This window comes from Dysgonomonas termitidis, assembly GCF_042654545.1.
In the GTDB taxonomy this organism is placed as follows: domain Bacteria; phylum Bacteroidota; class Bacteroidia; order Bacteroidales; family Dysgonomonadaceae; genus Dysgonomonas; species Dysgonomonas termitidis.
On the sequence record NZ_JBHSGN010000046.1, the window covers coordinates 1 to 57,671 of the forward strand.

Annotated in this window: 60 protein-coding genes and 2 pseudogenes (1 of these 62 running past the window's edge); 27 read left to right on the forward strand and 35 right to left on the reverse strand. The window is 42.2% G+C overall.

Annotated elements, in window-relative coordinates; genetic code table 11:
* Window positions 1-18: 18 nt before the first annotated feature.
* Window positions 19-384 (reverse strand): plasmid mobilization protein, encoded by a 366-nt coding sequence (locus tag ACFO6W_RS05310; protein WP_379994335.1) that lies wholly within the window; start codon window positions 382-384, stop codon window positions 19-21.
* 761 nt (window positions 385-1,145) lie between these two features.
* On the opposite strand from ACFO6W_RS05310, the gene ACFO6W_RS05315 reads away from it, so the two are divergent.
* The 19 genes and pseudogenes from ACFO6W_RS05315 to ACFO6W_RS05405 form a co-directional block, all read left to right on the forward strand.
* Window positions 1,146-1,922, forward strand: a complete 777-nt coding sequence (locus ACFO6W_RS05315) for a ParA family protein (protein WP_379994336.1) — start codon at window positions 1,146-1,148, stop codon at window positions 1,920-1,922.
* The gene (locus ACFO6W_RS05320) at window positions 1,915-2,370 is read left to right on the forward strand and encodes a DUF3408 domain-containing protein (RefSeq protein ID WP_379994337.1); all 456 of its coding nucleotides are present in this window, start codon (window positions 1,915-1,917) and stop codon (window positions 2,368-2,370) included. The genes ACFO6W_RS05315 and ACFO6W_RS05320 overlap by 8 nt, the downstream gene beginning before the upstream one ends.
* A 23-nt stretch (window positions 2,371-2,393) precedes the next feature.
* Window positions 2,394-2,684 (forward strand): DUF3408 domain-containing protein, encoded by a 291-nt coding sequence (locus ACFO6W_RS05325; protein ID WP_379994338.1) that lies wholly within the window; start codon window positions 2,394-2,396, stop codon window positions 2,682-2,684.
* A 63-nt stretch (window positions 2,685-2,747) separates the two neighbouring features.
* Entirely contained in the window at window positions 2,748-3,434 is a 687-nt protein-coding gene (locus ACFO6W_RS05330) for a hypothetical protein (protein ID WP_379994340.1), read from the forward strand.
* 163 nt (window positions 3,435-3,597) lie between these two features.
* On the forward strand, window positions 3,598-3,897 hold the full coding sequence (locus ACFO6W_RS05335) for a DUF4134 domain-containing protein (RefSeq protein ID WP_379994341.1): 300 nt from the start codon (window positions 3,598-3,600) through the stop codon (window positions 3,895-3,897).
* Between the two features lie 21 nt (window positions 3,898-3,918).
* A complete protein-coding gene (locus tag ACFO6W_RS05340; RefSeq protein ID WP_379994342.1) occupies window positions 3,919-4,254 on the forward strand; it encodes a DUF4133 domain-containing protein in 336 nt (111 codons plus the stop codon).
* On the forward strand, window positions 4,247-6,751 hold the full coding sequence (locus tag ACFO6W_RS05345; protein WP_379994343.1) for a TraG family conjugative transposon ATPase: 2,505 nt from the start codon (window positions 4,247-4,249) through the stop codon (window positions 6,749-6,751). Before ACFO6W_RS05340 ends, ACFO6W_RS05345 begins: the two co-directional genes overlap by 8 nt.
* A 42-nt stretch (window positions 6,752-6,793) precedes the next feature.
* Window positions 6,794-6,982, forward strand: a complete 189-nt coding sequence (locus ACFO6W_RS05350; protein ID WP_379994344.1) for a hypothetical protein — start codon at window positions 6,794-6,796, stop codon at window positions 6,980-6,982.
* Window positions 6,983-6,994: 12 nt separating this feature from the next.
* The gene (locus tag ACFO6W_RS05355; protein ID WP_379994345.1) at window positions 6,995-7,300 is read left to right on the forward strand and encodes a DUF3876 domain-containing protein; all 306 of its coding nucleotides are present in this window, start codon (window positions 6,995-6,997) and stop codon (window positions 7,298-7,300) included.
* A gap of 62 nt (window positions 7,301-7,362) precedes the next feature.
* Window positions 7,363-7,983: a DUF4141 domain-containing protein gene (locus ACFO6W_RS05360; RefSeq protein ID WP_379994346.1), complete on the forward strand. Its 621-nt coding sequence runs from the start codon at window positions 7,363-7,365 to the stop codon at window positions 7,981-7,983.
* Between the two features lie 2 nt (window positions 7,984-7,985).
* A complete protein-coding gene (gene traJ, locus ACFO6W_RS05365; protein ID WP_379994347.1) occupies window positions 7,986-9,032 on the forward strand; it encodes a conjugative transposon protein TraJ in 1,047 nt (348 codons plus the stop codon).
* A 27-nt stretch (window positions 9,033-9,059) separates the two neighbouring features.
* Complete coding sequence (traK, locus tag ACFO6W_RS05370) at window positions 9,060-9,683, forward strand: conjugative transposon protein TraK (RefSeq protein WP_379994348.1); 624 nt, start codon at window positions 9,060-9,062, stop codon at window positions 9,681-9,683.
* Window positions 9,684-9,690: 7 nt separating this feature from the next.
* Entirely contained in the window at window positions 9,691-9,981 is a 291-nt protein-coding gene (locus tag ACFO6W_RS05375; protein WP_379994350.1) for a TraL conjugative transposon family protein, read from the forward strand.
* Complete coding sequence (traM, locus tag ACFO6W_RS05380; protein ID WP_379994351.1) at window positions 9,959-11,362, forward strand: conjugative transposon protein TraM; 1,404 nt, start codon at window positions 9,959-9,961, stop codon at window positions 11,360-11,362. The genes ACFO6W_RS05375 and traM overlap by 23 nt, the downstream gene beginning before the upstream one ends.
* A gap of 57 nt (window positions 11,363-11,419) precedes the next feature.
* Entirely contained in the window at window positions 11,420-12,382 is a 963-nt protein-coding gene (gene traN, locus ACFO6W_RS05385; protein ID WP_379994352.1) for a conjugative transposon protein TraN, read from the forward strand.
* 2 nt (window positions 12,383-12,384) lie between these two features.
* Window positions 12,385-12,969: a conjugal transfer protein TraO gene (locus tag ACFO6W_RS05390; protein WP_379994353.1), complete on the forward strand. Its 585-nt coding sequence runs from the start codon at window positions 12,385-12,387 to the stop codon at window positions 12,967-12,969.
* Between the two features lie 2 nt (window positions 12,970-12,971).
* The gene (locus ACFO6W_RS05395; protein WP_379994354.1) at window positions 12,972-13,433 is read left to right on the forward strand and encodes a DNA N-6-adenine-methyltransferase; all 462 of its coding nucleotides are present in this window, start codon (window positions 12,972-12,974) and stop codon (window positions 13,431-13,433) included.
* A gap of 29 nt (window positions 13,434-13,462) precedes the next feature.
* Window positions 13,463-13,897, forward strand: coding sequence for a DUF3872 domain-containing protein (locus ACFO6W_RS05400; protein WP_379994355.1), 435 nt, complete (start codon window positions 13,463-13,465; stop codon window positions 13,895-13,897).
* Between the two features lie 209 nt (window positions 13,898-14,106).
* Window positions 14,107-14,487, forward strand: a pseudogene (locus tag ACFO6W_RS05405) (M23 family metallopeptidase); the annotation flags it as partial.
* Window positions 14,488-14,596: 109 nt separating this feature from the next.
* Here the strand turns inward: ACFO6W_RS05405 and ACFO6W_RS05410 are convergent.
* The 8 genes and pseudogenes from ACFO6W_RS05410 to ACFO6W_RS05445 form a co-directional block, all read right to left on the reverse strand.
* Window positions 14,597-14,917 (reverse strand): hypothetical protein, encoded by a 321-nt coding sequence (locus tag ACFO6W_RS05410; protein ID WP_379994356.1) that lies wholly within the window; start codon window positions 14,915-14,917, stop codon window positions 14,597-14,599.
* 165 nt (window positions 14,918-15,082) lie between these two features.
* Window positions 15,083-15,694 carry a hypothetical protein gene (locus ACFO6W_RS05415; protein ID WP_379994357.1) on the reverse strand — a complete coding sequence of 204 codons (612 nt, stop codon included), beginning with the start codon at window positions 15,692-15,694 and terminating at the stop codon, window positions 15,083-15,085.
* Window positions 15,695-15,939: 245 nt separating this feature from the next.
* Window positions 15,940-16,149: pseudogene (locus tag ACFO6W_RS05420) on the reverse strand (DUF3873 family protein); the annotation flags it as partial.
* Between the two features lie 13 nt (window positions 16,150-16,162).
* On the reverse strand, window positions 16,163-16,642 hold the full coding sequence (locus tag ACFO6W_RS05425) for a DUF7258 domain-containing protein (RefSeq protein WP_379994358.1): 480 nt from the start codon (window positions 16,640-16,642) through the stop codon (window positions 16,163-16,165).
* Window positions 16,643-16,668: 26 nt separating this feature from the next.
* A complete protein-coding gene (locus ACFO6W_RS05430) occupies window positions 16,669-17,283 on the reverse strand; it encodes a hypothetical protein (protein WP_379994359.1) in 615 nt (204 codons plus the stop codon).
* Between the two features lie 5 nt (window positions 17,284-17,288).
* On the reverse strand, window positions 17,289-17,663 hold the full coding sequence (locus ACFO6W_RS05435) for a hypothetical protein (RefSeq protein ID WP_379994360.1): 375 nt from the start codon (window positions 17,661-17,663) through the stop codon (window positions 17,289-17,291).
* A gap of 46 nt (window positions 17,664-17,709) precedes the next feature.
* Complete coding sequence (locus ACFO6W_RS05440; protein ID WP_379994361.1) at window positions 17,710-18,141, reverse strand: hypothetical protein; 432 nt, start codon at window positions 18,139-18,141, stop codon at window positions 17,710-17,712.
* A 14-nt stretch (window positions 18,142-18,155) separates the two neighbouring features.
* Window positions 18,156-18,404, reverse strand: a complete 249-nt coding sequence (locus ACFO6W_RS05445; RefSeq protein WP_379994362.1) for a hypothetical protein — start codon at window positions 18,402-18,404, stop codon at window positions 18,156-18,158.
* A gap of 377 nt (window positions 18,405-18,781) precedes the next feature.
* On the opposite strand from ACFO6W_RS05445, the gene ACFO6W_RS05450 reads away from it, so the two are divergent.
* The 3 genes from ACFO6W_RS05450 (at window position 18,782) to ACFO6W_RS05460 (ending at window position 19,950) form a co-directional block, all read left to right on the forward strand.
* Window positions 18,782-19,201: a hypothetical protein gene (locus ACFO6W_RS05450; RefSeq protein WP_379994363.1), complete on the forward strand. Its 420-nt coding sequence runs from the start codon at window positions 18,782-18,784 to the stop codon at window positions 19,199-19,201.
* 145 nt (window positions 19,202-19,346) lie between these two features.
* Window positions 19,347-19,664, forward strand: coding sequence for a helix-turn-helix domain-containing protein (locus ACFO6W_RS05455; RefSeq protein ID WP_379994365.1), 318 nt, complete (start codon window positions 19,347-19,349; stop codon window positions 19,662-19,664).
* Window positions 19,654-19,950, forward strand: a complete 297-nt coding sequence (locus tag ACFO6W_RS05460) for a helix-turn-helix domain-containing protein (protein WP_379994366.1) — start codon at window positions 19,654-19,656, stop codon at window positions 19,948-19,950. The genes ACFO6W_RS05455 and ACFO6W_RS05460 overlap by 11 nt, the downstream gene beginning before the upstream one ends.
* 65 nt (window positions 19,951-20,015) lie before the next feature.
* Here the strand turns inward: ACFO6W_RS05460 and ACFO6W_RS05465 are convergent, their stop codons facing one another.
* Genes ACFO6W_RS05465 through ACFO6W_RS05475 form a run of 3 tightly spaced genes read right to left on the reverse strand, consistent with a single transcriptional unit; the run spans window position 20,016 to window position 22,884 of the window.
* Window positions 20,016-20,399 (reverse strand): hypothetical protein, encoded by a 384-nt coding sequence (locus ACFO6W_RS05465; RefSeq protein ID WP_379994367.1) that lies wholly within the window; start codon window positions 20,397-20,399, stop codon window positions 20,016-20,018.
* 18 nt (window positions 20,400-20,417) lie between these two features.
* Window positions 20,418-21,626 (reverse strand): site-specific integrase, encoded by a 1,209-nt coding sequence (locus tag ACFO6W_RS05470; RefSeq protein ID WP_379994368.1) that lies wholly within the window; start codon window positions 21,624-21,626, stop codon window positions 20,418-20,420.
* Between the two features lie 28 nt (window positions 21,627-21,654).
* A complete protein-coding gene (locus ACFO6W_RS05475) occupies window positions 21,655-22,884 on the reverse strand; it encodes a site-specific integrase (RefSeq protein ID WP_379994369.1) in 1,230 nt (409 codons plus the stop codon).
* Between the two features lie 241 nt (window positions 22,885-23,125).
* Between ACFO6W_RS05475 and ACFO6W_RS05480 the strand changes: the two genes are divergently transcribed.
* Entirely contained in the window at window positions 23,126-23,380 is a 255-nt protein-coding gene (locus tag ACFO6W_RS05480; protein WP_379994370.1) for a tyrosine-type recombinase/integrase, read from the forward strand.
* Window positions 23,381-23,576: 196 nt separating this feature from the next.
* Here ACFO6W_RS05480 and ACFO6W_RS05485 read toward each other — a convergent pair whose 3' ends face one another.
* From ACFO6W_RS05485 to ACFO6W_RS05510, 6 genes are all read right to left on the reverse strand, one after another.
* On the reverse strand, window positions 23,577-24,008 hold the full coding sequence (locus ACFO6W_RS05485; protein WP_379994371.1) for a hypothetical protein: 432 nt from the start codon (window positions 24,006-24,008) through the stop codon (window positions 23,577-23,579).
* A gap of 169 nt (window positions 24,009-24,177) precedes the next feature.
* Window positions 24,178-24,621 carry a hypothetical protein gene (locus ACFO6W_RS05490; RefSeq protein ID WP_379994372.1) on the reverse strand — a complete coding sequence of 148 codons (444 nt, stop codon included), beginning with the start codon at window positions 24,619-24,621 and terminating at the stop codon, window positions 24,178-24,180.
* 212 nt (window positions 24,622-24,833) lie between these two features.
* Entirely contained in the window at window positions 24,834-25,814 is a 981-nt protein-coding gene (locus ACFO6W_RS05495) for a hypothetical protein (protein ID WP_379994373.1), read from the reverse strand.
* 18 nt (window positions 25,815-25,832) lie between these two features.
* Entirely contained in the window at window positions 25,833-26,120 is a 288-nt protein-coding gene (locus tag ACFO6W_RS05500; RefSeq protein WP_379994374.1) for a helix-turn-helix domain-containing protein, read from the reverse strand.
* Between the two features lie 41 nt (window positions 26,121-26,161).
* Window positions 26,162-28,222, reverse strand: a complete 2,061-nt coding sequence (locus tag ACFO6W_RS05505; protein WP_379994375.1) for a toprim domain-containing protein — start codon at window positions 28,220-28,222, stop codon at window positions 26,162-26,164.
* Window positions 28,206-28,562, reverse strand: coding sequence for a helix-turn-helix domain-containing protein (locus ACFO6W_RS05510; RefSeq protein WP_379994377.1), 357 nt, complete (start codon window positions 28,560-28,562; stop codon window positions 28,206-28,208). Before ACFO6W_RS05510 ends, ACFO6W_RS05505 begins: the two co-directional genes overlap by 17 nt.
* Window positions 28,563-28,941: 379 nt before the next feature.
* Between ACFO6W_RS05510 and ACFO6W_RS05515 the strand changes: the two genes are divergently transcribed.
* The 3 genes from ACFO6W_RS05515 (at window position 28,942) to ACFO6W_RS05525 (ending at window position 37,097) form a co-directional block, all read left to right on the forward strand.
* A complete protein-coding gene (locus ACFO6W_RS05515; RefSeq protein WP_379994378.1) occupies window positions 28,942-29,766 on the forward strand; it encodes a type IV toxin-antitoxin system AbiEi family antitoxin domain-containing protein in 825 nt (274 codons plus the stop codon).
* Window positions 29,763-30,560: a nucleotidyl transferase AbiEii/AbiGii toxin family protein gene (locus ACFO6W_RS05520; protein WP_379994379.1), complete on the forward strand. Its 798-nt coding sequence runs from the start codon at window positions 29,763-29,765 to the stop codon at window positions 30,558-30,560. The genes ACFO6W_RS05515 and ACFO6W_RS05520 overlap by 4 nt, the downstream gene beginning before the upstream one ends.
* A gap of 735 nt (window positions 30,561-31,295) precedes the next feature.
* The gene (locus ACFO6W_RS05525; protein WP_379994381.1) at window positions 31,296-37,097 is read left to right on the forward strand and encodes a DUF3320 domain-containing protein; all 5,802 of its coding nucleotides are present in this window, start codon (window positions 31,296-31,298) and stop codon (window positions 37,095-37,097) included.
* Between the two features lies 1 nt (window position 37,098).
* Here the strand turns inward: ACFO6W_RS05525 and ACFO6W_RS05530 are convergent, their stop codons facing one another.
* From ACFO6W_RS05530 to ACFO6W_RS05575, 10 genes are all read right to left on the reverse strand, one after another.
* Window positions 37,099-38,265 (reverse strand): retron St85 family RNA-directed DNA polymerase, encoded by a 1,167-nt coding sequence (locus ACFO6W_RS05530; protein WP_379994382.1) that lies wholly within the window; start codon window positions 38,263-38,265, stop codon window positions 37,099-37,101.
* Between the two features lie 404 nt (window positions 38,266-38,669).
* Entirely contained in the window at window positions 38,670-39,338 is a 669-nt protein-coding gene (locus ACFO6W_RS05535) for a hydrolase (RefSeq protein ID WP_379994383.1), read from the reverse strand.
* Between the two features lie 376 nt (window positions 39,339-39,714).
* The gene (locus ACFO6W_RS05540; RefSeq protein WP_379994384.1) at window positions 39,715-40,197 is read right to left on the reverse strand and encodes a DUF4625 domain-containing protein; all 483 of its coding nucleotides are present in this window, start codon (window positions 40,195-40,197) and stop codon (window positions 39,715-39,717) included.
* A 45-nt stretch (window positions 40,198-40,242) separates the two neighbouring features.
* Window positions 40,243-41,343 (reverse strand): DUF4625 domain-containing protein, encoded by a 1,101-nt coding sequence (locus ACFO6W_RS05545; RefSeq protein ID WP_379994385.1) that lies wholly within the window; start codon window positions 41,341-41,343, stop codon window positions 40,243-40,245.
* Between the two features lie 59 nt (window positions 41,344-41,402).
* On the reverse strand, window positions 41,403-43,748 hold the full coding sequence (locus ACFO6W_RS05550) for a TonB-dependent receptor (protein WP_379994386.1): 2,346 nt from the start codon (window positions 43,746-43,748) through the stop codon (window positions 41,403-41,405).
* 405 nt (window positions 43,749-44,153) lie between these two features.
* Window positions 44,154-44,573, reverse strand: a complete 420-nt coding sequence (locus tag ACFO6W_RS05555) for a Fur family transcriptional regulator (RefSeq protein WP_379994387.1) — start codon at window positions 44,571-44,573, stop codon at window positions 44,154-44,156.
* A 241-nt stretch (window positions 44,574-44,814) separates the two neighbouring features.
* The gene (locus ACFO6W_RS05560) at window positions 44,815-45,057 is read right to left on the reverse strand and encodes a hypothetical protein (protein ID WP_379994388.1); all 243 of its coding nucleotides are present in this window, start codon (window positions 45,055-45,057) and stop codon (window positions 44,815-44,817) included.
* A gap of 127 nt (window positions 45,058-45,184) precedes the next feature.
* Window positions 45,185-45,589, reverse strand: a complete 405-nt coding sequence (locus tag ACFO6W_RS05565; protein ID WP_379994389.1) for a group III truncated hemoglobin — start codon at window positions 45,587-45,589, stop codon at window positions 45,185-45,187.
* 84 nt (window positions 45,590-45,673) lie between these two features.
* Window positions 45,674-46,285, reverse strand: a complete 612-nt coding sequence (locus ACFO6W_RS05570) for a metallophosphoesterase (protein WP_379994390.1) — start codon at window positions 46,283-46,285, stop codon at window positions 45,674-45,676.
* A 199-nt stretch (window positions 46,286-46,484) separates the two neighbouring features.
* The gene (locus ACFO6W_RS05575; RefSeq protein WP_379994391.1) at window positions 46,485-47,531 is read right to left on the reverse strand and encodes a DNA topoisomerase IB; all 1,047 of its coding nucleotides are present in this window, start codon (window positions 47,529-47,531) and stop codon (window positions 46,485-46,487) included.
* Window positions 47,532-47,741: 210 nt separating this feature from the next.
* On the opposite strand from ACFO6W_RS05575, the gene ACFO6W_RS05580 reads away from it, so the two are divergent.
* Entirely contained in the window at window positions 47,742-48,428 is a 687-nt protein-coding gene (locus tag ACFO6W_RS05580; protein WP_379994392.1) for a DUF421 domain-containing protein, read from the forward strand.
* Window positions 48,429-48,780: 352 nt separating this feature from the next.
* Here ACFO6W_RS05580 and ACFO6W_RS05585 read toward each other — a convergent pair whose 3' ends face one another.
* The 7 genes from ACFO6W_RS05585 to ACFO6W_RS05615 form a co-directional block, all read right to left on the reverse strand.
* Complete coding sequence (locus ACFO6W_RS05585) at window positions 48,781-49,374, reverse strand: hypothetical protein (protein WP_379994393.1); 594 nt, start codon at window positions 49,372-49,374, stop codon at window positions 48,781-48,783.
* A gap of 28 nt (window positions 49,375-49,402) precedes the next feature.
* Complete coding sequence (locus tag ACFO6W_RS05590; RefSeq protein ID WP_379994402.1) at window positions 49,403-50,287, reverse strand: RteC domain-containing protein; 885 nt, start codon at window positions 50,285-50,287, stop codon at window positions 49,403-49,405.
* Window positions 50,288-50,757: 470 nt separating this feature from the next.
* Complete coding sequence (locus ACFO6W_RS05595) at window positions 50,758-51,627, reverse strand: lysophospholipid acyltransferase family protein (RefSeq protein WP_379994394.1); 870 nt, start codon at window positions 51,625-51,627, stop codon at window positions 50,758-50,760.
* 2 nt (window positions 51,628-51,629) lie between these two features.
* Window positions 51,630-54,734, reverse strand: a complete 3,105-nt coding sequence (locus ACFO6W_RS05600; protein WP_379994395.1) for an efflux RND transporter permease subunit — start codon at window positions 54,732-54,734, stop codon at window positions 51,630-51,632.
* 3 nt (window positions 54,735-54,737) lie between these two features.
* Window positions 54,738-55,796, reverse strand: a complete 1,059-nt coding sequence (locus tag ACFO6W_RS05605) for an efflux RND transporter periplasmic adaptor subunit (protein ID WP_379994396.1) — start codon at window positions 55,794-55,796, stop codon at window positions 54,738-54,740.
* 2 nt (window positions 55,797-55,798) lie between these two features.
* Window positions 55,799-57,136: a TolC family protein gene (locus ACFO6W_RS05610; RefSeq protein WP_379994397.1), complete on the reverse strand. Its 1,338-nt coding sequence runs from the start codon at window positions 57,134-57,136 to the stop codon at window positions 55,799-55,801.
* Window positions 57,133-57,671 carry the 3' portion of a DUF6268 family outer membrane beta-barrel protein gene (locus ACFO6W_RS05615; RefSeq protein WP_379994398.1) on the reverse strand. Its footprint extends 388 nt past the window's final position, so the window shows 539 of its 927 coding nt (coding positions 389-927); the start codon falls outside the window, past its right edge; the stop codon is at window positions 57,133-57,135. The genes ACFO6W_RS05610 and ACFO6W_RS05615 overlap by 4 nt, the downstream gene beginning before the upstream one ends.

Here is a 57,671-nt window from a genome sequence, read left to right on the forward strand (position 1 = left end):
ATTTGCAAATGTACAGGGTTACAAAAAGCGAATCAAGACGTCATCGCGGAGACGCTTACCTTTTTTCTCACCGAAAGTGGTGTGAAGCTGCTTCACCACCTGATTGTAATTCACGCCGACGGAACGGATTTGCCCGTACAGAGCGGACAGTTTCATCACAAAATCGACCGCTGAACTGTCGGTTTTTATCACGCGCAACGCTTCGCCGAAGATACGGGCAAGGATAAAACGCGCCTTCGAGCGGATGCCCGACTGCTCGTACATGGTGAGGAACCCGGCGTACTCGGCATCGGAAAAACGCACCATCAGGCAGTTTTCCGCCGGGTCGCTCTTGGGCGGTCGTCCGCCTTTTCCCCTTTTACGGGGTTCTTTACTTTCATTCATAACACGGATTTTTAAAGTGGTTCATAAATCCGTCACGACGGGTGCAGCATCGCCCCTAAACTACCGACTTCGGAGGTAGTTTGCCCCCTGCAAGGGTAAGGGTTTTCCGGTTACGGAAAACGTTTCGCGTTACGCGAAACATACCTTGCTATTTGCCCAGACGCAAATGAAAATCTGCCCACAGGGGCAGATTTTGTTCCGGCTTCGCCGAAAGAAAAGTCGGCACGTCAAAGGGCAGTTTGGGAAGGGGTAACTAAACCTTAAAAGCGACCCCGCACCCGACCGTAACATTTCATGCTGCAAAGTTACGGGCATATCCAATCCGCTGTGTGTCACTCATCGACGCCACTCGACGCCACAAGTTGCCACCGACCCGAAACATGGTGATTACCTCAAAAAGAAGGCTTTCCTTTGCCGCTGAAAACAATTTTAAAAGAACATGTAAACGCATAAAATTTCATGTGTTCCAAACTGTAAAATCGGGTAAGAATAAACAAACGGTTATATGAGCAGGCAGGTAAACGAACAAAGTAAATTTTCAAATCGTACGATTTGGAATGTGCAAAAAAATAAAAGCATGTATGCACATTTATTCCGATACGCTTTTATGCTTTTAAAGTTTTGTGCTTTTATGCTTTTACGATTTCATACAAACAGGCAGGCTTGTAAATGACAGAATAAACAAAGGTTTTCAGATGCAAACGAAAATGAAAACAGATAAATAGACAAACAATCAGATGTATAATTAAAAATGTAAAACAATGAAAGAGGAACCGATTTATGTGGCATTCTCGACCCAAAAGGGCGGAGCCGGAAAAACAACCCTTACCGTGTTGGCAGCTTCCTACCTGCATTACGAACTGGGTTACAACGTAGCTATCATTGACTGCGATTTTCCGCAGCACAGTATTCACAGCATGCGAAAACGGGATTTTAAAATGTTGGAAGACGACGAGTTTTACAAAGGAATGGCTTACGAGCAATTTACCCGGCTGGAAGGCAGGAAAGCTTATCCCATTGTAGAGAGCGACACCAGCAGGGCGATAGCCGATGCCGAACGAATAGTCGAAGATTATGATATGGATTTTGACATTATTTTCTTCGACCTGCCCGGCACGATGAATAACAGGGATTTGATTCTAACCCTGGCGCACATGGATTTTCTCATTGCGCCGATTGCTGCCTCGCGCGTGGTGATGGAAAGTACGCTGGATTACATGATTTCGGTAAGGGATAATATCATCGCTACCGGAAAATCCAATATCAAAGCGATGTACCTGCTGTGGAATCTGGTGGATGGGCGTGAAAAGACCGAACTGTACGAGGTGTACGAAGGCGTTATCAAGGAACTGGATTTTCCGCTACTCAAAACATTCCTCCCCAATGCCGTGCGTTTCCGCCGCGAGCAAAACATCGAACACAAGCCGCTGTTCCTCTCGACGCTGTTCCCGCCGGATAAATCTCTGTTGAAAGGCAGTAATGTTGATACGCTGGCTGATGAACTGTTGGAAGTCCTTAACCTTACCGGCCATGAGTAAGCGGGTAGATACATCCGGTATTAATCCCGATTTTGTTATTGCCCAAACTAAGAGCAGTAACAGGGAACTAAAAACCGACCCGGTACCGCTACCGGAACCGCAGGCTGCGCCGGAAGAAACGGTACTGCCATTACCGGAAGCGGTGGTTGCAGCGGCGGAACCTGTCAAAGAGTCGGAACCGCCGAAAGAAGAAAACAAGCGGCGGAAAAACAAGGCGCAGGAATACGAAACCCTGTTTTTCAAAGATGCCGCCATCAAAACGCGCAACGGGAAAGTGGTGTATATCCGCAAGGAATACCACGACCGTATCCTCAAAATCGTTCGGGTAATCGGTGAAAATGAATTTTCCCTGTTTGGCTATTTGGATAACATACTGGAACACCATTTTTCCACCTATCAGGACGAAATTACTGAATTGTACCGTAAGAAAAATACGGACGTATTTTAAACAACCCATTAAAAACAAAGAAAATGAAAAGGATAGTAGTATTCGGACGCGGCAAAGTCGCTCCGACAAAAGAGAGTAAGCCGCAGGATTACAAATCGCTGTTCATGCACGAAGCCGAAACAACAGCCCGGAGCGGTAAGACGGCTTATATCAGCAAGGAACATCACGAACGGATTATTAAAATCGTGCAGGTGATAGGCAAAAACGAAGTGTCCCTGTTCAGCTACATCCACAATGTGCTGGAGCATCATTTTGCCACGTACAAAGGTGATATTACCGACCTGTACGAAAAAAATATCGGGCAAATATTTTAGGCCATGATACGGATATTCATTACAGCCATCGTGCTGTACCTGATTTTCCTCGCCTGCTACCTCGTGTGGGAACGGTCGGTAAAACGGAAAAGGAATGCGGCGAAACGCCCGGCGTTCAACCCATTCAAGGCATCCCCGAAAGAGGACATTATCGGGAAAAGCGGCTTCGACCTGCGCCACTCGCTGCCACAAGCTACCACGCTGATTAAAAGCGATAAACGTGAAGAAAATACGCCTACATTTGCTCCCGGAAACGCAGGCAGGGAAAACCCGGAAACTCCGGCAACGATCCCTCCCTCCGAGTTGGACAAGGTTTTTTCTTCGGGCGGGACGGATGATTCCGGCGAAATAGATTTAAGTTTCAACGACGAGCCGGAGGGGTCAGCATCCGACGGTTACGAAGACAACGTAGATTCCGAAGAAAGCGGGGAAGCGGGGGAACCTGCCGGGGCAGGTATGGCGACCGGGGTAAACTTCGACGATTTGTCGGGCATGGTGAAAACGGTGGAAAATCCAGAAGCCGCCAGTTCCGAACAGCGGGAAGAAGCCGGGCGGGTTCTGGCAGAGGTCAGACAGACCGATATGTTTGAACAGGCCGTATCCGGCGAGCCGAAAAAGAAAGCCACCGCCGGTAAGCTGATGGATGACTATTTCGCCGCCTACCACCGCCGCAAGCGGGAAGCGGGCGAAACGAATGATGAACCAGGCGTGAAAGCGCCCAAAGACTTTGATCCGCGGGCATTCGCATAGTGATTAACAATTAAAAAAAAGAGGTATGAAGCAAAGAGATTACGGTTAGCTCACGGACGCCAACCACTGAAAAAATTCGAGAAAGTAAAAAAAGCAATTATCCACCGGCGGTGCGTGGGGACTAATCCCGCCCCATGCCCGCCACTTTAAAAAAAAATTAGCAATGACAAGGAAAAAGATTCTTATGTCGGCGGTGGCTATCCTTGCCGCTGCCAACGCCTTCGCACAAGGCAACGGTATCGGCGGTATCACCGAAGCGACCAACATGGTCACCAGTTATTTCGATCCAGGAACAAAATTGATATACGCCATCGGCGCGGTTGTGGGGCTGATCGGAGGCATCAAAGTGTATAACAAGTTCAGTTCAGGCGACCCCGACACATCGAAAACCGCGGCCTCGTGGTTTGGCGCATGTATCTTCCTGATTGTCGCCGCCACCATCCTGCGCTCTTTCTTTTTATAATCACTCCAAACAACTAACAGAATGGAGTATAATATAAATAAAGGAATCGGAAAGAGCGTCGAGTTCAAGGGCTTAAAGGCACAGTACCTTTTTATTTTTGCGGGCGGCCTGCTCTCCGTGTTCGTCGTCTTCGTCATCCTCTACATGGCGGGCGTCGATCAATGGTTTTGCATCGGCTTCGGTGTAATTGCCGCCTCTTGTCTGGTATGGCTGACCTTCAACCTGAACGCGAAATATGGGGAACACGGGCTGATGAAACTGCTGGCCAAACGCCAACACCCGCGTTTCCTTATCAATCGCAAAAACTCGTGCCGCTTCTTCCTGCACTGTAAGAGAAAGGAGGCCGCGTATGCGTAACACACTAAAAGCAGCCACCATCGAAAGCAAGTTCCCCTTGCTTTCGGTGGAGCACGGCTGCATCATCAGCAAGGACGCGGATATTACGGTCGCCTTTCGGGTGGACTTGCCCGAACTGTTCACCGTAACCTCCGCCGAATATGAAGCGATACACTCGGCATGGGCGAAAGCGGTGAAGGTGTTGCCGGATTACTCGGTAATCCAAAAGCAGGACTGGTTCACAAAAGAGAACTACAAGCCGGAAACGGACAGGGAAGACATGAGTTTCCTGTCCCGCTCGTTTGAACGCCACTTTAACGAACGCCCGTACCTCAATCACACCTGTTTCTTATTCCTGACAAAAACGACGAAGGAAAGGATGCGTATGCAGTCCAACTTCTCGTCGCTCTGTCGCGGGTTTATCCTGCCGAAAGAAGTAAATAAGGAAACGGCGGTGAAATTCATCGAAGCCGTCGGGCAGTTTGAGCGTATAGTAAACGATTCGGGGTTTATTACCCTGACGCGCCTGACCTCCGATGAAATCACGGGAACGCCGGAAAGCGCGGGGCTGGTGGAGAAGTACTTTGCCCTGTCGCTGGAAGACACCACCTGCTTGCAGGATATGGAACTCGGAGCCGACGGTTTGCGGATAGGCAGTAACACGGTCTGTTTGCACACGCTGTCGGACGTGGAAGACCTGCCGGGCAAAGTCGGGACGGACATGCGCTATGAAAAGCTATCTACGGATAGAAGCGACTGCCTGCTCTCGTTTGCCGCGCCTGTCGGCCTGCTGCTTTCCTGTGACCATGTGTACAATCAATACATTTTTTTGGATGACAGTGCCGAAAACCTGCGGAAGTTTGAAAAATCCGCAAGGAACATGCAGTCGCTTTCCCGTTATTCTCGTGGGAACCAGATAAATAAGGAGTGGATAGACAAGTACCTGAACGAAGCGCACAGCTTCGGCTTGACTTCGGTCAGGGCGCACTTCAACGTCATGGCGTGGAGCGACGACGCGGATGAACTCAAGCATATCCGCAACGACGTAGGCAGCCAGTTGGCGCTCATGGAGTGCAAGCCGCGCCACAACACGACGGACGCGGCAACGCTCTACTGGGCGGCCATGCCCGGCAATGCTGGGGACTTTCCGGCGGAGGAATCGTTTTACACGTTTATCGAACCCGCCCTGTGCTTCTTTACCGGGGAAACCAACTACAAAAGCTCCCCCTCGCCCTTCGGCATCAGGATGTGCGACCGCGTGTCGGGAAAGCCCCTCCATGTGGATATTTCCGACCTTCCGATGAAAAAGGGAATTACCACGAACCGCAACAAGTTTGTCTTGGGGCCTTCGGGTTCGGGAAAATCCTTCTTTATGAACCACCTCGTGAGGCAATACTGGGAACAGGGGACGCACGTCGTCCTCGTGGACACGGGAAATTCCTACCAGGGACTGTGTGAAATGATACGCCGGAAAACCAAAGGGGAAGACGGCATCTATTTCACCTACACCGAGGAAAGCCCGATTTCGTTCAATCCGTTCTACACGGACGACTATGTGTTCGACGTCGAGAAGAAGGACAGCATCAAGACGCTGCTGCTCACGCTCTGGAAATCCGAGGACGACAGGGTCAGCAAGACCGAAAGCGGGGAACTCGGCAGCGCGGTATCGGCCTATATCGAGCGGATAAGGGCAGACCGTTCTATCGTCCCCTCGTTCAACACCTTCTACGAGTTTATGCGGGACGATTACCGCAGGGAACTGGAAGAAAGGGAAATCAAGGTCAGCCGCGAAGATTTTAATATCGACAACATGCTGACCACGCTTCGCCAGTATTACCGGGGCGGCCGCTTCGACTTCCTGCTCAACTCGGACAAAAACATCGACCTGCTTTCCAAACGCTTTATTGTCTTCGAGATAGATTCCATAAAAGAGAACAAGGAATTGTTTCCCGTGGTTACGATTATCATCATGGAGGCGTTTATAAACAAAATGCGCCGCCTGAAAGGTGTCCGCAAGCAACTGATTGTAGAGGAGGCATGGAAAGCCCTTTCGTCCGCGAATATGGCTGAGTATCTGAAATATATGTACAAAACGGTAAGGAAATATTTCGGGGAAGCCGTCGTCGTAACCCAGGAAATAGACGACATCATCGCCTCGCCCGTCGTCAAGGAAAGTATCATCAACAACTCCGACTGCAAGATACTGTTAGACCAGCGCAAATACATGAACAAGTTCGACAGTATCCAAGCCCTTTTGGGACTTACCGAAAAGGAAAAGGGGCAAATCCTCTCCATCAACATGGCCAACAACCCTTCAAGAAAATACAAGGAGGTGTGGTTTGGTCTGGGCGGCGTTCAGTCGGCGGTGTATGCTACCGAGGTCAGCGCCGAGGAATACATGACCTACACGACCGAGGAAACGGAGAAGCTGGAAGTGATGCAAAAAACCGAAGAACTGGGTGGGAATATCGAACTGGCTATTAAACAGATAGCCGAAAGCAAGCGAAATAAAAATTAAGTATTAACCAGGGCTTTACGCCCCATAACCACTAAAAAAATCATGTTTGGCAAATTAAGTAAAGAACAATTGGAAAAGCTGGCGCTCTACACCGCGGGAATCAACAGTATCCTCGTGGAAGCGTTGCTGGCTTCGCCGTCGCCGGAATCGGAAGACGGGGAAGGAGAACGGGATGTTGAGGTAGAAATCTTCATTGTCGAAAAGGACAAAGAGCCGAAATCCCAAAAGTAAGGAGGATGCGCCATGTTCAGGAAAAATAGCAATGTATCAGACCCATGTACCGCGCGGACGCATTTCCCCCTGCGGGAAATTGCCGGACGGTGGGTAAGCCCCGGCGGGTCGCCGGAAGTGCGTATAGTTTTCACGGGGACGCGCTACCGGCTGGAGTTTTCCTATGACGCCGCCACGGTCTTTACCTGCCCAATCCGCCACCAGTGGGGAGTTACGTTCTTCTACCTGTACGGGCGCATCAGGATAAGTTATGACGCCGAAAGTGACGTACTCATACTTTCCGACTACGGCGAATATATCCGGGCGGATGAGGAATAGCCCATACGGGGCTGTTCCCGCGCCGGATAAAAAAATCAGTATTAACAATCAAAAAAATCAAAATGAAAAAGATGTTTGTATGCCTTATGGCAATCACGCTTTTCTTCGGTTATGAAGCAAAAGCACAATGGGCGGTCATTGACCCGTCGAACCTCGCGCAGAATATCCTGACGGTTTCCAAAACCGCCACCACTGCGACCAATGTAATTAACTCCTTCAAGGAAATGCAGAAGATTTACAGCCAGGGCAAGGAATACTACGACGCCCTCAAATCGGTGCATAACCTGATAAAAGACGCCCGCAAGGTCAGGGAAACGGTGGAACTGGTCAGCGAAATATCGCAGATATATTCCACCAGTTTCAACAGGATGCTGACGGATAAGAACTTCACGCCGGCGGAACTGGAAGCCATCGGGGAAGGGTACGCCAAACTGCTGAAAGAGAGCGGCAACCTGCTTTCGGATATAAAGGATATCGTTTCGGCCTCCAACGGGCTTTCCATGACCGACGCCGAGCGTATGAACGTGATAGGCGGGATACATGCCAAAATGGTAGAGTACCGCAACCTTGTCCGGTACTATTCCCAAAAGAGTATCTCTGTTTCCTTTATCCGCAGCCAGCAGTCGGGCGACATGGAGCGGGTACGCGCCCTGTATGGTAATCCATCCGAAAGATACTGGTAATTATGGTACTGCTTGCAATAGATTTTGAGAACCTGCACCAGCTTCTTCGGAACCTGTATCAGGAAATGATGCCCCTGTGCGCTGACATGGTGGGTGTGGCCAAGGGCTTGGCAGGCTTCGGCGCACTGTTCTACGTGGCCTACCGCGTATGGCAGGCTTTAGCCAGGGCGGAGCCGATAGACGTGTTTCCCCTGTTAAGGCCGTTCGCCATTGGGCTTTGCATCATGTTCTTCCCTACCATTGTTCTGGGAACTATCAACGCCGTTATGTCGCCCGTCGTCAAAGGGACGCATACCATACTGGAATCGCAGATAACGGACGTACACGACCTGCAGAAGCAAAAAGAACAGTTGGAATACGATGCGCGGGTGCGAGAGGGCAAGGCGTGGCTGGTCAATGACGAAGTGTACGACCAGAAGATGAAAGATTTGGGAATACTGGATGCGACAGAGAAACTCGGCATGTGGGTGGAACGCGGCTTTTACGACATGAAGATGTGGTTCCGGCAGTTGATCCGGGATTTCTTCGAGCTGCTGTTCAATGCCGCTTCCCTGACGGTCGATACCCTGCGTACCTTCTTCCTGGTCGTGCTGTCCGTATTGGGGCCGGTAGCCTTTGCCTTCTCCGTCTATGACGGCTTCCAGTCCACGCTGACCGGGTGGCTCTCCCGCTATATCTCGGTGTACCTGTGGCTGCCAGTAGCCGACCTGTTTTCGGCGGTGCTGTCCAAGATACAGGCGCTCATGCTGAAAACGGACATCGCCCTACTGCAAGACCCGTCTTACGTGCCGGACGGCTCGGACGGGGTACACATCATTTTCCTGATTATAGGGATTATCGGGTATTTCAGCATCCCGACGGTGGCTAACTGGATTATCCAGTCGGGCGGCATGGGAAGTTCGATGAAGGGGGTCAATTCGATGGGAAACAAAGGGGCTGCAATGGTTGGAGGCGCAGCCGGAGCCGCTGCCGGGAATATGGCCGGACGCGCCGGGGGCGCTGTTAAAAATGTCGCGGGACGCCTGCTGAACAGGTCGAAAAGTGAATAAATAAGCAATTAATTAATAAGTAAAACAATGGAGTTTAAATCATTAAAAAATATTGAAACATCATTCAGGCAGATACGCCTTTTCGGTATCGTGTTCCTGGTTGCCTGTACCGCCGTCACCGGTTATTCGGTCTGGTCGTCGTACAGTTTCGCCGAAGCGCAACGGCAAAAGATATATGTCCTCGACGGGGGCAAGTCCTTAATGCTTGCCCTCTCGCAAGACCTTTCGCAGAACCGTCCGGTGGAAGCCCGCGAGCATGTGCGCCGGTTTCACGAACTGTTCTTTACCCTTTCCCCGGATAAGTCAGCCATCGAAAGCAACATCACAAGGGCTTTGTTCCTGGTGGACAAGAGCGCTTTCAAGTATTACCAGGATATGGCGGAAAAGGGGTACTATAACCGGATTATTTCGGGCAATATCAACCAGACTGTTGCGGTCGATAGCGTGGCGCTTGACCTTGATGTTTATCCGTACATGGCTGTAACCTACGCCCGGCAAATGATTATCCGGGCGTCCAACATCACCCAGCGGAGTTTGGTTACGCGCTGCAATCTTATCAATTCGGTCAGGAGCGACAACAACCCGCAGGGTTTCACTATGGAGAAGTTTGAAATCATTGAAAACCGCGATGTGCGGGTAATGGAAAGGTAGGCAGGCTATGGTAAAGAAATTATTCAGCAAAATCAATGAGTGGCTGGAAGACATCCTGCGGGGCTTGCTCGGCAGAATGACCCCAGACCGCCGGGTAATCCTTATCGTTACCATGCTTATCGTATTCAGCGGCCTGTCCGTCTATATGACCGTAAGCAGTATCTACAATTTCGGCAGGGACAGGGGCGAAAAGATGCGGATAGAGCAGATAGAAACCCTTAAACTCCGGATGGAGCAGCAAAGGGACAGTATTAACCGATTAAACAATAATTACAATGGAACAGGAAAATTTGAATAAGGGGACGCCACCGCCGGAAACGGCGGCAGCGCCCGAAGTTAAACATGAAGGTAAGCAAGAATCCGGGAAGCTGGCTCAAAAACCGGTAAAGCCGAAAAAGGAACTTACTCCGGCTGAAATGCAAAAGCGCAGGAAAATGCTCGTCATGCCACTGTTCTTTCTGATTTTCGGCGCGGCCTTATGGCTGATTTTCGCCCCGTCCGGCAAGGACAGGGAGAAAGAAGCGCAGCAAGCCGGGCTGAACGTCGAACTGCCGATGCCGACCGATGGCGGGCTGGTATCCGACAAGCGCGACGCTTACGAGCGGGAAGCCATGAGGCAAAAGGAACAGGAACGGATGCGCTCTTTGCAGGATTTTTCAACCATGTTCGACCAAGCGGAAGAACCAAAGCAGACAGAATCCAGTCAGCCGGAGTATTACGAAAATCCGTCTGCACGGCAAACGAAACCTGCAAATAATTTACAAGCCTCCGCAAATGCCTATCAGGATATAAATAAGCAGTTGGGGTCGTGGTACGAAGAACCTGCCGGGAAGAGCGCACAGGAACTCGCTGTCGAAGAGCGAATGAATGAACTCGAACGCAAGCTGGAGGAAGCCGAACAGCGTAAGGCCACCGAAGATGAACAGGCGGCAATGCTGGAAAAATCTTACCAAATGGCAGCGAGATATATGCCGCAAACCGCACGGGAAGCAAGCGGAGCGGCAACGGGCGAAGCTGTCTCCGGATCTTCCTCGATGCAGGCGGGACAATCCGGCAAAACGGCAGCACAGCCAGTGAAGCAGGTGCGGCAAAACGTCGTGTCGCTGTTGGCGGCTCCCATGAGTAACGGGGAATTTATTTCGGCATACAGTCAGCCGCGTAATACCGGATTTCTGACTGCTGCCGGGAACGAAGGCGTACAGGATAAAAACAGCATTCGCGCCTGCGTCTATCAGACCGTCACGCTTACCAACGGGAAAGAAGTGCAAATACGCCTGCTGGAACCGATGCGTGTTGGGGATATGCTGATTCCTGTCAATACCGTGATAACAGGAAGCTGCCGGATTACGGGCGAACGGCTGGACGTAATAATTAATTCCATCCAGTACGCGGACAATATTATTCCGGTGGAACTGCTGGTGTACGACACGGACGGGCAGCGGGGAATATCCGTACCCGGCTCGGACGAAATCAATGCCGCCAAAGAGGTAGCCGCGACGCTGGCGAACTCTGCCGGAACCAGCATTATGATTTCCGACAACGCAGGGTCGCAACTCGCCGCCGATATGGGAAAGGGGCTGATACAGGGAGCATCGCAGTATGTGAGCAAGAAAATGAGCGTGGTAAAAGTAACGCTGAAAGCGAATTACCGCCTGCTCCTGCTTCCGAAAACACAATAAATAATCGCAAACACCACTAAAAAAATCTTTTTGTCAAACAATTAAAATTAAAAAGCAATGAAACATCTTTTGATTCTGCTTGCCTTCGCGGTAAGCGCAATGACTGCCAATGCGCAGGAAAACAGGCAACAGGCGGCTACCGATACACTCGCCGCAGTAACATCGCCCTCCACAGGGGATTATTATCAGGGCTATACGCGCCCGCTGACCTTCAACCGGATGATTCCGCCGTATGCTTTGGAGGTAACGTTTAACAAGACGGTGCATGTCATTTTCCCGTCTGCCATCCGGTATGTGGACTTGGGGAGCGCTGACCTCATGGCAGCCAAAGCGGACGGTACGGAAAACGTCTTGCGGGTAAAAGCCGCCCTGCGCGACTTCTCACGGGAAAGCAATCTGGCGGTGATAACCGAAGACGGAGCGTATTATGCCTTCAATGTGAAGTATGCGGACGAACCTGTAAAGCTATCCGTCGAGATGAGCGATTTTTTGCACGACGGCGAGGCGGTAAACCGCCCGAACAATGCCCTGCAAGTCTATATGCAGGAATTGGGGCAGGAATCGCCGCTGCTGGTGCGCCTGATTATGCAGTCCATCTACAAAAACAATGACCGCGAAATAAAGCATATCGGCTGCAAACGCTTCGGAATCCAGCACACGCTAAAGGGAATTTATACCCACAACGGACTGCTGTATTTTCACCTCCAGTTGAAAAACTCGTCCAACGTACCGTTCAACGTCGATTTTATCACCTTCAAAATCGTGGATAAGCAGGTGGCGAAGCGTACCGCTATTCAGGAACAGGTGATGTGGCCGCTCCGCGCCTACAACAACCTGATGCTGATTAACGGCCAGCACATCGAACGCATGGTGTTCGCGATGCCGAAATTCACGATTCCCGATGATAAGATGCTGGTCGTGGAACTGAACGAACAGAACGGTGGGCGGCATCAGCGGTTTACCGTCGATAATGCCGATTTGGTAAGGGCGAAAGTTATTAACGAACTCAAAGTGAAATAACCATGAAGCGGATAACAATTATTCTCACGTTGGTGTTATGCTTCGCCCTTCCGGGCGGGGCATACGCGCAGCGTTGTTTACCGGGTATGCGGGGCATACAGGTAACGGGCGGCATGGTGGACGGTATTTATTCGTCTGCAAATCAAAATGAAACGGGCTATTACTTCGGAGCTTCGATAGCGACCTACGCCGGACATGGCAACAAATGGGTGTTCGGTGCGGAGTATCTTGGGAGGTACTATCCCTATAAGGACAGCCGCATCCCTGTGGCGCAATTCACGGGAGAAGGTGGGTATTTCCTCAATATCCTCGCTGACGGCTCCAAAACGTTTTTCCTGTCGCTGGGCGGTTCGGCTCTGGCGGGGTATGAAACATCGAACTGGGGCGAAAAGCTGCTGTTTGACGGCTCCACGCCCAGGGATAAGGACGCTTTTATCTATGGCGGGGCGATTACCCTCGAAATCGAAACTTACCTGACTGACCGGGTTGTATTGCTCCTGACAGGGCGCGAGCGGGTATTGTGGGGCAACTCTACGGGACATTTCCATACGCAGTTCGGCATCGGTTTACGCTTTATGGTTGATTAGGTATGAAAACGAGCGACGAGTGGTACACGCCTGCGGAGATTATACAATCGTTGGGCGAATTTGACTTAGACCCTGCTTCTTCACCGGAAGCCTACCGGCAGAACCGTTCGGCAAAGCATTTCTATACCGCCGAAGAAAACGGTTTGGAAAAAGACTGGCACGGCAGGGTATGGCTTAATCCGCCTTACTCGAATCCGCTGGTACAGCAGTTCCTTACAAAAATGACCGGACACAATAACGGTATCGCCTTGGTCTTCGCCAAAGTGGAAGCCAAATGGTTTCACGACATTGTACTCCGGCACGCTACGGCAATCAAGTTCCTGTATGACAGGGTGCGGTTCTTCAGGCCGGACGGTACGCAGGGCTTACAGCCGAGAAATGGCTCCATGCTTATCGCATACGGAACGGAGAACGCCCGGATACTCTCCGGCAATACCCTGAAAGGGAAATTTTTGTATTTATAAAATCAGTTCATCAACAAAAAATAATCACAATGAGAAAGATAAAAAGTTTTTTCGGAATAACAGCGTGGCTGGCGGCTATGATGCTGCTGGCCTTAGCCTGTAGCGACGGTCTTGATATTCATCAACGCTACTTGTTTGGTTTGGAAACTATGCCGGTTCCTAAAAAGATTGTGCAGGGCGAAACGGTGGAAATCCGCTGTAAATTAATCAGGGAAGGCGACTATAAGGAGGCGCGGTACTACATTCGTTTCTTTCAAACGGACGGAACGGGGGAATTGCGCATGGACGATGGCAGGGTATTGACGTCTAACGACCTGTTCCCTCTGACAAAAGAAGTGTTCCGGCTGTACTACACTTCCCGATGCACCGACCAGCAAACGATAGACGTGTATATTGAGGACGATGCGGGGCAGGTCATTCAAAAAACCTTTTCGTTTCAGAATGAAGGGGCGGAAGAAGAATAAATGTAAAAATCAGGTAAGCAAGCGCCCGGAGCAATTCGGGCGCTTTTAATAACCGATAAGATACAGTTATGAAATACATCATATTGTTCTTCGCCGCTTTGCTGCACTTGTCCGTATATGGGCAGCCAAACCGAAAATCAGAAATAGAAAAATGTATGGGAAAGATTTATTCCGTAAAAGAGTTTCAGCGGATTGCAGGCTCATTGCAAATGTCGGTTTACGAATTATCCCGCTATCCCGTCATTTTTCCGGTTAAAGAACCGCATATTTCATCGGGGTTTGGAAAACGTAAACATCCCATTTATAAAACGCAAAAATTCCATACGGGAATTGATTTTGCCGAAGTAAGGGGCGCTCCCGTGTATGCCACAGGCAGCGGGGTCGTCGTCCGCAAAGGCTACGATTCGGGGTATGGATTTTTTATAGAGATTCAACATGCAGGCGGTTTCCGCTCGTTTTATGCACACCTAAGCAAAACGTTGGTCAATACGGGCGATTCGGTAAGGATAGGTAAACACATTGCCTGTGTGGGAAACAGCGGGCTAACGACGGGCTACCACCTGCACTATGAAATCAGGAAAGGCAACCGCTTCCTGAATCCGGTAGAATGGTGTTGCTGTTTGCTGAAAATGTTGAAGGCCGGATACATTGTTTGCATCATGGAAAAATTCGATGGTTATCTCATCGGATTTTTCTGTTTTATTCAGGGGTATTGCCCTCTTGCGCTCCGGCTGCCCGTTTCTTTGCTTTCTCCTTTTTCTTTTTCTCCTTGCGGGCTTTGTCGTCCGCTGCGATGTCTTTCAGCGACCGAACGGCAAGGGGTTCTTCCCGCTTGAAGCGTTTGTAGTAAATATCTTCAATGAACTGCGGCAGGGGCGTTTTCCATGTTTCCTGCTTGTGGTTATCTATCTTACCCAGCTTGTCGGGGTTTAAGCCCAATTCCCGCGCCATTTGGACGTGTTTGTCGGACAGTTTATGCTTCTTTTGGGCGGCAGCCCATTTCTCTATTTTTACGGCCATATATTTGATATTTTCAGGCTGTAAAGATAGGAAATGCCAGCGGATCAGGCTTAAAACTCGAAGGAAAATCCGCTGTCATGTTGGCTTTTTGTTCCTTTTTCTCCCGCATTTTTATAGGTCGCTCATGGAAAAAGTAACGGGCGGGATTTCCCCGCCCTGTGAAAATTATACTGCTGACTCACTGTATTCGTCCATGTTAATGGATTGCCCTCCCTTTGCAAAGAAATAATCGTTTATTTCGCATATTTCTCTCATTTCCTCATCGGATATTTTATAGAAATAGTCATATCCCCGTTTTTCCCATTCCCTGCAAAATGAAAAGTACCACGATTGAACGTTAGCGGCAATCCGCTCGATTATTTCCACCTGCCTGTCGGTTGCATCATCGTAAAAATGGCTGTCAATGCAGACGGTTTTAGCGTTGAAATAACGGTTGCAGTGTTCAAAGTCAATGCCCTGCAACACGTCATATACGGATTGTATTTGCCTGTAATGGATACCCTCGAAGGCTACCTTTTTAAACTTGCCGTTGCCGAAAAGTTCGGAATGGTTTATCCGTCCGTACAGGCACAGGCCGTCGCCCTGACAGTACGAAAGCGAATAGTAAGTTTTCAGGTGGTTTAATCCGTACTGTTCCTGTAATTCGGCGGTCAGGTCGTCCGAGAAAAATTCGGGCAGATGTTCTTCGGCAAGGTAATTTTCCCGTGCCTTTTCCCGTGCGTATTCTTCCAGTTCGCCATACCTGTACGCTGTGATTTCCCTTACTAATTTCTTCATTTTATTTTTTTATTACGGGGGGCGGTAACTTTCCGTCCCCCTGTTCATACTATTACATACTATTTTATTTCCGTTCCGAAAATCCGGTTGAATGTCGTTACGATTTCTTCCCTCCTGAAAAAGTCCCAACTGACCGCTACGGTGTGGCAGGATTCCACATGGCCGATTTGGTACGCCATTTCACTTTTGGTCAGCCGTTTGCCGTCCTGCATTTTTTGCAGGGTGCTGGGAAAAAGCCGCTTGCGGTTCTTTTCCTGCATCCATTTATCCCGTTTTGCCCTGCATAGTTCCAGTGTTTCCTGCAAGGTGGTAAATAACTCGCCATCTTTTGAGCGATAATCGTACTGGTAATAAATCGTTCCACGAAACGCCCCCAGAACGCATTTGGTGTACTTCTCCTTGCCTGCTTCGCAAACGGAACAGCCGTTTGCATTGATTGAATTGTTTGATTGCATGATATTTGATGTTTTAGATGATTGTTTCAATACTTGCTACGGGTGTATTCTTCATGAGCCACTCCCGTATATGCTCCATATTGTATTCGGAGGTAATAATGGCGCACCGTTCGCCGGTTTGAGTAAAACGGGACGATTCGTAATTATCTATCCGCTCTTTCAGATTGACACATTCCCAGTGCTTGTAACTGTCCGTAAACATGCGGTTTATTTCCTTGATACCCTGTGAAAAACTGACTTTGACGGTTCTATACCCGTTGTCGATGATTTCGAGGTGGTGTAACGAGCCGAACTCATCATGCAACCGGGCGAACGACCAGTCGCATTTATACCATTCTCCGCCCCAATTGTGCGGTTCATCAAAACGGACTTTTACGTTGGCTGTATGTTCATCCAACCTTATTTCTTCGATAACGCCCGTTACCATCAAGCCTGTAAAAATGCTCTTGCAACGCTTACCTATAATACTGTCGTTTACTTCTGCTGTTTTCATAATGCTTATTGTATTAATGTTAATGTTTAGAAAAATGATAACTGTACTGCCTTCCTGCCCGTGAGTTCATCGAACATGTCTTTCACCTGACGGACAATTTCACGGGATAATCTGGCGTTGAAGTTACCGCAGGTATCGCCTTTCAGGTCTTTTTCATACCTGCGGTGTCCGTCCATGATTTCCTGCAAAGCCGCTTTCAGGCACTCTTTACGGGTGTCGAATACTTTGCCCCAAACGCCCAGACCGTATCCGCAACCTGCTGCGCCTGTGGAGTAGCTTGCGCCATAGCTCCATTTGCCGTTCGCTCCCTGCCCGATGGTCAGGTGGTTGGAGGCTACGGGGCGGTCTTTGGGGGTGAACTCTATCTGTTCTTTTGCTGTAAAATCGGCGTTTTCAAGCCATCCGTATTTATTAAAACGCTTGCCGGTAAAGCCGAACTGCAACCCCGCATCGTATGTGCGTTTGTTCAAAAAGAACTGGTACGGACGGTCGCCGAAACTTTCGTATTCCTCAATAATGGCGCGGTTATCCGTGCGCAGTGCATTCAGGTACACGGCTGCATCGTGGCGTTCGGTACGAAAAAAATTCATTTCCCGTACACAGGCTATCTTTTCCGTATTGGATAATTGATTGTATTCCATGACAACTAAAAATTAATGTTTGATAACCGTTCTTCTATCTCATCGTACAGGTCGTTAAACCTGTCCTGATATTTTTCGTAAAACGAGCCGTTTTCGTCAATCATTTCCTCACGGGATATGCCGTATTCGCTTTCAAGGGCGATGTCTGCCAATTCGCACACGATTTCCATGAAAAGGCTGTGCTTATCGCCTTCGGACAGGCCAATGTTTCCTGCTTCGGCTTGTTGCCATTGGTAAATGTTTTGCTTGTCGCTCACAAACAAGTATTTCCAAAATACATCCGCTTCGTCTTCATCGTAAATGCCCGTTATAAGCGATTTAACGTCCATTGCCAATGTGTTCCACCATTTGTTTACCGTTGCTATTTGTATAATTTCCATTTTTTTGGGTATTGTGGGGGCAGGATGTTCCCACCCCCGATTCATACTATTTTTCCGTTTCGCCTGCCTGTTTCATATCGACAAAATACTGCAAGTTGCTGTCGGGGTCGGTGATATAATATCCCGAACCGTCTATGAGCATTTCAGAAGTGACGTTGTCGCCAAACTCAAAGGCGGATTTTGTCTTTTCCCATTTGCCTGCCTTTTCGCCTTTTACAAAATCCCTTTTGTAGCATTGGAAAACGGTTGCCGTAATGTGGTTTTTCAGGTTTTCAATGAAGTTGAGCAATTCGTCCAATCCGGCAGGTTCACGGGTTGAGTTGATTACCCTTTGGCACACAATCTTTTCATTGATTGCTTCGCCCTTAAAAATCCGTACCCGGAACAAGCCGTTACCGTACTCAAAAAAGACAGCGTGGCATCCTTTGGCTTCCAATTCCGCCAAAGCCGTAAAAATCTGAATGATTTTCGTTTTCATATTTCTGTATGTTTTTAAATGATTAAAAGAATGATTATTACTACTGAAAGCGTGATTACCACCGCAATAATAAGAAGCGATAGAAAGCAGGAAAGCAGCCCTTTAAGGAACTTGAACCCAATGTAAAGCCCTGCTATCACCGCTACGAAAGCCCAGCCCCACAGAGCAAAACCCGCTGCTGCAAAGGCTATTTTCAAAACCCAACCTATGCTAATTGGAAGGTAGGAGGTTCGATGTTTCATATTTTTTTCTGCCCGTATCATAATTTCTGACCTTTTTTTTAACGCTATGCCGTATCGGAGCCGGTGAGGAGTATTCGAGTTTCAGGGGCTTAAAAAGGGTAGTGTTCAGCCGACGCAAGGTTTTGGCGAATAAATACGCTCGCCCGGATAGATAAAAGAAGGGAAAGAGGAAGATTTTTCGACAAACCCGCAGGCTCGACCTTGCGGCGGCGTGAAGAACACGGAAATACCTTTGCGCCTGAAATCGAATACTCATTAGGCTTCGATGGCATTGAAGCTAAACGGGGAAGAAATTATAGAAAGATACGGGCAGGAAAAAACGAAAAATAAACTCCACGTTTGTAGAAATAGTGGCGTTTAATCGTTAATTTTGGCTCCGTTAATTAAGGATATATTTTATGGAACGATTTTATCCCCTGTTTGATTTTTCAACCCAACTGTTATGTGAACTGTTTGCAGACGCTTGTAAGGTGGGCAAGCTCCTTGTAGAATACGATAAGCCGGGCGAGGATGGAAGTTATGAGATTCCAAATTTCCCAATGGATGAGATATTTTGCAACATAAGTTCCGGTTGCCATACCAATTATTTCGTCTATATGAAAAACCATGAAGATTGGCCGGACGGGATAAGAATTGGGATGCCCCTGCTTGAACCAATGCATACGACCGCATATGTGGATATGGATATTTCCTATTTAGACTGGTTTGTGGAAAAATATAAATTGATACCGCAGCCCGATAATGAAATAAGTGCGGCAGAAAGTTTGATTATGGATTTTGAGTTCAAACTGCTTCAAGAACCTTCTTCTTTAAATTAGCATACCAGCCTCTTTTCGGAGGCTTTTTGGCTCCTTCCTGTGACACTCGCTGCCTGATGCTTCCACAGTTTATTTACTTGACAGCAAGCTGAAATAATCGGTTTATCTTTGCTCCCCCGTGAAATAAACCGATAAAAAATGAACAATGGAAATAGTAATGGTAGAAGCCCGCACATACGAGGCGATGATGTCCCGCTTCGAGGCATTTGCCCGAAAGGTGGAAGTCCTGTGCGAACGGCATCAGGATAAAGCGTTGAAGCAATGGCTGGACAACCAGGATGTGTGTATCATCCTGAACATAAGTCCGCGCACATTGCAGACTTACCGCGATAACGGAACCCTGCCTTATTCGCAGGTGAACCACAAAATGTATTACAGACCCGAAGACGTGCAGGCGGCGCTCCGGTTAATCGAAGAAAAGCGCCCGAAACTCGGACGAAAGGAGGCGCCTTATGGAAGATAACCTGATAACAAGGGACAATGAACGCCTGAAATCGTTTTTCAAAGCGCTTGACCGGATGCTGGCAGGATTGGAAAAAATGGCCGGAAGCTACCGCCCGCCGTTGGACGGCGAACGCTTCCTGACCGACAAGGAAGTTACCCGGCAGTTGAAAGTCAGCCGCCGCACGTTGCAGGAGTGGCGGTATAGCGGACGGATACCCTATCTCCAAATAGGCAACAAGATACTTTTCCGCGAGAGCGACATTCAGGCAATGCTCGACAGGAATCTGCATAAGGCGTTTAAGTAAGCGATTCTCCATTAAATAAAACAGCCGTAAGGTTTCCTTTGAGGGATATTCTTACGGCTGCTTTTTTAATTGTACAAAGCCCTGTTTGATAATTGCATGATGAGTTTTGCCGGTAACGGGTTGGCCGTTATTCTTCGGATTACCCGCTCCCTGAACAGTTCTGCTTCCGGTGAATGAACCCTGAAAGCAAGGGCGGTTATCATATCCAACCCATAAACAGCGGGTATTACGCTATTTCCCGTTACGGTCGCCGGACAGGAAATATCCGTCCGGATTACTCCTGATTTCAGGATCGCTTTTACATGGTCGTTAATTGTCCTGACATAAACACCGAACAAGGCGGCAATTTCAAATGATGTCATCATCACTTCACCGGATTGCGGTACGGATATGATTCCGTTTTCTATGGTTATTATTTGGCTGTCGCCGATTTTCAATTCCCTTTTCATTGTTTTACTTTTTTATATTTATATTGCTATTGATTGACTGTTCGTATTCCTGCGTATCAGCAGTTTATCCATATCTGCGGATATTTTTGTGTCTGTTATCCGGGCGTAACCCTGTGTGGTGGAAATGTTCGCATGCCCCATCATTTTGGCAATGCTCTCTATCGAAACACCCGCCGAAATCAACAGGGTTCCGAACGAGTGCCTGCTTTGATGATACGAAAGATTCTCTTTCAATTTCATAGTAATACCGATTTGATTTATATCGTACCAAATCATATCCCGGACAGGCAGCGGAAATACAGGCTTGCTGCCGTCGATAGTGTTATAGAGTGAAAGTATCTGCCCTGCTATCGGGTGCAGGGGAATGAATGCTTCCACGTTTGTCTTTACCCGTTGCTTGCGGATATAGAGCCTGCCCTCCGCCGTTTTTCCAATATGGTGCGGGTAAAGGCGGTGCATGTCCACGTAAGCCAGACCGGTCAGCGATGAAAAGATGAAAGCCCTGCGAACCAGTTCCATCCGTGGTTCAGGCATTGGAGTTTCCATTATCCGCTTTAAATCGTTTTTGCTTATGTAGCGGTGCCTGGCCGGTTCTTTCTTCTCGTATCTTACGTCTTCAAGCGGATTGCTTCTCAATACCTCTTGATCAATGGCAATGTAGATAAGGCGGTTGAGCCAGGTGATGCACTTGTTGATATACCCCGGTTTCCGCTCATGTACTGTTTTCATATAGGTTTTGAACGATTCGCCGAACTCTCCGGTAATATCCGTAAAAGAAATATCCTCCATTCCTCTTGAACGAAGGAACTCCTGCAAGTTCAGTTGTGAGAGTTTGGACTGCCGGTAGGTAGTGGTCGAGTTTATCTCTGTTGAGCGAATCCGCAGGCGTTCTATCTCCACTTCGCCCGCTTTGAGCAGACAAGTCGGAATGGAATTTACCCCGGCAACCGTATTTTTGAGTAGCTCGCTGCTGACTACTCCCTGTTCTTTCAGGATATGCTCATAGGTCTGTTCCAAACGTCGGCGGAAAGCAGTAAGCTGATTGTTATCCCTTTCGGACTTGATGATGCCTTTTTGGGCATTCCAGGCATCGGGCCGGCAATAGATACCTGTTGCGAGCGTGGAACTTTTGCCGTCGATGCTGATCCGGCACATGACGGCTGTCGTGCCATCGGTCTTTACTTTACTCCGGTTAATGTAGAATAATAATTTGAATGTACTTCGCATTGCTGTATAATGTTTAATTGTTAATTGTTTAAAGAACTAATTTCAAATCTTGAGTGGCCTCGATGAACCTGTCCATATCATCGAAAAGTTTCTTCGGAGTTACACGGGCATAGATTTGAGTGGTTTGGATATTGCTGTGTCCGAGCATACGGCTGATAGTTTCTATCGGCACGCCCTCTTCGAGCGTAATAAGGCTTGCAAAGCTGTGCCTCCCTGAATGATAGGTCATTGGCTCTTTTATATCCGCCATAATCCGCAACCCTTTCATGTTGGCTTTTACCATGTCTGCGGATTGCATCGGGAACAGGGTATCCCGATTTTCATCCCTGTATTTTTCGATTAGGGCGATAGCTTCGGGCAATAATTTGATACGCGCCCGGTAGTCCGTTTTCTTCCTTGCATATTTGAGCCAAAGGCTGCCTTCTTCATCCGTAAACAGGTTTTCTTTGGTAATGCGGACTACATCTGCGTAAGCTGTACCCGTGTAACAGGCGAAAAGGAACAAATCCCTCGTGAAACGGGTTGAAGGGCGGTTTCGGGGAATATCCAAATCCCGTATTTTCTCGAAACTCTCCCGGCTTAATGCTTTCGGGGTGGTTTCTTTCTGTTTGGGCAGCTTGTAATGGGCAAAGTGAAACCGCTCGGAAATGCCCTCCTTGAAAGCAATCTTGCAGATTTTCTTTAAAATAGCAAGATAATGGCGGACGGTATCCATCGCATAACCCTGTTCGCCCAAAACAAAATCCTGGTATTCCCGGATGAATTGTTCGTTCAGCTGCCCGAATGCGACATCTTTTGTCTTGAACTTCTTTTTAATGAACTTGCCGAGCGAACGATGCGTGTACACATAAGTGCTTAACGTGGTTGGAGCGCAGTCTATCCCGACACGGGCTTTCAACCCTTCCATGTACCGGTCGAGAAGGGAAAGCAGGGTCATTTGTGCGTCCATGCTTCCCTGATAGAAGACCTTTACTGCCTCTGCATCAAACGGCTTTTTGCGTTCCACGAGGCTGTCGAATGCCGAATGCACCGCCAGCAAAAGTTTCTCAATCTTGGCATTCACTTCGACCGCCTCACGGCTCTTGCCGTCCAGCCTGCTTTCGCGGGGATTCCACAAGCCGGGGGTGCAGGACAGTTTCGTACCGAACTGCGCCATTGACCGGTTTACAGTGATGCGTCCCATAACCGGAGCCTTGCCCGATTTATCCAAACCGCTCTTTTTGAGGTAGAGCAACACCTTGAATTTTTCTACTTTCATACGCTTATATTTTTAGTGGCAAAATTAGCCATTGTACAAGCGTTCTTTGTTATGCAAAAGACTGTCAAACAGCGCAAAAGACACCGATTTGATTTCTTTTGTCCGTACCCTGTTACCTGTCCGTTTTCCGGTAACAACCGGCTAACGGTTTGGTAACTGAAATACTGCGATTTTATGTCCGGTTCTGCATTTTCTGCAAGACGGAAAAATCAATCAAACTTGCTTATTATAAACCGATTGCGTGTCATTTACTCTGTCTTGGGATTGCTTGCTTTTAGAGGGAATTACTCATGTAGCCCGCCACACATTCGCTACGACTATTGCATTGGCCAATGGAGTTCCACTAGAGAGCGTTTCCAAAATGTTGGGACATAGAAGCATAAAAACAACACAAATTTATGCCAAAATATTAGACAAGAAAGTTAGCGAAGATATGGGAAATCTGGCAAGAAGATTGAATGATAAAAAATCTGGCAGAAGCAATCCCTATAAATAATAATGAAATCAGCGTCATAAATTATTCCTTTTCTCTTTAAACTAAAACTTGTGAAATATAGCAATTCTGTTATTATGCCCGTTACTCAAAAAGAGTAACGGGCATATTTATTTGTAATTTATTATTCTAGGAAACAACCTCTTTTTCATAATTGGCTGAAGAAGTCTTTCACTTTCATAGGGGTATAAGCTAAAAGTTACTTTTCTTTTTCATCTATTGCTGTTAAAATAGCTTCCATATTTTCGTCCCCCTTCTTTTTATATTCCTCAAAGAATTGTTGCATTCTTTTGATTACCGGAATATGAATGAAATTAAAGAAGTATTGTTCCTTAAGACTAAGGATGACTCTCTTTTTTATAAAATCGATATAGTCGCATTCAAAGAAGAAAGGCAGATAGATCTTATCAATCTCATTCACTTTTGAATCCACTGTGTATTTTAGGATGATATGCCCTTCATCGGAGCTGGGAGGCATAAACAAGTTTAATTCCGGAAAAAAACATACTTTAAATTCATAAAATATCTCAACATCTGTACAATCGTCAAGAAAGCTAAAGTGTCCGGGCCATCTGCTATGTAAATCTGAAGAAATAAGAGGCATCTGTATTTTCTTGTTAACTCTTTCCATAAGGCTTTATATTAGATTATTATTCCTTATATGACTCCTTGTGCGTACAACAAACGTATTGCACATATCACATTTCTATAATATTTTATGTATCCTATACGTGTCTATCAACTTTTTTATTGACAGAAACATAAAAGCATTTTGATAAACAAATATAAAAAATTCTGTATTATATCTTTACTTTCCTTAGAAAATAAATAAATCCCAACGATATACACAAATCTACAATGCCTATTATTACGAAGAGGAAAAGTAAATCAGCCGTTATGTGGTAATAAATGGTAAGTATTGTAAATAATGTCCGTCCCATAGCATTCATTATAATAATCCCCTTATTGCGAAGTGGATCTCTCGATACGTAGAGTATAATAGCTCCTATCAGAACCAGATCAATGCCTGCCGTATTGATGAATAGTGCGTGGAACGGATCGGTAGGAATTGTGATTAGTGCATTTTCAAATCCACATAAGGAGTTCAGCGTATTCCAGAACTGAAGGTAATGTTCGAAGAGAATCGGAAATATAAATAAACCCGCAGCGATAATATTAAATGAACCGCTAAACCTCAATAATGCTTTAAACTGATTTAAAGTCCTGAATTGTTCTTTCTCCATAATTTTGATATTTATAAATGTAGTTTAGTCAAATGACTAAATAGGATTAAAAAAAATTATAACTTGATGTTGTTTACGATTTTTCTTTTTTGCCAACGTTTTTTTCACCCAATCAAAAAAAATAAACAGAAAAGACATACCCAGACAAATTAGAATAAAAATACCCAATGCTTTAAAAAGCCAATCGACATAAGTGTTTAATAATTCTGGGCTCATGACTGTGTAGTTTTTAATTCAACCCATCCGGCATAACAAACATGAGGACTATTTGATTCAAAGCTTTCATTCAGTAGATTTATTAAATCCTGATCCGCATCTATTAAAATGGAGTAATACTCTAAGTTTCCATTTTCCCGATTGATTTTATCGAAAAGGTATTGCATTCTATCATCTTCCGGTGAGTATTGATCTATTACATTATTACAATAAGGACACATAACAGTCCACCCGTTCTCTTCTAACTCAACATTCTGATAAAATAACAGAGGGGTAATTTTATCATTTGACTTTCTTAATTTAATTACTTCTTGTTTAACCTGTCGGACATATTCTGTCGGTAGTTGGTAAATGGGTATTAACGTATTATAATATTGCCAGAAAGAGTTATCCCATGATGGTAATTGTATTCTTGGAAATACAATACCGCTGACAATGTTTATTTCTTTTCCACATTTAGAGCAAATATCTCTATAGACTTCGATATTCACAGATTGTTTACCTACTATTGGTCCGACAAAACATATTGTATCCGAATAAAATCTTTTCAACATATTGTCGAGACGGAGGTATTTTTCTCCGTCTATTGAAGTTCTCATCGTATCCTTTGAACAGGAAAAACGGATATAATCGGGATGGAATATGTCTGCATTGTCCGAAAAAAAAGTCTGAACGTCATTCTCCGGTTTTGAATTTCCTTCACTGTGGATAATAACTAACTTATCACTGTTTATTCCAATATTATCAATTAGCGAATATATAATATTCTCCATCGCTTCACTGATTTCTACATCAGAAGAAATTGTTAGTATCACAATATGCGACATTCTTATTTCGTGATTTGGCTTGAACCGATATAACATTCCCTCGATCACGTTATTCACAATAATATCTACAGTAAATAGACCCGTATTAGGTGCTAATTGAGGCATAGAATCTATTATTTGTTTATGCACTTTTTCTATAAAATCATTCATTTTTTTTATTTTATATTATTATACTTCTGATACTTCGTTGTCTGAACCGAAAGACATATCCTTTCCAAAGTGTTCCATGATATATTTTTCTACGTCAGATTTTAAATAGTAGTTTTTCTTATTCATTTTATGATAGGGTAGTTTCCCTGAATTGCGTATCCGTTGTAATGTCCGGGGACTTATTTTAAGAATCTCCATTAAATCCTGATTGTCAAGAACAACATCGCCTTTAATCCGTTGATCCGCACGCATTACGGTTACCAGCTTAGCGTTCAGGGCTTCCAAGCTTTCTAAAATGCGTTTCATCCAATCATCAAAATAATTTTTATCTATATACATTTGAATTATCATTTTAATTGACCAAGAATAAATATGCTGTCATTGGAAGGATCTTTAATTATAATCTCTTTCTCTCTCATGAACTTGATATAACTTTTTGCAGTACGCTCACGCACGTCCATAACTTGTTGTAACTCTTCAGCTAACTCCAGATAACTGAGAAATGGTTTTATACGAAAAATACTACGAGCCACATTCAGTAATTCATTTTCTTTACGTTTGTCTTTTTCTTCTTTTGTTTTCTCTCCCAGATAACAATGCATTCCAACTTCTTTATCCCAAGCAAACTGAATCAGAGGCACATCCAGCGGACTGCCGTCACGGACTTTCAAAGCTTTGATTACAGATATATTCGGATCATCGTCCTTTTCTATGGACACAATGGCTGCTGCCTTACGTTGAAGCTCTGAACCAAGATGCCCCCGAAGCTTCAGTCCATTTGGCACGAAGTGAAGAACACAGATAATACAAGTTTTATAAATCCCTGCTAAACGGTATAACTCATCTACAATCCGTAAACTTTCTGTTTCGTCATTGGCTGAACCGATCAAATCCGCTATACCGTCTATAATAACCATATGGATACCACCAAATTCATAGTAATACTTATCCATACTTTGTACAATGGCTTGCAAGCGTTCATTGCGCGACATGCCTGTCAGGCAATAAGCTTTAAAATAGTCAGGTAATCTTTTTTGCTTGCTTCGTTTCAGAATGTTCAATGAATTCTTATACAACTGGACTTCGGATTGCTCGGTATCGTAGAGCAGTAAAGCTTTATTCTTTAAATTGGCATCTACAGATGTTCCGAGACTATCAATCGATTGTATCTTATCTCCAATTGCTCCGGAGATTAAGCTCCCTGCATAGTTACTTTTTCCACTTCCTTCACCTCCTGTAATACAAAGAAGGTTTCCTTGCGTACCCAGAGGTACGTCATTAATAGAAATTATAGTCTTTACACTGGCCGGAGGATTGCTAAAATCTATTTCACAAGATTTTAATACAGCCATTGTTTCGGAGTATAGATTGTCCAGGTGTTCTACAAATAATTGTAAAAAATCTCCCCGCTTATATCCCAACCGAAAATAATCGGTTATATCTTTTTCCTTTTTACTGCCATCCATAGGCAAGAGCAGCCTCTTTACATCGAACTCTCGCAATAACTGATAATGCTTTTGAGAACAGGAAAGACCTGTTTTATCTACATCATACAGTATTACAATATGTTTGAAGCGATAAACCAGTTTGTGTATTATTCTTTTGGGGATATTAGACGATTCACTATTGAAACATATTGCATGAAACCCATGCGTAGCCAAAGTAAGCACATCCCTTTCTCCTCCAGTTATAAAAAGGACATCGCCCTTAGCCGGAAGTTGCTCCAATCCGAAGCAATAGTATTCTTCCGGTTCCCCTGCATACATAAAGCGAGGATTGGAAAATGGACGATAGAGTTTAATCCTGCTTTTGCCTAAATAAGCGAATATTGGTTCATCAGTTGTTGATTCAATTGAAAATGGTTTATCATTGTTGTTTTTAGATGAAAAATCCATCAAAGAGATAACCTTGTACTGTTTTAACACATCGTGTGTAATACCCGATTGGTTCCAAAAGTTTAGCTCTTTGGTAGAGAATTCTTTCCGTGTAATTTTATAAGGTTTTACTTGTTGTTGGATAAGTGGTGGCTCCGGATCATTCTTTTTAGGTGGAGATATTGATTTCGATGACTGTGTTTGAATATTTGCTTTATCCCTCTCGTCTAAACTTAGATTTAAATCACGGTTGATGATCGAAAGAATTTCAATAAAGCCACTAGCACTCTTGCAATCCAGTCTATGTATATTCCCGACAAGGGCAAAACAATCTCCACTGTATGTATCATCGCCGAAATCTTTCATCCGGTAATATTGCTTATGACGGTCATAGAAGATATTACATGACGCTTTCGAGTCTTTATAGAGTGGATTTAAAAAATTTCTTCCAATCCGGAACTCAACATTCAGATAATAGCGGAATACATCTAGACCGCCATTTGTACGGGAAAGAATCTCATTTTTGTTTAGCATACAGCAGGAAATTTTTTCGGAATTCAGCAATCGTTTCAGGAGTACATCTTATCAATCTGTTTCTCAATGCCGTTTCAATATCTGAAACCTGATAATAGCATTTTCCCCCCAATAAACTAAAACTGATAAGATTCTTCGATCTCAACCGTTGTAATGTACGGGTACTAATTTTCAATAGCTCCGCTACTTCAAAGTTATCGAGCCATCTATTATCTATACTATCATCTCCTTTCGATTGGGATGGTGGGACTGTCTCTTTTTGAGTTACATACTGGGCTATACGGTCTATTTTATCAGCCAAATCTTTGTATGCTTTGCTTTCAAATGTTATTACTTCCATAGCGTTATATTTTAATCTGCTACAAAAGTCAGGAATGTAGAAAATTGAATTGCACCACTGTATATACACCCGTGTATGATTTTTATTTGCTTATATTGGTTTTCAGTAAGTTACTGTTTGATATTTAGAAAAATAGGTTTAAAAGACACGGGGTGACATCTCCGTTTGATTATATGTTATTGATATTTAGATGTATATAAGGTGTGGCTCATTTACTACATAATTATTTTTGTCTCATTACGACTGAATTATTTAATAGGCAGTTATTATATTTTAATATTTTTATTATCTTTGAAGCTACAAAATAGGTAGTGTTTGAGATATAAAACGTAAATAATCATACTTTTCATATCCTAAATACTATGCAAAATATAGCAATATGGATATAAAACATAAACGTATAACGAGTAAAGCCGGAGAAATTCTGACCAGATTCAATGTTATGGACAAGAGCTGGTTCACATATGATGATGTCATCAAAATGTTTCCTCAAACCGAAATAAAAACCATTCGCCAACAAATATTAAGGATGGTCAATGAGGGTTTACTGCTAAGAGTGAAAGAGGGCATCTTTTACATCATTCCTTATGAGCAGGATTCTTTAAGCTATATGCCTGACTGGCATTTATTAGCCGAACCGTTGGCGGGAAAACATTATTACATCGGATATTATTCGGCTTTGCAGATACATAATCTCATAACTCAGCCGTCTCTCAAAGAGCAAATAGTTGTGAACAGCCAAATAAAACCATCTATTATTGAAATCAGAGGAGTTAAATTCCAATTTATATATCATAATTCTAAACATTTTTTCGGATACAAAAAGACCTGGATAGACAGCTTCAATAAAGTATTATGCAGTGATCTGGAAAAGACAATTATAGATTGTCTTCATAAACCGGATTATGCCGGAGGGATTGTAGAAATTGCTAAAGCGATTTATATAGCAAAAGATAAATTAAAGTATGACCAGTTACTGAATTATATTGTTAAATTCGGATCGCAATCTGTACCGAAGCGTCTTGGTTATATTTTAGAACTTTTGGGAATCAATGCTCCTTGCATAGAGGAACTAAACAAGATACTGACTGATTCAATTGCAATTTTGGATACCACAACACCCAAAGAAGGAGCAATAAATACAAGGTGGAGAATACAGCAGAACGTAGATTTAGAAACAATTAAATCGGTTATATATACATGATAAAACAAGCGGAAATACAAAAAGTAGCATGGGAAGCGGGAGTCAGAGATACCCAGATAGAGAAAGACTATGTTCTTACCTGGATATTATACGGGATATCCCAACATGAATTATTATCTGAAGTCCTGACATTTAAAGGAGGAACAGTCCTTAAAAAATTCTATTTCGAGGATTACCGTTTTTCCGAAGACCTTGATTTTACCTTACTCGATGAAGGCAAAACAAACGAGGATATACAGACTGCCTTTCAGGAAGTGTTTGATTTTATTAAGGATGAAGCCAATATAGATTTATCTATGGATGATTTTGGCGAGCATCAAACAGGCAACATCAACTTTTTTATCAATTATATAGGGCCATTAGGCGGCAGAGGAAAGCAGGTAAAAGTTGACATATCCCGAAATGAATTATTAAAATTCGATCTGGAGGAAAAACAAATGATAGAGGTGTATTCTGATCAGGAAGAATGTTCTTTGAAATGCTACTCATTAAATGAGGTTATGACTGAAAAAATGAGATCGCTTTTGTCAAGAGTACAACCAAGAGATTTTTATGACCTATGGTTTCTTTCAGAAAATGAAGGTCTTGAAATGGCTGATTTATTATCTGAATATCAGGAAAAAGCCACTTTTAAAGATTTGAAGCCTGATACTATTAGAAAAAGGTTAGAAAAAATACTTCCTGCTTTTGAAAAACAGTGGGAAACTTCAATGTCGGATCAGATTCAGGACTTACCACCTTTCAAGCAAGTTGAACGGGAGTTAGGGAGGCATTTCCGAAAATTCTTAGATTAGTTAGTGCAAGGTGCAGGCATCTTTATAAAGATGCCTGCACCTTGCACTATTAGCTAAAATATTTACAACCAAACATTTGGTGAAGTAAAAAATAATGTTTAGATTTGAACCTGTATTGTTTGGTACGCAAAACATAGACAGTATAGACAAAAAGGCGTTTTTGTCGATTGCAAACGGTATTGTTTACTTTAAATTCGTAACTATCTGATAAGCAGATGGTAATATATTTTAAAATTAAACAAATTCCGAGCAATTTAAAGGGTTAGACGTAATGTGTTGATAATCAGATTATTGCGCACCTGGTTTTTAAATCGTTACCTAACCGTTACCATAGCTACAAAGGCTTTTTGTTTCCGACTGGAAAACAATAAGTTATGAGATAAAATCCGGATCTCAACCGGATCACTTGGATAGTCAATAAAATAGCTGCAAACAAATCGTTTGTAGCTATTTTTCATTTTATACTTGCATAACATCTGCACAACGCCTCTATTTTTTTACTTCTGTGAGCTTTTCCGCTACCATCTTATTGTTTTGAAAAAAGTTAATTTAAATTTAGTGGAAATTGGAGCTATCTCACATGTCGAAGATACGAAGGAACGGGTAATTACGGAGATTCACGTGGTAAAGTCTGTAAATAGTAGAAGTTATGTGAATATTGCAGGATAGATTATTATCTTTAAACCTTGTAAAAAAAAGTATTTCAAACTAATTATAACAAGGAGCTCTCTAGTTATGGAAAACGAGCAAAGTAAACTTAATATTGAATTTTCTTATCTGCCTGTTGTAAACTTTGCCATACAGCAAAATCGGGTATCTGTTATACGGGATTTTTCGATAGAAAACCAGACGGAAGAAGTCCTCAAGGACTTGAAGATAGAACTGACGGTAGATCCCGAATTCACGACAATGATTCCTATATCCATAGAAGCAATCAATCCAAAAGAAAAGATCAGAGTAGAAACACCTAAGTTAAATCTCTCAGCCAATTACTTTGCCCAGCTTACAGAACGAATATCCGGAGATCTATCTCTGAAAATATATTCAAAAGGAGAACTCCTGTTTGAAGAAAAATACCCTATCAATGTTTTGGCTTATGATCAATGGGGAGGTATTGCCATCTTACCGGAAATGCTGTCTGCATTCGTTACACCGAATCATCCCGCAACACTACCTATAATCAAACGGGCCGCGACTATTCTAGAACACTGGACAGATAACCCGTCATTAGACGAATATCAAAGCCGCAATCCCGATAGAGTACAAAAGCAAATGGCTGCCATATACACAGCCATTGCCGAACAGGAAATTATATACAGCACTGTTCCGGCTAGTTTTGAAGACTACGGACAGCGAATCCGGCTTGTAGATTCAGTGATGACTCAAAAACTGGGTACTTGCCTTGACATGGCTTTACTATATGCCTCATGCTTGGAAGCAATCGGGATACACCCGCTTATTATCGTGGTTAACGGACATGCATTCGCCGGAGGCTGGCTTGTTCCGGAAACATCTCCCGACAGTATTATTGAGGATGTATCTCTAATTAATAAGAGAAAAGCTGATGGTATTAATGATATCACTCTCGTTGAGACTACCTGTATGAATATGGGGCAAAATGTCGATTTCGATCAGGCTGTAAAAATTGCCAATAAACGTATTTCACAACCCGATTTCATATTGGCTGTAGATATAAAAAGAGCCCGCTTCTCCGGAATCAAACCAATTCCGCAACGAATATTGAACGGGCAGCATTGGGAAGTAAAGGAAGAAGTATCGTCCGCTTTAGATAGGTCGCAGGCAACGCCACAAACTATAAATCCTTATGATTTGTCAGGTATAAGTTCAGAAATTGTTCTTACCAAGCAGTTATTGTGGGAACGCAAACTCCTCGATTTAAGCTTGCGGAATAACCTTCTGAATATAAGGATTACAAAGAATACATTGCAGCTCATTTCTGCTAATCTCGATTTATTCGAAGATGCGCTGGCCGATGGTGATGAGTTCAGAATAATGCATAAGCCCACTGATTGGGACAATCCATTGTTCGATTATGGATTATATAAATCAGTTTCAGAAGCCGACCCTATAACAGATCTTATAAAATCGGAATTGACACAAAAGCGGCTTCGTTCCTATCTGACTGAAAACGAACTAGGCAAAGCCCTTACATACTTGTACCGTTCGTCACGTACAGCCTTGGAGGAAAATGGCGCTAACACATTGTACATAGCCTTAGGCTTATTGAAATGGTACGAGACTAAATCGAGCGAACGCCCCCGCTATGCGCCAATAATGCTTATCCCTGTCGAAATAATAAGAAAATCGGCAGCCAAAGGATATGTGATACGTTCGCGAGAAGAAGAAACAATGATGAATATTACATTGTTGGAGATGCTTCGCCAGAATTTCAATATCACTATCTCGGGATTAGACCCTTTGCCAGTGGATGATAGCGGAGTAAATGTTAAGCTCATTTACACAATTATCCGAAACAGTATAAAAAACCAGCCGAAATGGGACGTGGAAGAACAAGCTATTTTGGGGCTATTCTCATTCAATAAGTTTATCATGTGGAACGATATCCACAATAACTCTCATAAACTTATTGAAAACAATGTAGTTTCCAGCCTCATGAACGGTAAAATAGAATGGAACGTTGAGGAGTGTGAAGTGGATGCTAAAACACTGGATAGCACAATTCCTCCCGACGAGATTGTTTTGCCTATCAGTGCCGACTCTTCACAGTTGGAGGCCATCTGGGAAGCATCCGAAGGGCGAAATTTTATATTACACGGCCCTCCCGGAACTGGAAAGTCGCAAACAATAACGAATCTCATAGCTAATGCTTTATATAAAGGTAAACGAGTTTTATTTGTTGCTGAAAAGATGGCTGCATTATCGGTAGTTCAACGCCGTCTTGAAGCTATAGGCTTAGCACCCTTTTGTTTGGAATTACACTCTAACAAGACAAAAAAAGGGATGATCCTTTCGCAGCTAAAAGAAACAACTGAGATTGTAAAGACTACTCCTCCTGAAAATTTTAAGCAGGAAGCTGAGCGTATTTTTGCCTTACGTACCGAAATGAATAAGTATATCGAGGCTTTACATAAAGTATATCCGTTTGGTGTATCACTTTATGATTCTATTGTAAAATTTCAGCAAATAGATGTTGCTCCTCTGTTTAATATTCCGGAAGAACTTTTGTCTGAACTGGATAAAAACAGACTTCAACAATGGAACGAAACATTAGAGCAGCTAATATCCACAGCCAACGCTTGCGGGCATCCATATAAACATCCCTTGGCCGGTATTACCATTGGGCAATATTCGTCTACAATTAAAGATGAAGCGTCAAAAAGCATCCAAGGTCTGATCAGTGTTATATCTGATATTCGGAAGCAACTGGATCAATTACCAGATTTATTTACCGAATTTGAAGTCTACAAGGATAAGAAGAATACAAGAACTGTAACAAATATAATAGATAAGTTATTAAATATCCCGGAACTTACTTCTGCGTTACTTATATCACCTCAACTGAACGAGACGTTAGATGAATACAAGGATGTATGCGAACATGGAAAAAATAGAGATCACCTGAAACAAAGTTTACTTTCCCGGTTTTCGGAAGGAGTATTATCTGTTGATGCGAAAAAAATGCTGTTCGACTGGAATCAGACCTTAAATAAATGGTTTATCCCTAGATTTTTCGAACAACGATCTATAAGGAAACAACTTATAATACATGCAACCTGTCAATTAAGCAAGGATCAAATATCTTCGACCTTAGAGGATATAATAGAATTCCAATCGGAACAGGGCTATTTGAAAAAATATGAGGACGATATGCCTGTGTATTTTAAGAAGTATGGACGTAATGGTAGCGAAGATTGGAAAACAATAGAACAGATCATTACGGATACTTCAGCTATTAACTCATTAATACTGGAACACACAAAGGATATATCCAAAGCCACGAATATCAAGCGTGTATTATCGCTGCAGCTATCAGATGGGATTAGTACGTTCAGGGGAATGCATGGCGGAGCACTGATCACACTAAATAATCTTATACCAAAACTGGATCAACAAGAAAAAGTGTTATATAATGTACTGGGTACGAGTGAAGATATTTTGTATAAGCAATCCGGCAACTGGATAGAATCTTCTTTGAGACAACTTGATATTTGGTCGGAGAATTTGGATAAGCTCAAAGACTGGTATCAATGGTTACTCGTCAACAATAAAATGCAAACTTTGCAAATAGGTTTTATTGCCGACCAGTACAAAGATGATAACATTGAGACAAACAAGGTTCTAAATATATTCTATAAAAGCTTTTACAAAGCTGTAATCGAATATATTATCTCCAAAGAGCCAAATCTGCAACTGTTCAAGGGGAAGATCTTCAATGATACGATAGAAAAATATAAGAGGCTGGTTGCAGATTTTGAGCAATTAACCCGGAAAGAGCTGGTTGCCAAGCTAGCGGCTAATCTTCCGTCTTTTACAAGAGAAGCTACTCAAAACTCGGAAGTCGGTATTCTGCAACGAAACATCCGGAATAATGCCCGTGGTATTTCTATCCGCAGATTGTTCGACCTTATTCCGACCCTGTTACCAAGAATGTGCCCCTGTATGTTGATGAGCCCTATATCTGTTGCTCAATATATAGATGTGGATGCAGATAAATTTGATCTTATAGTCTTTGACGAAGCATCGCAAATGCCGACTTATGAGGCCGTGGGAGCTATTGCCAGAGGAAAAAATGTAGTGATAGTCGGTGACCCGAAACAGATGCCTCCAACCAATTTCTTTTCTGTAAATTCCACGGATGAAGATAATATAGAAATGGAAGATCTGGAAAGTATTCTGGATGATTGCCTGGCCCTTTCTATGCCATCCAAATATTTACTCTGGCATTATCGGAGTAAACACGAAAGTTTGATTGCTTTCAGCAATTCGGAGTATTATGATAATAAGCTTCTTACATTCCCTTCGCCTGACAATATCGAATCTAAAGTCAGATTTATCCCTGTCGACGGGCATTATGACAAAGGTAAATCCCGGCAGAATAAAGCGGAAGCACAGGCTATAGTTGATGAAATAGTAAGAAGACTGGAAGATGAAAAACTAAGAAAAAGGAGTATCGGAGTTGTTACGTTCAGTTCGGTACAGCAATCTCTTATCGAGGATTTACTGTCTGATGTATTTATGTTCAATCCTCAGTTGGAGAGTCTGGCATTGGAATGCGAAGAACCTATATTCATAAAGAATCTGGAAAATGTACAAGGAGACGAAAGGGATGTCATTCTTTTTTCGGTGGGCTATGGTCCGGATAAAGAAGGTAGGATAAGTATGAACTTCGGTCCACTCAACAGAGAAGGAGGTGAACGCAGGCTAAATGTAGCCGTATCAAGAGCCAGATATGAAATGGTTATATATTCGACTCTACGCTCCGATCAAATTGACCTTAACCGGACAGGTGCTGTCGGCGTTGCGGGACTAAAACGATTCTTAGAATACGCCGAAAAAGGGGGGCAAATTGCAAATAGAATACAAAATACAGTTGCTGAGTATTCAATAAACAACCTGATAGCTGACAAACTCGAAAAATTAGGCTACAAAGTCGATACGAATATCGGTTGTTCGGGCTATAGAATAGATATTGGTATTGTAGATAAGGATAATCCGTCCAGATATAAGCTAGGTATTATATGTGACGGAGAGAATTACAGGCGGGCTAAAATGGTTCGGGATAGGGAAATCGTACAGAATGGTGTACTGAGAATGCTTGGTTGGAAAATACTTAAAATATGGACTTTAGACTGGTGGGAGAATCCCAGTGCAGTTTTGGCGACTATAGAGGAAGCTTTGATAGCCAAAGAAACAGATATTGTTGATATAGAAGTTATAACTTCACAAAAAAGTGTAGAGACGGAAGGTGAAACAACAATGGATATATCATCTCCGGCCGAAGTTGCTGAGAATAATATATCATCCTACCAGATATCAGCATTAATGCCTTCACCATATAGCAGCGAAGAATTCTTCTATCCGGGGCACAGAGGAATCATACTGAATCAGATTAAAGAAGTTATTGAGACAGAAGCGCCCATAAGCAAATCTTTACTTTGTAAAAGGGTGCTTGCGGCATGGGGCATTTCAAGATTAGGACAGCGTTTAGAGGGTTATATCAATGACTTGTTGATGTTAAGCGATTTTTATGTCTCACATCACGAGGATTCGTCCTTCTATTGGTTGGATGAAGAGCAATATTTGCAGTACGATCTTTTCCGAACAGGATTGAGAGAGGCTGTCGATCTTCCTCCCGAAGAAGTTGCCAATGCGATGAAGTATGTATTGACCGATGAGATCAGTTTGCCAACAACAGACCTATCCAGACTATCGGCTCAGCTCTTGGGTTTTGCCCGGGGCGGATCGAATGTTGATGCAGCAATGCATCGGGGGATAGCCAGGGCCATAGCTAAGAACTATTTGAAAGTAGAAAATGGACGTGCGGTAATAATATAGTCTATTTCTTTTTTAAGGTTGCAATAGACTTTTTTACATATTCATTATCCGGTTCTACCATGAGCCAGAAGTTGAGATAGCCCATTAACCGTTTCATATAAGAGGGATCGGTTGAGCCAACAAACCGCTGATGCTCGACCAGACCTCTTGTTAAAATATAATGGACATTTTTCCTTATTTCGCGCTTCTTTGCTTTGGGAATCATCAGCTTTTCGCCTGAACTAACGGAAATACCGGTAACGATCTTTCGCTTCTTTTCGGTCAGGAAGCGGGTCTTTTTTCGTTGTAATATAAATTTTTCTTCCCTTATTATACGATCAATTTCGGATAGGGTAAGTTCAAAAGAGATATCTTCTCCTGAGAAAGTTAAATCATCTGCATAGCGGGTATATGTCAGATTGTTTTCCTGGGCAACAGAAGCCAGTTTCACATCCATATCATATGCAATAATATTGCTAAGGGCAGGGCTGGTTACCGCCCCTTGAGGAAGTTTACCTTCAAGAGTACATAATTCTGCCAGTACTTGCGATATATTGACCGGATACCCGATCTTTTCAAAGGCCTTTATTATTCTATACTTTTTTATTGACCCGAAAAAATCGACGATATCGGCTTTTAATATCTGTTCATTTCCTAAATGGGCTTTTGCATTATGCGTAACAGAGATGTTTTGACGAAATCCCATACTTGCAGGATGCACATTTACGGAGAGCAATATCCGTTTATAGATTATTTTTTGGAGATTCAGCAAGGTTGCATTTGGTGCCGATATTGTACGATAACCTCCACTTCTTTTACTCAGTTTGAAATGAGAGTAATGTTCAGAAGTATCTCTCAATATCCCGATCAAAGTATTTTTATCAATAATTAAAAAGTTTGCACACCAGGTTATCGCTCCATCATCAAAAGGTAAAGGTTCGGAAAATATACGGGCGAAAATGCTTTGCCTTTTGGCTCTTTTTTCGGTATTGCTTTTCTTTTTTGATAAAAATGAGAAAATAGATTTTTTGTTATTATCCTTTCTCGCCTCTCCTCTATCGTAGTTATCTGCGTTACGGTTATAGTCACTTGTATTCCTGTTATAGTCGTCTTTACTTCCTGTGTTGAAAAATTTGTAAAGCAACCATAATCCCAAAGCTATAATAAGTATGACTAAAATTATATTCATCGTTTAAATAAAAAGAGGATGAGTGTTTACTTTCAGTAATACTTTGATTTATACCTAAGAATCTGAAAGGTTCAGGTAATAAATCAAAGTATTACTGAATCTCAGAAAAGGCATGAACCAACGAGGCGACTACACCTCTTTCTTGCTAAATCTTTTACTCATCCTCTTTACAAAAATAATTATTTTTGTAAGATATTAGTTGCAATGGATAGAAAGATATATTAATGTTCCTATATCTTTTTTCCGTTTGTTTCCGGATCTTGGCAGCAGTTCCGCATTTCGGCAATATTTATCCTTTCATTCCCAATGCAGTAAATGACTTTTAATATTTCCCTGTATAAGGGATAATTAAGTTAATACATTATAGCTATCCGGGATAAGTACATTTGTCATCTTTAACTTATCTACAATCTCTCTCTGTAGTCATCCATAATTGCTGAAAACAGTTCTCCTGTCGTAGGCGGTGTATATGTAATCAAATTAGCTCCGGCTTCAATCGTACGGAGAATACTTTCCGGAGTAGGTCCTCCCGTTGCTATTATAGGAAAATCGGGATGGTTCTTTCTGATGTTACGAACAATGTTTGTCGTGTTCGAGCCTCCTGAAACATTAAATATAGATACTCCCGCCTCCATTCTCGATTCAAAGTCTTCTTTTTCAGATACCACCGTTATAACAATCGGGATATCCAGCCTCGCCTTCATTTCAGAAATCAGGTCGTTGGGTGCAGGCGCATTCAGAACTACGCCATAAGCACCGTTTAACTCCGCATTAATTGCGATATCAATCGAGCGCTGCCCGCTTGTAATGCCTCCTCCTACTCCACAAAACACAGGCGTAGGGGAAATTTCTATAATAGCCTGATTAATTGCAATCTGAGGTGTAAAAGGATAAACCGCGATCACCCCATCGGCATTGTTATTCTTAATGATAGCCAGATCAGTAGAAAAGACCAATGATTTCAATCGTTTACCGAAGATATTAATACCACTCGCGTTGTATATTTCTTCCGGCATTTTGATCGGTTTCTTACGCAGTACCGATTCAATTACTGGGATAGATATTTTGTTCATAAAGCATAAGTATTATCAATTTTAAATCCTTTATAAAAATAAAACCCGAATGTGATAAGAGATGTTTATTCGGGTGGTCTGTAATAATTACTTATTACTATTTATATAGAAATTTTCACTAAAATGGCTGCCAGATAAAAAAAAGCCTATCATAATGAGAGAAGTATCCTCATTATGACAGGCATAACGGACAGGTCTGTATTTATAATGTTTTTTCTATTATATACATAAGTTTTTCAGAAAACGCCTCGTATTTGATACAGAGGATGATTTAAGTATGGTTAGTAAGCTTTAGATGGAAAGTCAGGGTAAATTGATAAATAAGTAAAATCCGGATATTTACTGAAATATCCGGATTTATGCTAAAAAAACGGATTCAATTCCGGCTTCTTATCTTTAAACTTATCGCTTTCAATTGTTGCCAACCCGCTTTATCAGTCAGCCGGACCATAAAATGATAATCTCCGGTATCCACATCCTCAGGAATAAAAATTTCATTATTAGCTTCAAAGGTATTTTTACCCGAAGGAATAGAAAAATCCTGATTATAGACAAATGCCTTTACAGGTGTCTTTTTCGGGTCCAAATCACATTCTGCATCATCTGTACTATGCGAATGATGATCAAAATTATTATGAATTTCGACATTATAATTACCTAATTCCTGATTATCTGCAAATACAGCCCTGAAAGGGAAACTTTCCCCCCGGTACAAAATCATACAGTTTTGCGGACAAGCATTATTGAAACTCATATCTATGGAAGGCTTCTCCATATCCAGGCTGTCTTCATCGTCATTACCGCAAGCCATAACAAGAAGACAACCGAGGCTGTATAGTATAATCTTTTTATTTATCATATCTTTGCTTTCAGTGAATAGCCATTATTCAAAACTACTTCCTATTTATGCTCCTGTAATGGTCAGCTTATCTTTTACTGCTTTGCTTGCACCCTTCGTATCATTGATCCTTATTTCAATAACATACTCTCCGGCTGTAGCTCCTGTTGCTTTCATGTGTTTGTGGAAAGTATATTCTTTTACATCACCTGTAGCAAACTCATCTGTATATGTTTCATTTAAGACATAGATAGCAGGTGTTTCCGGTTTATAGATACGGATACGGATTGATTTTAACGGATCTGCCGCATTCACATTAAACTCAGTATGAATGTTAGATGCTATTGCTGAATTGTTGTTTCCTATTTCTAAAGCGGATATGGCAATCTCTGTTTCCTTAATCTCAATATCCATTGATTTTTCTACAGATTTTCCGTTTTTATCATATACCTTGAAATGAAGATGGTAATCTCCTGCAGGAGCATTGTCAGGTATAAGTATATGTTTATGAAAATCATTCAATTCTGTTTCACCGGCACATACATAAGTAGTATCGAGTTCAAAGGCTGCAACCTCACCTTCGCTATGCATTTCTACAAATACCTTCTCTATTCCATTTTCTGCTTTGATTGATGCTGCTGTTACCACAGGCGCAGTTCCGATATATCCTGTCTTATTATCAGGAAAATCGTGCCCTGCACCAAATGCAAATCCATCGATTGTTATCGATACTTCTGCTTCTTTAAGGGTTAAATCAGATTCAGCAGAGGCAGTTTGTCCAAATTGATCTACTACAAGCAGGTGTAAATGATATTTCCCGGCCGGAGCATCCGACGGAATATCCAGGTGTTCGTGAAAAGTTGCATTTTTATTTCCTATATATTTAGAATCTGTGTAAACTTTTCCAAACTCATAGCTACCGTCGACCTGGTGAATTTCTACCTCAATCTCCTTAATCAAGCCTTCTGCTACGATTTCAGCTTCGATATGCGCATCTGTCCCGATAATAGCCGTTTTGTCATTCGGAGAATCGTGTCCGGAACCCAGTTCAGAAATCTGAATTGTCGGTTTGGCCGGACCCTCGTCATCGTTATCACTACAAGATGAAAAAACGAGTAATGACATGTTCAAGAAAAGGATTGCTCCCCATAATAATTTTTGTTTCATAACATTTAAGAAATTTAGTGGGTTGTGTACCCGGTTAAAAAATATCTAAGCTCATAACATTAAAAATTATATCCCACCATGATTGAGATATTCCGTCCCGGTTCAGGAACATCTATCAGCCGGTAATAACTTGTATGATCGTAATATCTCTTATTTAATATGTTTTGTCCTTGCAAGCGTAATTTTATCTTGTTCCGATTTATTTGCCAACTACGTCCCAGCGACATATTTATTAATTGATACCCTTTTGTTTTTTCTTCGGGAGGCACTATTCTGTTTTGAGAGCCTACCAGCCTGTATTCCAATTGAATCTCTCCATCTGTACCGAATATTTTATTAGAAGGGTGATATGTAACCGAAATATCGGCTGATAAAGGAGGTGAAAAAGGCAGCGTATATCCTTTTTTATCGCCCGATAGTTGTTCTGCATACAAGTATTCGCCTTGTATCCCCAAGGTGATTTGATGGGTTAGTTTGTATTCCAGACTAGTTTCAAAGCCATACCTCATAACTTTCGCTTGTGTATAATAATACATTTGCAGACCCTCATAATATTCGAATGTGGGATTCAGATATATGTAATTTGGGAAATAATTCAGATAAGGTTCCAACCGGATATCCCAAATATCATTCGTCCAGTTAATACCCATATCTATCTGATAAGATTCTTCCGCATTCAGGTTCCTATCTCCTTTTTCATAGCGGAATATGTGATAATTCACCCCGTCAGATCCCAATTCTTTAGGAGTGGGAGCCCGGAAACTTTTCCCTATATTAGCCTTTAACATCCAGTTATCTTTGTCGTAATTAATTCCTGCCGACCAGATAAAGCTGTTGAAATCCCTTTTTAGATTTACAGCCCGCTCTTTATGTACCAAATCTCCATTTTCTACAGGTGTTTCGTACCAGTCGTGATAACTATCAATCTGTACCGATGTCTTGTCTATACGGACCCCGGAATTAACGATCAAATCTTCGGATAAAAAATAACGGTCATAGAGGAAAGCTCCTGAGCTTGTTACCTGAAAATCCGGGATAATAAAGCCCCACCCACCTCTTAAATTATGCTGATGTTCCAGATTAATACCTCCCTGCAAATTGTGCTTGTCCTTTATAGGCAGTTTAAATAAAATATTGGATGTGTATGTGTTTTTATTAAATTTACGCTCCAACGCATCGGGCGGTATAGGCATGTATCCATGTGACACAGGCTCCGACAATTCTTTTCGAAGATTGTTCTGATAAGCAAAATTACCTTCAATATTCCATGCTCCCAGTTGCAAGTGGGAGTTATTGATTACTTTAAAATGGTTCACCGAATGATAGGGCAAGTCAATATCTCTGGAAGATCTGTCATAATCGATATCAGACATGCGTACTTCAAGCCCATGCGCATCAGCAAAGAAGCCGTTCTTTGAATATACATCCGAAACCAAAAGATTTGACCGGAAATTCTTATCTATAAAGCCCAGGGTAATCCCGGCATTTTGATCCTTTCCGGCTGTGTTCCGTAATTTTTTATCTTTAAGTTTGATATAATAGGAATAGTACTGTATGCTATCAGTAGGGACTTTGTAATCACCATAATCTACATAGGTAGCATTAACTTTATAATAAAACTTATTGTTCCGTCCGGCTATCTGACCCGAGAAACCAAGCGATTCATTATTGCTTCTTCCATAGAAATTTATATTTCCTTCGGTTTTAGCTGAAGGAATATAATTATTACGTAAACTGATTACTCCACCGATAGCATCTCCCCCATATAGCAACGAGCCAGGGCCTTTCAGGATTTCAATATCATCTATTGAAAACTGGTCAATCTCTAAACCATGATCTTCTCCCCATTGTTGCCCTTCGTGTTTAATACCATTTTCAGTGACCATCATCCTATTAAATCCAAGCCCTCTGATCGCCGGTTTGGACTGACCTGAGCCGATAGTCATCGCCCTGACTCCCGGTATTTTTCCCAGGCTTTGCATCAGGCTTCCCGAAAAATTATTTTCGATATATGACTTATCGACTTTAACGAGATTCTGAGATGATTTTATTTGAAGGTTTCTCTGACTATCCGCACTTATTGTAACCTCATTCAACTCTATATCATTCTTCTTAAGAATATAATCCTGATGCATCCTATCTCCAATGCTTAATTGCATTGATATCGGAAAATATCCCAATGCATCAATATGGATCGTTATAGCCTCCGATGTTGATATCATAAGCTCAAAGAAACCATTCCGGTCACTTTGTGTTGTTATGTGACTTCCTGCTACAAAAACAGATGCAGCCTCTACCGGCAGTTTTTCTTCAGACATAACAAACCCGCTTATTTTCAATGAAGATTGGGCCGAAGCACTAATATTGAGAAAAAAAAGTATTAAAAGAATATAAGTGAATTTCATTTGTTTTTATAAAATGATGTATTATTTCTTCGGATGACTTCCATACGGATATACTTTTTATCGCATATGTAATATCAATACAAATGTAATAAAAATTCATTTGCAACAATGTTGCAATATAAATTTTATTACATTTATTGGAAATTTTATTAGTATGGGAAAAATATTAGCAACAGAAAAACATGCAACATCTTTATAATAAGAATATTGCATCCATATCACCGGATACTGTATATAAAAAGGTAAACATATACTTATGACGGGATCTGCTGACGGAGAGAAAGCAACATCACTATATTTGCTACCGGGTTAGGATAGTAACGTTCATGCAAGTGGTAAAAGTGTAGATTTCGGGCTAATACTTTCAGAGCATCAGCCGCTAAAATATGAAGAGAATACTATATTTCAATTTCTCTTAATTTTCAGACAATCAGGACAGATGCCTTCAAGCAATATTTGTGCGGAATCAACCTGATATCCGGCAGGTAAATGTAAATTCCTGTCTAATAAAGAAGAATCCAAACACGTAACTTTATCACAATAAGTACAATGAAAATGAGGATGTATCTTTGATAAAACCAGTTGGCTGCTTAAGGCGTATTTTACAGCAGTATTATTCAACACGATGCGATGTATCACCCTTGCTTCTTCTAATGTTTTCAGTGAACGGTAAAAAGTTACACGATCAAATAAATCTAAAAATGCATCTTTTATTTCATTTTCGGTTAAGGCCGTATCATCGCTCTCAATCAATTTATCTATAATACATTTACGACAAACAGTCTTTTTAATTCCATGTTGTTTTAATATCTGTTCTGCATTCATAGTTATTGTTTTTACAAAAATAATAAAAAGACCAAGACAAGCCTCCTGAATATGTAAGAGATATAATAATTAGGAAGAATAATATTACGGGGAAGACAGGTCATAAGGATGTCTTTTCCTGATGTGGTTATTTACAACCGTATATCCAATACTCTCATACTAATCACAAAGATTATTCTAAAAACAGGTCTGATATTCGGACAGAATGAAAATTATAGATTGAAAGAATTCTTATTTACTGTTAATCCTTATCTAAGGAAAGAATGGTGGAACCATGAAACCGGAGCAAAGTCTTTATTTTATCCGTTAATTCCGTAATATCAGCATCCGCAGCAGCAGTAAAAGTGAATATGAAAGAATATGGATTCTCATCATTCAATTCAACCAACGAAATACCTGTAAATTTTGAAGTCTCTTCAATGATAAGAGATGTCTTGGCTTTAATTACAGGATTTAAAGCTTTTATCTTAATATTATGCTCCACAATGTTCTATTTTGGCGTAAAGCTATAAAATAATCTCCTGGTAAAGAGTTAAAATGTCTTTTTAAGTTTTAACCGAAAAGTTAATTTTAGCATAGCCTATTAAAGCAGATGAGGTAATTCACCTCATTCATTCTGGATTGCGAAGCGTATTTCCTGACTTATTATGAAGGTATTCCAACTTACCCTGAAATATATCAGCTATATTGCAGGCCCTATTTTTAGCCTCATTTGCAACGGGACCGGCAAAGAGATTATCTACTGTTTCGGTAAAAAGAGACAACCATCTGTCGAAGTGTGTTTTATTTATAGGTAATTGTGCATGAGGGGGAAATGGGTACCCGAAATACGTCTGTTCTTTAAGTAAAATACTTTGCCAAAAAGAATGCAGCTTGTTGAGGTGCTCATCCCAATGGTTTTGTATCTTATCGTTAAATATAGGCCCTATCAGATTATCTTTCCGGACTTTACCATAAAATGTATTAACCATTTTCTTAATATCATTTATATCTTCAATATCTTTAGCAGGTGTCATATCTGTTTGTCTGTTATACGAGAGTTAAATTATTCATTTTATCAAAGATAACAAAAAGAAATCATCGGATGTCTATATCTGATTTTAGTAGTAATTGGTTTTCTTAAAAATCTGGCTTTCTGACTGAATTCTCATTATATCTTTCAGATTATGGAAAGATACCGGTTCGAAATTGTTATTATCAACTCCGACATCATATTGGGAAGCAAATAATCTGGTCTTCAATGTACCGAATTCAGCCAAATCTCTTGTATGTAAATGCCCGAAAAGGTGCCACGATCCTTTAAAAGATCCCTGCCAGTCCAGCAGAGGATAATGGCATAATACCATGTATAAATACTTGAATGTGACATCATCCTGTAATCTGATGTACAGCATGTCATGTATTTCATCGAAAATAGATAACAATATATTTTCCGGATAATTGGAATCGTGATTTCCTCTTATTAATATTTTTCGGCCATTTAACCGGGTAAAGATATCTACAATACTGGTTTTATCGCAAAAGCCGATATCCCCGAGTACGAATGTTAACCCGTCGGGAGGAACAACCCTATTCCAATTATGAATAAGGCCTTCGTTCATCTCTTCGATATTCTCATATGGTCGGTTGGCAAATTTTATAATCCCATCATGCCCGAAATGGTGATCTGAAGTAAAAAATATTTTATTTGACGACTGATTTATTTTTTTCATCTGAAATTCATCTATTGCACTTTACCTTATTTTCGATCTATCCCTTATACTATTTACTTTTTATCTAACCAAAGTCCTCTCTCTCATTATACAAATATTCCATTTATAGTTAGACTGAGTAAATTTCAAAATGCAAATATAGAGTCATATTTCGTTTTAATTGTATCTGTTAATCTTTTATACTCTTATACATGGAAAATTATCCTTTCTCTAAAATGGAAAGTATAATTCTCTCTTCTTTTGTCAGGGCTGTCAGGCTATCCCTTTCTTCCGCTATATCGAACTGGTCAAAATATTCCTGAAGTGAACCGCTTTCGTATAAGCTTATAATAAGCGGATGTACATAATATTTTCTACATACGGCATGCGTATTCCCTAAAGATACAGCTACCTTATCGAGCGCTTCTACTACTTTTTTCTTTTGTTCCGCCTGCGTTTCAACCAAACCTGATTCCCTGAGTGCTAAAAAAGCGTTGACTGTTCCGCCCCATGTGCGGAAATCTTTCGAAGTAAAATCTTCTCTGCCGATTTCTTTTATATAGGTGTTCACCATTCCCGAATCAATAGTTTTACGTTCCCCGTCTTCATCATAATACTGAAACAACTCCTTACCCGGAATTTCTTTACATTGCTGAATAATCCGTGCCAATTTCGAATTTCGCAGACTAATATCGTGGTACACACCTTTTTTACCTTTAAAGGAAAATATTATTTTATTTCCTTTTACATCTGTATGCCTATTTTTTAGCGTTGTAAGCCCAAACGAACCATAAAGCTTTTCGTAACTGCTATTTCCTACCCGTATGTTAGTACGCTCCATCAAACTAATTACCAACGCCAATACTTTTTCCCGCGGAAGTCCGCGGAGTGCAAGATCTTTTTCGACACTCGCTCTTATTTGAGGTAAAGCATGTGCAAATTGTATCATGCGGTAATATTTACTGTGGTTTCTCAGTGCCACCCACACAGGATGATACCGGTACTGTTTCCTCATTTTAGAGTCAATCCCTGTAGCCTGAAGATGCCCGTTTTCCAACGCGCATATCCAGACATCTTCCCAGGCAGGAGGAATCACCAGTTTCTTGATCCTTTTCAGCACCTTTTTATTGTTCACTTCTTTTCCTTTCAAAAAGTACCGAAACGTTTTCCCCTGCCTTTTGCGTATTATTCCCAGCTGATGATCGGAAATATACACAAGATCAACAGCCTTTACCGTTTTTAGGGGATCATGAAGTATATTTGCCATTTTCGCTGGCGATATTTTTTGAACAATTTTATCGGCCATCTCTGGTTGTTGTATAAATGATTTATTCGAAGAGTTTTTTTTTATATAAAACGTTCCTGATGACGGCTTGGTTCAACAGCATACGTATCCGTTAAATCAACATTAAACAATTATTTCTTATCTATTGTTAGAAGTAAAACCTTTGGATTTTAATTTAATAAAGAAGAAACAATGAATTGGCAAAACATTTTATTCGGTACTGAAGACTTTATTTTCCTTGCTGAAATAGCAATCCGTTCCCTGATAATGTTCATCCTTCTTTTTGCTGGTCTGCGCGTCACAGGAAAACGGGCTGTGAAACAACTATCTATATTTGAACTACTAATCATTATTGCCCTAGGCTCTGCTGCGGGAGACCCTATGATCTATAAAGAGATTGGCATCGTATATGCTCTGGTCGTATTTATTATCGTTTTCCTTTCCTATTGGCTCATTACTAAATGGATCGAACGTTCGGAAAAAATGGAAATCATCCTTGAAGGAAAACCGTATTGTATTATCCATGAAGGGAAAGCATCGAAAGAATCATTAGAACATAGGGAACTGGCAATGGATGAATTCTTTTCAGTACTCCGACACCAGCATATTTTTCATTTGGGGCAAGTGGAAAGTGCCATATTGGAAACAACCGGTGAGCTAAGTATTTTATTCTATAAATCACCTGATATAAAAGCCGGATTACCCATATGGCCGGACTATCTGGAGAAGAAAACCAAGCAAATAAAGCATTCCGGCACATACGCCTGTACTCATTGTGGATATACAAAAATAATAAACGCGGGTGAAGTCAACAGATGCCAGTATTGCAATTGCAATGACGAATGGGTAGAAGCTGTAAACGGAGATCGCGAAAAATAAGCTCAGGAACCATAATTAAAGGAGAACCTCTGACAAGACAAGACTACAATTTATTGAACAATTTACCGGAACAGAAATAGAAAAATTGTAATAAGCATTATAAGAATTTACCCCTGATGTCTATTTTTTTTATCTTTGTGGTAGTCTGAGGATATTTAATTGACTATCAACTTATTTTGAAGATTCTCGCATGAAACGGGCAGTAGATAAGTAAGTAGAAAGTGCTTAGATGCACTTAGTTTTTCATGCTTTCAAATAACTCTGTTATCCATTTGCAAAGATAGGATTTATATATTAATTAGCAAATGATTGAAATAGTTTCTTTCAACCATAAATTAACACAAAAGGCACTTCAACTCGGAAAGCCTTTTGTGTTAATGGTGCTATTAAAAATTATTTCCTTTACCCTTTTCTGGGAATAACATTTTGTCCCGTCCGGTGAAAGGAAGAAATCAAATGTTTCCATTGCCCTCTTATTCGTTATCGGCTCATCGACGGAATAAGTACAACGAACAACAATCGTTAAAATATCGCCTGCATCCCTGTTCTCGTACTTTGCCAGTTCTTCAGGGACACTTTTTCTAAGAGCTGCAATCTGTTCGTTTGTTTTGTCAATGCTGGACTGATACGAGTTTATCATCGTTAGAGACGGTCTGTTGGCGGCTTTCGCTTTTTCTAAGTTTTCAGTAAATAAACTGACTGTTTTTTCAAGCGAGGCCATTTGCTTGTCCCTCTCATCATTAAAATTGTCTGTGATTATTTTAATACTGTCAGCAACGGTTACGCGGCGTACTTCTTCCAGTTTTTCCGCTTTGAAATGCATATCCAATTTCGTACCTCTGCTATTGGTTTGTACGAAATCGGCAATCACTTTTTCATAGGAACTCGTTGTTCCTCCACAGGAGAACAACAATACAAATAATGGTAATAATAAAATTCTCTTCATAACCTTAATTTTTGAAAGTTCACTATTTTCATTTTCCGTCCTTGTCTTTACCCTTGTTTTTGTCTTTTCCACCCGGCTTAAAATTTTCCATCCGTTTGCGTATTTCTTCCCGTAAGCGATCAAGGAATGGTGTCGGATGGTTTCGGATACGCATATCATAGAAATTACGGGCTATATTGTTACCCAATTCGATATTAAACACGCTCTCAAAATATGCTGCTATCTGTATCAGTGGTATTTTTCCGTTGTTAAAGCACCCTTCGGTATCCAATGCGTAGATCAGCTCTATCAGGTCGGTCTTGCTGCCTGTCCAAGTTAGTTTAACCTTCGGGAAAGAGGTGCTGTTGGGCTTTAACATATAGCTGTCCAACAACTCCAACTCCGAAAGAAGATACGCCTGCAACATATCGTTTGCTATAATTTTGGCAACCTTAAAATCTGCGTTGGTTGAAAACTGCGGATCGCGTTCGTAATAGAATGTTTCAAGATATTGCTCAGTGTCGGGTTGGCCGCGAACAAAATAGGCAGCATCGAGGTACGTTGCGCCGGAACGGTAATAACGGTAAAAATCCAGTATCTTATCGTTAAAATCCTGAATAACGTCCAGTTTCCTTTTTAGATATTCCTTTTGCGCCTCCACGCTGGCAACTGGACGGTGCATTTCGATATTATATACTTTCCTGTAATAAATTAGATGGCAGAATATCTTGGGTTTAACCTCTTTAAAAAACAATATTTCCTCGTCCTCGTCCTGAAATTGATATGCTATGATAAATTCCTTTAACTGGTCAAAAGCATTTCCCAGGACATGAGAAGCATCGAGAGATTTTTTTAGGATATTTTTATCTTCGGCCTCGATCTGCTGAATCCTCAGCCTAATCTCTTTCTGTAGTTTTTCGACATAATTTATCATAATCATGAATTTAAGATTTAATATTTCTATGAGTGTAGTACAAATTCTTACATACCTAATTATCTGATAGATCGAAGACTTCAGGAAGCATCCTAGATTTAGCATTTTGAATTTCACATTTCCCCCTTCCATTTTATGGCAATCCCTATCATAAATCTCCACCTGACAGCCTCGCTTTATCGAAAAGAAGGCATCGGTAACTTCGACAACTATTTTCCCGAAAATCCGCAAGAAAGCTATCTTTTTGCATTGAGAGTTATAGGTTTCTATCCGGCTACCGTTGAGAACCACAAAAAAATCGTCGCCTACGCTTTGTACTTCTTTGCCGGATGATCGCATGGCGGTGATTTTATCGCCCGAAGAATCGTAGGTTTTTATCCAAGAGCCCATGATGTGGACATTCAGAAGATTTTGCGCAAACAAATTTGGTATTAAGCCCAGCAGAAAGTTCATAAGTAATACATATTAATTTATCTTTTCCATCTTTTATGTGTCCATAACCAGCCGTATGGTTCTTCCTTGATATTTTCCGCCAGTAAATCAACATATTTCTGGCTTATTTCTCCTTCATTCGTAGATTCTGCTTCGGAGCATACAGGGATACACGTTACTTTATAATTTCCTTTTGATGGCTGTGTAATATGCAGGTAGATAACTGCCGACCGACTTATACGCGCCAGCTTCTCCATACCCGAAAAGAGATAGGTTTCCTGATTCAACAACTCGAATTTATATTTATCATCTTTTATCCGGGGGCATTGGTCAGACAAAAACAGATAAACAGCAGGGGATGATTTTTGTGTCAGAATATGACGTATAACCGATTTGTCAGGTATTAACTTCATTCCGAACCGTGACCGGAGTTTAATCATTAATCTGTTCATTATGCCCGACCGCAGAGGCTTATAAACGGCATACATATCGTGGCGAAGTTTATAAGGCATAAAATTCAGCATTTCCCAATTACCGCAATGTCCCAAGCAAGCAATAACATTCCGTCCAGCGTTCATGTGCCTGTCTATAAGTTCCAAATTTTCAAACGTTATCTTCTTATCAAGAACCTCTGCCGGAGCGGATATGCTTTTAAGTATTTCGGCAAAGTAGGCGGCAAAACAGGTATAGAATTTCTTTACCACACAGCGAATTTCTCCGTATTTCATATCGGGAAATGAACGTGAAACATTTTGGATTACGACCGCTTTCCTATATCCGATAACATGATAGGCAAGGAAAAAAGCAAATGAAGCCATTGCATACAAAAATGCCATAGGTATCAGGCTTACGGTATAAGCAATACCATAGACACTTTTGTATGCAATGGTTTGTAAAATTTGTTTCATTATTATTCTTTTATTTCAATAACTTTTTTCTTACCCAATCCCACTTTTGCCAACATTTTATCCATCACGCAATAAACCACCGGAACAACAATAAGCGTCAGGAACATAGAACTAATCAATCCCCCAATCATAACCCAAGCCAGACCGTTTTTCCATTCGGCCCCTGCTCCGGTTGCCAATGCAATAGGAAGCATACCTATTACCGTTGCAGCCGTTGTCATCAGAATGGGACGGAATCGTTGTCGGGTTGCCTCAATGAGTGCGGCTTTCAGTTCCATGCCTTTTTCTTTCGACTGATTAGTGAAATCGACTAAGATGATGGCGTTTTTGGCGACAAGCCCTATGAGTGCAAGTAAGCCCAGCAGAGTAAACAGGTTAAGGGTATCCATCGTCAGAGCCAAAGCGAGTAATGCACCTATTATGGCAAGAGGAATAGAGATTAATACTACAAAGGGATACACGTAGTTATTGTATAATAATACCATGATGAGGTAAACCAACAGAATGGAAATGATGAGCGCTATTCCCATTGTGCCAAAACTTTCGTCTTGCATTTCAAGTTCGCCGCCGGGAATTATCGTGATGTCTTCCGGCAAATCAAGGGAGTTTATTAGTTGGCTAACATCTTGCCCGATGTCGCCAATGGGACGACCGCCAACCTGACAATTCAGCGTTATGCAAGCACTACGGTTACGGCGTTCCAAAATACCCGGCGCATTGCTTTCTTCTATCCGTGCAAACTGTTTCAGTTTGACTGCTTCGTCGGAGGTATTTATGAATGTGAGATTTTCAACGTCCGCCGTACTCCTGCGGTCGAAATTGTCAAGGCGGGTATTGATGTCGTATTCGTATTCATTTTGCCTGAATTTTGCATCATTGTTTCCGCTGAATGCGTTTCCCAATCCCATACCCAACATTTCAAAAGGGATTCCTAATGCCGCCATCTTTTCACGGTCAGGAATGATCCTGATTTCGGGACTGCTTTCTTCGACTGATAATTTGGGATCGACTATCCCTTTTACAGATTTGATATTGTGGAGAAGAAGATTGGCTGCCGTCCGCACGGAATCAATATGATGTCCGGTAATGTAATACTGTATCGGAGCTTCATCTATATTTCCCATTAGGTCGGTCGTTGCCACCCATATTTGTGCTTCAGGTATATGCTGTTGCAGAAAAAGTTTTGCTTCCCGTGAAAAATCGGAAGTTGAAATATTACGCTGATTATGCGGAATCATCTTTACCCGCAAATCGGCTAAGCGGGCTTGCGGTTGTCCGTTTTCTTCCGCGCCTATGGTGGTAAATACGGTTTCGACTAAGGGGCTGCTTCTCAAAATATTTTCCGCTTGGTAAGTGATTTGGTTGGATTGTTCTATGGTAACATCGCGGGGCAGTTCCAGCTTCATAACAAATTGCCCTTGATCGCCCATCGGAGCAAAGTTGCTTCCGATAAAACCGAACGCTATCAGGCTTACAGAGCCTATCAAAGCCGCAAGAGTAACCACCAACGTAATCAGCTTATGCGACAAAGACCAACCTAAAAGACTTGAAAACCATTTGGCTATCCTCTCTATCCGGTTCTCAAAAGCCCGAATGCCTCGTCCGATAAAGCCCTCGCGGTTAAATTCATCTATTTTTCCAAACCGGGAGTAAAGTAGCGGAACTACGGTAAAAGAAACCAACGAACTGAATAGTACAGCAATAGCGATAGTAACGGCAAATTGGCGAAATACATTGGCAATAATCCCCTGTGTCAAAGAAATAGGGATGAACACCACCACCAGCACCAGTGTAATGGAAACGATTGTACCGCCTATCTCACGAAGTCCATCGTATGCCGCCTGCATCCTGTTTTTCCCCATTTCCATGTGACGGTGGATATTCTCGATAACGACAATGGCATCATCGACCAAAATGCCGACCACCAGCGTTATCGCCAACAATGACATCAGGTTAAGGCTGAAACCGAACAGATACATGACAATGAACGTGGAAACGAGCGATAGCGGAATGGCTATGGAAACAATAATGGAATTTCGCACACTACACAAAAATAGTAGCATTGTAAAGGCTACCAGAATGATAGCTATTACAAGGTCGATCATCACGGAGTTGGAGGCTTCTAATGTAAATTCGGCATTATCAGCCGCTATCATAAAATCTAACCCGGAGGCTTCATATTCTGATTCTAAGGCATCCAGTATCCCCCGTGTAGTTTCGGATATTTCTACGGTATTGGCATCGGTAGAACGTTGTACTGTAATACCAATAGACGGTATTCCATTTATCCGGCTAAGGGTTTCGATCTCCTTGCTTCCGTCGTGTATGTCCGCAACATCCTTCACTTTTACGGCTGTTCGATCAGGCATATACTTCAATATCACATTCTCAATATCAGCAAGGCTGCTATATTTCCCCTGTAAACGAATTTGCGTTTGTTTATTGTCGCTTTTAATCTTTCCCGTAGGAAAATCAAGGTTAGAGTTAATCAATACATTACTAATGTCGAGAATGGAAAGCCCGTATGCCGCCATTCTTTCCTCATTGATATTTACCTGTATTTCACGTTCATTCCCACCGATAAGTGTAACCTGTGCCACACCCGGTATTCTCTCCAAAGCAGGTTTTATTTCGTGGTCGATGAGGTCATAAAATTCTGTTTCGCTCATATTTGCGACTGCTCCGATTGTCATAATGGGAATATCCGCGAGGCTAAAATCATTTATAGAGGGTTCTTTCACGCTCTCCGGCAGGTCGGAACGTATGGCATTTACCTTTCGCTGTGCATTTTGAAGGGCTTTATCCAAATCACTCCCAGCCTTTAACCGGATAGTTACCAAAGAGAAGTTCTCTATTGAGGTAGAGGTAATTTCTTCAATTCCTTCGATAGAAGAGACGGCATCTTCTATCTTTTTGGTTACGGAATTTTCCACTTCACTGGCTCCGGCTCCCGGATATAGGGTGCTGACGGAAATAACGTCAAACTCCATGCGGGGCATTAATTCCCTGTTAAGCTGTGTCAAAGAATAAACGCCGAAAAAAGCGAGTATAACAAACATCACGACAACAGTAGTCGGACGAGTGATTGACATTTTTATGATGTTCATGTTTTATAAGTTTAGAATGGATACCTCTGTACCGTCAATCAAATTGATTTGTCCGCTTTTTACAACGACATCATCGGGCGATATACCATCGGTTATTTCAATATATTCTCCGTCCGAAATGCCAACCTGTACGGCTACTTTATAGGCTTTAGAATCCCTTATCACAAATACCTGCGGGTCTTTCATGCCGCCTACAATCGCTTCTCGGCTTACTACGGGAGTATTGCGGTTGTTCCCGTCCACATTAAAAATAGCGGTGGCGAACATACCGGGCCTTAGCCCCTGATGATTCAATACCAATTCGACCGAATAATAGTATTGGTCGTTGCTTTTAGGAGAAATAGCCTCAATTCTGCCTGTAAATGTGCTGCCGGGATATACGTCTGTCGTAATGACCGCTTCCATGCCTGTTTTTAGCTTCAATACTTCTTTTTCCGTTACGTTGGCATACATTCTCAATGCTTTATTATCCACAATATCAATAACACTACTGCCAACGGAAAGCAACGTCCCTTCCTCGAAATAATCTTTGTTAATGACCCCGGAAGCGGGGGAGGTAATGGTCGTATTACATAACTGGTCTTGTAAGTCGGTTATTCTGCTCTCGATACTGCGTAGGGTAATTTGGGCATCTTCCAGTTCCCGTACCGTTACCGCACCAATGGACGCGAGATTTTGGAAACGCTCCACATCTTTTTTCGCTTTCGCTAAATCCAATTCGGAGAGCCGTATATTTTCCCGTATTACATTGTTTTCAAGTTGTGCGATCACGGTTCTCCGGCTGACAACATCGCCTGCCTTTTTGTGTTTTCTTATAACAATACCCTGCGTCTTTGAATAAACAGCCACCTCGTTTTCCGAATCAATACGACCGTTCACGCTTATTTTTTCGCTCAAATCAATATATTGGGGTTTCTCAACCATGACGGGAACTACTGTATTTACGGTCAATGATAATTCGGCATTCCGGTCAATGGTTTGTTTATTATCGACCAGCTTCCATGCGATAAGGCCGACGATGGAAACAGTTACTATAATTGGGATTACTATTTTTGATTTCATTCTTAATTGTTACTTAATAAGTATTTAAGTGTACCGCTTGCTTTCAACAAATCTATTTCTGTCTTTTTGTAGCGGATGAGTTCTGTGGTATAGGCTATTTTTACTTCATGCAAAGAGGTTTCCGTTTCAAGGAGGTCTGTTATACTCGCCAAACCTTCGGTGTACAATGCCATTGTCTGGCTATATACTTTCTCGGCCAGCTTCAGGTTCTCGGATTGCACCTGTACCAATTCGTAGATTACTTCCATTTGATTTTTCGCGTTCAGGTAATTGGCTGACAGGGTTTGCTGTGTTTCCCGAATGTTCCAATCCAAACTTTGTAGCTGTGTTTGTTTTTGTCTTATCTTGCTTCGCTTGCCTAAACCATCAAAAATTGGAATGGTTAAACGAACCCCGACGATGGCAGAGCTATACCACGGCTCTCTCGTTAGATTCAGCCTGTTTGATTGGAATTGATACCCGGCGGAGGCTATTGCCGACAATGTTGGCATATACTCCATTTTATGACTACGGATTTCAAGTTCCAACATTTCTTTTTGTTTGTTCAATACGTCGAGTTCTATCCTGTTTTGCGGCTGTGAATAGCCTCGAAGTTCGGATAGACCAATGCTTTGAACTTCCGAATCGTCCACATCAAAAGCATCTTCAATGGGAATACCGATTAGGATTTGCAGATAACGTTTCTGCTGCAATATGACGTTTCCCATATTTTTACCTCTTGCCCGTAAATTGGTTAGGTTTACCTTAATACGGTTCAAATCGACTTCCCTCGTTACGTTTTCTTCCACTCGCTTTTCCATTAGCCGACAAAGCGAATCCTGCATGGATACCATATAATGAATGTTTTCCAATTCCTGCATACTGTTAAGAATGTCATAGAAGGCATTGCTTACATCGAAAATCACTTCTTCTCTTGTCATAGCTGCCCGAAGACTTTGAAGTTCCTGATTGTTCTTGGCTATCTTAATCCCCGTAAATAAGGTGGGCGAAAAGATTATTTGTTCAACGGAAACGCCAAAATCCAATTCGTTCTTTGAACCCATCTGAACAGGGATTTGCATTCCGCTCTCGCCGATAAGTTCGCCGGGCAACATCGTTGTGGGTAAAACCAAACTATGGTCGAAACCACCCGAAGCGTTTATCTGCGGCAACACATTCGACCGGGCTTCGTTTATCTGATAACCAGCCTCACTGACATCGAGATTTGCCCTATGCGCGGCATAGCTGTTATTGATGGCAAAGTCGAGGCATTGCCCAAGCGTAAACTTCTCATTTGAATTTTGCGCCATGACACTATTGCCTGTTATCAATAGGGCAAACAAAACCTGAATCGTCCTCATTTCCCGAAATTGTATTTGATTCCGAGAGACACGTATGGGGAAACAGCGAAATAATAATCATTATCCGCTGCAAACACTCCCTTCAAAGTTCGGTCGCTGTAAGAAGCCGGACGGAACAGGTTTAGCCCTGCCATAGCAGTCATGGATAATCCGGTTTTGCCAACCTTTATTTCGGGACGAAACCCCGTAACGATATATTGGTGGGAGAATATGACATCTTTGCCGTCCTTTTCAAGCAAAGCTGCCTGTCCATTCATTTCTAAAGCATACGATAGTTTAAACCAATCGTTGAAACTATAACCTGCTGATACGTCCAACCCTTCGACCAGCTCTACATTCATATCGAACTTCCCATCAAGTTCCCAATTAAGATACACGGCAGGGAATATCATCGGATAACCCAATGAACTATTGATAGCCACACCGCCGCCAATAGATAGATTGGGTTTCAGGTGGCGGATGAAGATAATTCCGCCGCTTCCAAGTACGTGCTTGAACCTGATTTTAGAAAGATCGGCCGAAGGAGCGAGTACCG

Bases quoted from the DNA above. Each gene is read 5' to 3' on its own strand.
- ACFO6W_RS05440 (WP_379994361.1), bottom strand. From the start codon at position 18,141: ATGAAAACGAAAATCATTCAGATTTTTACGGCTTTGGCGGAATTGGAA.
- ACFO6W_RS05605 (WP_379994396.1), bottom strand. From the start codon at position 55,796: ATGAAATCAAAAATAGTAATCCCAATTATAGTAACTGTTTCCATCGTC.
- ACFO6W_RS05325 (WP_379994338.1), top strand. From the start codon at position 2,394: ATGAAAAGGATAGTAGTATTCGGACGCGGCAAAGTCGCTCCGACAAAA.
- ACFO6W_RS05460 (WP_379994366.1), top strand. From the start codon at position 19,654: ATGGAAGATAACCTGATAACAAGGGACAATGAACGCCTGAAATCGTTT.
- ACFO6W_RS05525 (WP_379994381.1), top strand. From the start codon at position 31,296: ATGGAAAACGAGCAAAGTAAACTTAATATTGAATTTTCTTATCTGCCT.
- ACFO6W_RS05595 (WP_379994394.1), bottom strand. From the start codon at position 51,627: ATGAAACAAATTTTACAAACCATTGCATACAAAAGTGTCTATGGTATT.
- ACFO6W_RS05490 (WP_379994372.1), bottom strand. From the start codon at position 24,621: ATGGAGAAAGAACAATTCAGGACTTTAAATCAGTTTAAAGCATTATTG.
- ACFO6W_RS05510 (WP_379994377.1), bottom strand. From the start codon at position 28,562: ATGGAAGTAATAACATTTGAAAGCAAAGCATACAAAGATTTGGCTGAT.
- ACFO6W_RS05570 (WP_379994390.1), bottom strand. From the start codon at position 46,285: ATGAAAAAAATAAATCAGTCGTCAAATAAAATATTTTTTACTTCAGAT.
- ACFO6W_RS05345 (WP_379994343.1), top strand. From the start codon at position 4,247: ATGCGTAACACACTAAAAGCAGCCACCATCGAAAGCAAGTTCCCCTTG.
- ACFO6W_RS05310 (WP_379994335.1), bottom strand. From the start codon at position 384: ATGAATGAAAGTAAAGAACCCCGTAAAAGGGGAAAAGGCGGACGACCG.
- ACFO6W_RS05500 (WP_379994374.1), bottom strand. From the start codon at position 26,120: ATGAAACGCATTTTAGAAAGCTTGGAAGCCCTGAACGCTAAGCTGGTA.
- ACFO6W_RS05375 (WP_379994350.1), top strand. From the start codon at position 9,691: ATGGTAAAGAAATTATTCAGCAAAATCAATGAGTGGCTGGAAGACATC.
- traM (WP_379994351.1), top strand. From the start codon at position 9,959: ATGGAACAGGAAAATTTGAATAAGGGGACGCCACCGCCGGAAACGGCG.
- ACFO6W_RS05610 (WP_379994397.1), bottom strand. From the start codon at position 57,136: ATGAGGACGATTCAGGTTTTGTTTGCCCTATTGATAACAGGCAATAGT.
- ACFO6W_RS05530 (WP_379994382.1), bottom strand. From the start codon at position 38,265: ATGAATATAATTTTAGTCATACTTATTATAGCTTTGGGATTATGGTTG.
- ACFO6W_RS05425 (WP_379994358.1), bottom strand. From the start codon at position 16,642: ATGAAAACAGCAGAAGTAAACGACAGTATTATAGGTAAGCGTTGCAAG.
- ACFO6W_RS05565 (WP_379994389.1), bottom strand. From the start codon at position 45,589: ATGACACCTGCTAAAGATATTGAAGATATAAATGATATTAAGAAAATG.
- ACFO6W_RS05395 (WP_379994354.1), top strand. From the start codon at position 12,972: ATGAAAACGAGCGACGAGTGGTACACGCCTGCGGAGATTATACAATCG.
- ACFO6W_RS05315 (WP_379994336.1), top strand. From the start codon at position 1,146: ATGAAAGAGGAACCGATTTATGTGGCATTCTCGACCCAAAAGGGCGGA.
- ACFO6W_RS05545 (WP_379994385.1), bottom strand. From the start codon at position 41,343: ATGAAACAAAAATTATTATGGGGAGCAATCCTTTTCTTGAACATGTCA.
- ACFO6W_RS05320 (WP_379994337.1), top strand. From the start codon at position 1,915: ATGAGTAAGCGGGTAGATACATCCGGTATTAATCCCGATTTTGTTATT.
- ACFO6W_RS05515 (WP_379994378.1), top strand. From the start codon at position 28,942: ATGGATATAAAACATAAACGTATAACGAGTAAAGCCGGAGAAATTCTG.
- ACFO6W_RS05450 (WP_379994363.1), top strand. From the start codon at position 18,782: ATGGAACGATTTTATCCCCTGTTTGATTTTTCAACCCAACTGTTATGT.
- ACFO6W_RS05540 (WP_379994384.1), bottom strand. From the start codon at position 40,197: ATGATAAATAAAAAGATTATACTATACAGCCTCGGTTGTCTTCTTGTT.
- ACFO6W_RS05580 (WP_379994392.1), top strand. From the start codon at position 47,742: ATGAATTGGCAAAACATTTTATTCGGTACTGAAGACTTTATTTTCCTT.
- ACFO6W_RS05335 (WP_379994341.1), top strand. From the start codon at position 3,598: ATGACAAGGAAAAAGATTCTTATGTCGGCGGTGGCTATCCTTGCCGCT.
- ACFO6W_RS05415 (WP_379994357.1), bottom strand. From the start codon at position 15,694: ATGAAGAAATTAGTAAGGGAAATCACAGCGTACAGGTATGGCGAACTG.
- ACFO6W_RS05400 (WP_379994355.1), top strand. From the start codon at position 13,463: ATGAGAAAGATAAAAAGTTTTTTCGGAATAACAGCGTGGCTGGCGGCT.
- ACFO6W_RS05390 (WP_379994353.1), top strand. From the start codon at position 12,385: ATGAAGCGGATAACAATTATTCTCACGTTGGTGTTATGCTTCGCCCTT.
- ACFO6W_RS05590 (WP_379994402.1), bottom strand. From the start codon at position 50,287: ATGATAAATTATGTCGAAAAACTACAGAAAGAGATTAGGCTGAGGATT.
- ACFO6W_RS05360 (WP_379994346.1), top strand. From the start codon at position 7,363: ATGAAAAAGATGTTTGTATGCCTTATGGCAATCACGCTTTTCTTCGGT.
- ACFO6W_RS05575 (WP_379994391.1), bottom strand. From the start codon at position 47,531: ATGGCAAATATACTTCATGATCCCCTAAAAACGGTAAAGGCTGTTGAT.
- ACFO6W_RS05430 (WP_379994359.1), bottom strand. From the start codon at position 17,283: ATGGAATACAATCAATTATCCAATACGGAAAAGATAGCCTGTGTACGG.
- ACFO6W_RS05555 (WP_379994387.1), bottom strand. From the start codon at position 44,573: ATGAATGCAGAACAGATATTAAAACAACATGGAATTAAAAAGACTGTT.
- traJ (WP_379994347.1), top strand. From the start codon at position 7,986: ATGGTACTGCTTGCAATAGATTTTGAGAACCTGCACCAGCTTCTTCGG.
- ACFO6W_RS05470 (WP_379994368.1), bottom strand. From the start codon at position 21,626: ATGCGAAGTACATTCAAATTATTATTCTACATTAACCGGAGTAAAGTA.
- ACFO6W_RS05350 (WP_379994344.1), top strand. From the start codon at position 6,794: ATGTTTGGCAAATTAAGTAAAGAACAATTGGAAAAGCTGGCGCTCTAC.
- ACFO6W_RS05600 (WP_379994395.1), bottom strand. From the start codon at position 54,734: ATGAACATCATAAAAATGTCAATCACTCGTCCGACTACTGTTGTCGTG.
- ACFO6W_RS05485 (WP_379994371.1), bottom strand. From the start codon at position 24,008: ATGGAAAGAGTTAACAAGAAAATACAGATGCCTCTTATTTCTTCAGAT.
- ACFO6W_RS05435 (WP_379994360.1), bottom strand. From the start codon at position 17,663: ATGGAAATTATACAAATAGCAACGGTAAACAAATGGTGGAACACATTG.
- ACFO6W_RS05495 (WP_379994373.1), bottom strand. From the start codon at position 25,814: ATGAATGATTTTATAGAAAAAGTGCATAAACAAATAATAGATTCTATG.
- ACFO6W_RS05455 (WP_379994365.1), top strand. From the start codon at position 19,347: ATGGAAATAGTAATGGTAGAAGCCCGCACATACGAGGCGATGATGTCC.
- ACFO6W_RS05445 (WP_379994362.1), bottom strand. From the start codon at position 18,404: ATGATACGGGCAGAAAAAAATATGAAACATCGAACCTCCTACCTTCCA.
- ACFO6W_RS05550 (WP_379994386.1), bottom strand. From the start codon at position 43,748: ATGAAATTCACTTATATTCTTTTAATACTTTTTTTTCTCAATATTAGT.
- traN (WP_379994352.1), top strand. From the start codon at position 11,420: ATGAAACATCTTTTGATTCTGCTTGCCTTCGCGGTAAGCGCAATGACT.
- ACFO6W_RS05475 (WP_379994369.1), bottom strand. From the start codon at position 22,884: ATGAAAGTAGAAAAATTCAAGGTGTTGCTCTACCTCAAAAAGAGCGGT.
- ACFO6W_RS05355 (WP_379994345.1), top strand. From the start codon at position 6,995: ATGTTCAGGAAAAATAGCAATGTATCAGACCCATGTACCGCGCGGACG.
- ACFO6W_RS05410 (WP_379994356.1), bottom strand. From the start codon at position 14,917: ATGGCCGTAAAAATAGAGAAATGGGCTGCCGCCCAAAAGAAGCATAAA.
- ACFO6W_RS05340 (WP_379994342.1), top strand. From the start codon at position 3,919: ATGGAGTATAATATAAATAAAGGAATCGGAAAGAGCGTCGAGTTCAAG.
- ACFO6W_RS05520 (WP_379994379.1), top strand. From the start codon at position 29,763: ATGATAAAACAAGCGGAAATACAAAAAGTAGCATGGGAAGCGGGAGTC.
- ACFO6W_RS05505 (WP_379994375.1), bottom strand. From the start codon at position 28,222: ATGCTAAACAAAAATGAGATTCTTTCCCGTACAAATGGCGGTCTAGAT.
- ACFO6W_RS05535 (WP_379994383.1), bottom strand. From the start codon at position 39,338: ATGAACAAAATATCTATCCCAGTAATTGAATCGGTACTGCGTAAGAAA.
- ACFO6W_RS05585 (WP_379994393.1), bottom strand. From the start codon at position 49,374: ATGAAGAGAATTTTATTATTACCATTATTTGTATTGTTGTTCTCCTGT.
- ACFO6W_RS05465 (WP_379994367.1), bottom strand. From the start codon at position 20,399: ATGAAAAGGGAATTGAAAATCGGCGACAGCCAAATAATAACCATAGAA.
- traK (WP_379994348.1), top strand. From the start codon at position 9,060: ATGGAGTTTAAATCATTAAAAAATATTGAAACATCATTCAGGCAGATA.